General features: G+C 63.2%; 63 protein-coding genes and 1 tRNA gene (2 of these 64 running past the window's edge). 34 read left to right on the top strand and 30 right to left on the bottom strand.

Annotated elements, in window-relative coordinates; genetic code table 11:
* Positions 1–428, top strand: the end of a protein-coding gene (locus ACGYLX_RS08690) for a cytochrome P450 (protein ID WP_168612487.1). 931 nt of this gene lie to the left of the window's left edge; 428 of the gene's 1359 nt are visible here — the last part of the coding sequence; its start codon lies beyond the left edge, outside the window; it ends in the stop codon at positions 426–428.
* A gap of 25 nt (positions 429–453) precedes the next feature.
* Here ACGYLX_RS08690 and ACGYLX_RS08685 read toward each other — a convergent pair whose 3' ends face one another.
* Positions 454–2895: a DNA topoisomerase IV subunit A gene (locus tag ACGYLX_RS08685; RefSeq protein WP_168612488.1), complete on the bottom strand. Its 2442-nt coding sequence runs from the start codon at positions 2893–2895 to the stop codon at positions 454–456.
* On the opposite strand from ACGYLX_RS08685, the gene ACGYLX_RS08680 reads away from it, so the two are divergent.
* The 7 genes from ACGYLX_RS08680 to ACGYLX_RS08650 all read left to right on the top strand — a co-directional run bounded on the left by ACGYLX_RS08680 (position 2885) and on the right by ACGYLX_RS08650 (position 7377).
* Positions 2885–3112: a hypothetical protein gene (locus ACGYLX_RS08680; RefSeq protein WP_168612489.1), complete on the top strand. Its 228-nt coding sequence runs from the start codon at positions 2885–2887 to the stop codon at positions 3110–3112. The genes ACGYLX_RS08685 and ACGYLX_RS08680 overlap by 11 nt on opposite strands.
* Complete coding sequence (locus ACGYLX_RS08675) at positions 3109–3801, top strand: SH3 domain-containing protein (protein ID WP_168612490.1); 693 nt, start codon at positions 3109–3111, stop codon at positions 3799–3801. Before ACGYLX_RS08680 ends, ACGYLX_RS08675 begins: the two co-directional genes overlap by 4 nt.
* Positions 3802–3858: 57 nt before the next feature.
* Positions 3859–4692: an SDR family oxidoreductase gene (locus ACGYLX_RS08670; protein ID WP_168612491.1), complete on the top strand. Its 834-nt coding sequence runs from the start codon at positions 3859–3861 to the stop codon at positions 4690–4692.
* A gap of 57 nt (positions 4693–4749) precedes the next feature.
* Positions 4750–4956 carry a twin transmembrane helix small protein gene (locus ACGYLX_RS08665; protein ID WP_168612492.1) on the top strand — a complete coding sequence of 69 codons (207 nt, stop codon included), beginning with the start codon at positions 4750–4752 and terminating at the stop codon, positions 4954–4956.
* Positions 4956–5531, top strand: a complete 576-nt coding sequence (locus ACGYLX_RS08660; RefSeq protein ID WP_067260588.1) for a cob(I)yrinic acid a,c-diamide adenosyltransferase — start codon at positions 4956–4958, stop codon at positions 5529–5531. The genes ACGYLX_RS08665 and ACGYLX_RS08660 overlap by 1 nt, the downstream gene beginning before the upstream one ends.
* A 161-nt stretch (positions 5532–5692) precedes the next feature.
* Positions 5693–6451: an electron transfer flavoprotein subunit beta/FixA family protein gene (locus ACGYLX_RS08655; protein ID WP_067260591.1), complete on the top strand. Its 759-nt coding sequence runs from the start codon at positions 5693–5695 to the stop codon at positions 6449–6451.
* The gene (locus tag ACGYLX_RS08650; protein ID WP_168612493.1) at positions 6451–7377 is read left to right on the top strand and encodes an FAD-binding protein; all 927 of its coding nucleotides are present in this window, start codon (positions 6451–6453) and stop codon (positions 7375–7377) included. The genes ACGYLX_RS08655 and ACGYLX_RS08650 overlap by 1 nt, the downstream gene beginning before the upstream one ends.
* Positions 7378–7450: 73 nt before the next feature.
* Here the strand turns inward: ACGYLX_RS08650 and ACGYLX_RS08645 are convergent, their stop codons facing one another.
* The gene (locus tag ACGYLX_RS08645; RefSeq protein WP_168612494.1) at positions 7451–8284 is read right to left on the bottom strand and encodes a DUF6473 family protein; all 834 of its coding nucleotides are present in this window, start codon (positions 8282–8284) and stop codon (positions 7451–7453) included.
* Positions 8285–8439: 155 nt separating this feature from the next.
* On the opposite strand from ACGYLX_RS08645, the gene ACGYLX_RS08640 reads away from it, so the two are divergent.
* Entirely contained in the window at positions 8440–9315 is an 876-nt protein-coding gene (locus ACGYLX_RS08640; protein WP_168612495.1) for a 3-hydroxybutyryl-CoA dehydrogenase, read from the top strand.
* Positions 9316–9394: 79 nt separating this feature from the next.
* On the opposite strand, the gene ACGYLX_RS08635 is transcribed toward ACGYLX_RS08640, so the two are convergent.
* The 7 genes from ACGYLX_RS08635 to ACGYLX_RS08605 are packed head-to-tail and all read right to left on the bottom strand — an operon-like array spanning position 9395 to position 14773.
* Positions 9395–10279, bottom strand: coding sequence for a lysophospholipid acyltransferase family protein (locus tag ACGYLX_RS08635; protein ID WP_168612496.1), 885 nt, complete (start codon positions 10277–10279; stop codon positions 9395–9397).
* A gap of 34 nt (positions 10280–10313) precedes the next feature.
* Positions 10314–10583 (bottom strand): HPr family phosphocarrier protein, encoded by a 270-nt coding sequence (locus ACGYLX_RS08630; RefSeq protein WP_067260603.1) that lies wholly within the window; start codon positions 10581–10583, stop codon positions 10314–10316.
* Positions 10584–10599: 16 nt separating this feature from the next.
* A complete protein-coding gene (locus ACGYLX_RS08625; RefSeq protein ID WP_067260606.1) occupies positions 10600–10992 on the bottom strand; it encodes a PTS sugar transporter subunit IIA in 393 nt (130 codons plus the stop codon).
* On the bottom strand, positions 10989–11894 hold the full coding sequence (gene rapZ, locus ACGYLX_RS08620; RefSeq protein ID WP_168612497.1) for an RNase adapter RapZ: 906 nt from the start codon (positions 11892–11894) through the stop codon (positions 10989–10991). Before rapZ ends, ACGYLX_RS08625 begins: the two co-directional genes overlap by 4 nt.
* On the bottom strand, positions 11891–12319 hold the full coding sequence (locus ACGYLX_RS08615) for an HPr kinase/phosphatase C-terminal domain-containing protein (RefSeq protein ID WP_168612498.1): 429 nt from the start codon (positions 12317–12319) through the stop codon (positions 11891–11893). The genes rapZ and ACGYLX_RS08615 overlap by 4 nt, the downstream gene beginning before the upstream one ends.
* A 21-nt stretch (positions 12320–12340) precedes the next feature.
* The gene (locus ACGYLX_RS08610; RefSeq protein ID WP_168612499.1) at positions 12341–14029 is read right to left on the bottom strand and encodes a sensor histidine kinase; all 1689 of its coding nucleotides are present in this window, start codon (positions 14027–14029) and stop codon (positions 12341–12343) included.
* A 42-nt stretch (positions 14030–14071) separates the two neighbouring features.
* Complete coding sequence (locus ACGYLX_RS08605) at positions 14072–14773, bottom strand: response regulator transcription factor (RefSeq protein WP_067260621.1); 702 nt, start codon at positions 14771–14773, stop codon at positions 14072–14074.
* Positions 14774–15152: 379 nt separating this feature from the next.
* Here ACGYLX_RS08605 and ACGYLX_RS08600 point away from each other — a divergent pair, with 379 nt between their 5' ends.
* Positions 15153–16751, top strand: coding sequence for a phosphoenolpyruvate carboxykinase (locus ACGYLX_RS08600; protein WP_168612500.1), 1599 nt, complete (start codon positions 15153–15155; stop codon positions 16749–16751).
* 75 nt (positions 16752–16826) lie between these two features.
* Here ACGYLX_RS08600 and ACGYLX_RS08595 read toward each other — a convergent pair whose 3' ends face one another.
* The gene (locus ACGYLX_RS08595; RefSeq protein ID WP_394429355.1) at positions 16827–17735 is read right to left on the bottom strand and encodes a LysR family transcriptional regulator; all 909 of its coding nucleotides are present in this window, start codon (positions 17733–17735) and stop codon (positions 16827–16829) included.
* Between the two features lie 164 nt (positions 17736–17899).
* Here ACGYLX_RS08595 and ACGYLX_RS08590 point away from each other — a divergent pair, with 164 nt between their 5' ends.
* The gene (locus tag ACGYLX_RS08590; protein ID WP_168612501.1) at positions 17900–18256 is read left to right on the top strand and encodes a helix-turn-helix transcriptional regulator; all 357 of its coding nucleotides are present in this window, start codon (positions 17900–17902) and stop codon (positions 18254–18256) included.
* A 136-nt stretch (positions 18257–18392) separates the two neighbouring features.
* Here ACGYLX_RS08590 and smc read toward each other — a convergent pair whose 3' ends face one another.
* From smc to ACGYLX_RS08555, 7 genes are all read right to left on the bottom strand, one after another.
* Complete coding sequence (gene smc, locus ACGYLX_RS08585) at positions 18393–21848, bottom strand: chromosome segregation protein SMC (protein WP_394448629.1); 3456 nt, start codon at positions 21846–21848, stop codon at positions 18393–18395.
* A gap of 228 nt (positions 21849–22076) precedes the next feature.
* Entirely contained in the window at positions 22077–22367 is a 291-nt protein-coding gene (locus tag ACGYLX_RS08580; protein WP_168613455.1) for a hypothetical protein, read from the bottom strand.
* Positions 22368–22462: 95 nt separating this feature from the next.
* Positions 22463–23023 (bottom strand): F0F1 ATP synthase subunit B, encoded by a 561-nt coding sequence (locus tag ACGYLX_RS08575; protein WP_168613456.1) that lies wholly within the window; start codon positions 23021–23023, stop codon positions 22463–22465.
* Positions 23024–23038: 15 nt separating this feature from the next.
* Positions 23039–23596, bottom strand: coding sequence for a F0F1 ATP synthase subunit B' (locus ACGYLX_RS08570; RefSeq protein ID WP_136720208.1), 558 nt, complete (start codon positions 23594–23596; stop codon positions 23039–23041).
* A gap of 90 nt (positions 23597–23686) precedes the next feature.
* Positions 23687–23911: a F0F1 ATP synthase subunit C gene (locus tag ACGYLX_RS08565; RefSeq protein WP_007118046.1), complete on the bottom strand. Its 225-nt coding sequence runs from the start codon at positions 23909–23911 to the stop codon at positions 23687–23689.
* A gap of 64 nt (positions 23912–23975) precedes the next feature.
* Positions 23976–24737: a F0F1 ATP synthase subunit A gene (locus ACGYLX_RS08560; RefSeq protein ID WP_067260637.1), complete on the bottom strand. Its 762-nt coding sequence runs from the start codon at positions 24735–24737 to the stop codon at positions 23976–23978.
* 1 nt (position 24738) lies between these two features.
* On the bottom strand, positions 24739–25089 hold the full coding sequence (locus tag ACGYLX_RS08555) for an AtpZ/AtpI family protein (protein ID WP_394411334.1): 351 nt from the start codon (positions 25087–25089) through the stop codon (positions 24739–24741).
* A 240-nt stretch (positions 25090–25329) separates the two neighbouring features.
* Here ACGYLX_RS08555 and ACGYLX_RS08550 point away from each other — a divergent pair, with 240 nt between their 5' ends.
* On the top strand, positions 25330–25686 hold the full coding sequence (locus tag ACGYLX_RS08550; RefSeq protein ID WP_271690001.1) for a helix-turn-helix transcriptional regulator: 357 nt from the start codon (positions 25330–25332) through the stop codon (positions 25684–25686).
* A 233-nt stretch (positions 25687–25919) separates the two neighbouring features.
* Here ACGYLX_RS08550 and ACGYLX_RS08545 read toward each other — a convergent pair whose 3' ends face one another.
* Together ACGYLX_RS08545 and ACGYLX_RS08540 are read right to left on the bottom strand one after the other, a co-directional pair.
* Positions 25920–26822: a DMT family transporter gene (locus tag ACGYLX_RS08545; protein WP_394448627.1), complete on the bottom strand. Its 903-nt coding sequence runs from the start codon at positions 26820–26822 to the stop codon at positions 25920–25922.
* Complete coding sequence (locus ACGYLX_RS08540; protein WP_394448623.1) at positions 26810–27697, bottom strand: LysR family transcriptional regulator; 888 nt, start codon at positions 27695–27697, stop codon at positions 26810–26812. Before ACGYLX_RS08540 ends, ACGYLX_RS08545 begins: the two co-directional genes overlap by 13 nt.
* Before the next feature lie 126 nt (positions 27698–27823).
* Here ACGYLX_RS08540 and ACGYLX_RS08535 point away from each other — a divergent pair, with 126 nt between their 5' ends.
* From ACGYLX_RS08535 to rpmE, 12 genes are all read left to right on the top strand, one after another.
* Positions 27824–28408, top strand: a complete 585-nt coding sequence (locus tag ACGYLX_RS08535) for an FMN-dependent NADH-azoreductase (protein WP_394448620.1) — start codon at positions 27824–27826, stop codon at positions 28406–28408.
* 269 nt (positions 28409–28677) lie between these two features.
* Positions 28678–30198 carry a signal recognition particle protein gene (gene ffh / locus ACGYLX_RS08530; protein ID WP_394412320.1) on the top strand — a complete coding sequence of 507 codons (1521 nt, stop codon included), beginning with the start codon at positions 28678–28680 and terminating at the stop codon, positions 30196–30198.
* Positions 30195–30503 (top strand): chorismate mutase, encoded by a 309-nt coding sequence (locus ACGYLX_RS08525; protein WP_067262239.1) that lies wholly within the window; start codon positions 30195–30197, stop codon positions 30501–30503. Before ffh ends, ACGYLX_RS08525 begins: the two co-directional genes overlap by 4 nt.
* A gap of 43 nt (positions 30504–30546) precedes the next feature.
* A complete protein-coding gene (rpsP, locus tag ACGYLX_RS08520; RefSeq protein ID WP_067262240.1) occupies positions 30547–30933 on the top strand; it encodes a 30S ribosomal protein S16 in 387 nt (128 codons plus the stop codon).
* 16 nt (positions 30934–30949) lie between these two features.
* The gene (gene bluB / locus ACGYLX_RS08515) at positions 30950–31579 is read left to right on the top strand and encodes a 5,6-dimethylbenzimidazole synthase (RefSeq protein ID WP_394448618.1); all 630 of its coding nucleotides are present in this window, start codon (positions 30950–30952) and stop codon (positions 31577–31579) included.
* Positions 31579–31728 carry a hypothetical protein gene (locus ACGYLX_RS08510; protein WP_169306052.1) on the top strand — a complete coding sequence of 50 codons (150 nt, stop codon included), beginning with the start codon at positions 31579–31581 and terminating at the stop codon, positions 31726–31728. The genes bluB and ACGYLX_RS08510 overlap by 1 nt, the downstream gene beginning before the upstream one ends.
* Entirely contained in the window at positions 31725–32252 is a 528-nt protein-coding gene (rimM, locus tag ACGYLX_RS08505; protein WP_394448615.1) for a ribosome maturation factor RimM, read from the top strand. Before ACGYLX_RS08510 ends, rimM begins: the two co-directional genes overlap by 4 nt.
* Positions 32253–32267: 15 nt before the next feature.
* Positions 32268–33059 (top strand): hypothetical protein, encoded by a 792-nt coding sequence (locus ACGYLX_RS08500; RefSeq protein ID WP_394448613.1) that lies wholly within the window; start codon positions 32268–32270, stop codon positions 33057–33059.
* Positions 33056–33844 (top strand): tRNA (guanosine(37)-N1)-methyltransferase TrmD, encoded by a 789-nt coding sequence (gene trmD, locus ACGYLX_RS08495; RefSeq protein WP_394448610.1) that lies wholly within the window; start codon positions 33056–33058, stop codon positions 33842–33844. Before ACGYLX_RS08500 ends, trmD begins: the two co-directional genes overlap by 4 nt.
* Positions 33845–33913: 69 nt before the next feature.
* Positions 33914–34075 carry a DUF1328 family protein gene (locus ACGYLX_RS08490; protein ID WP_082849512.1) on the top strand — a complete coding sequence of 54 codons (162 nt, stop codon included), beginning with the start codon at positions 33914–33916 and terminating at the stop codon, positions 34073–34075.
* A 272-nt stretch (positions 34076–34347) separates the two neighbouring features.
* Positions 34348–34731 carry a 50S ribosomal protein L19 gene (rplS, locus tag ACGYLX_RS08485; RefSeq protein WP_067262249.1) on the top strand — a complete coding sequence of 128 codons (384 nt, stop codon included), beginning with the start codon at positions 34348–34350 and terminating at the stop codon, positions 34729–34731.
* Between the two features lie 11 nt (positions 34732–34742).
* Positions 34743–34964, top strand: a complete 222-nt coding sequence (rpmE, locus tag ACGYLX_RS08480; RefSeq protein ID WP_067262252.1) for a 50S ribosomal protein L31 — start codon at positions 34743–34745, stop codon at positions 34962–34964.
* Positions 34965–35150: 186 nt separating this feature from the next.
* Here the strand turns inward: rpmE and ACGYLX_RS08475 are convergent, their stop codons facing one another.
* The gene (locus tag ACGYLX_RS08475; protein ID WP_394448606.1) at positions 35151–35825 is read right to left on the bottom strand and encodes a hypothetical protein; all 675 of its coding nucleotides are present in this window, start codon (positions 35823–35825) and stop codon (positions 35151–35153) included.
* Positions 35826–36059: 234 nt separating this feature from the next.
* On the opposite strand from ACGYLX_RS08475, the gene ACGYLX_RS08470 reads away from it, so the two are divergent.
* Positions 36060–36869, top strand: a complete 810-nt coding sequence (locus ACGYLX_RS08470) for a division plane positioning ATPase MipZ (RefSeq protein ID WP_394448603.1) — start codon at positions 36060–36062, stop codon at positions 36867–36869.
* Between the two features lie 2 nt (positions 36870–36871).
* Here ACGYLX_RS08470 and ACGYLX_RS08465 read toward each other — a convergent pair whose 3' ends face one another.
* Both ACGYLX_RS08465 and ACGYLX_RS08460 read right to left on the bottom strand, forming a co-directional pair.
* Entirely contained in the window at positions 36872–37756 is an 885-nt protein-coding gene (locus ACGYLX_RS08465) for a DMT family transporter (RefSeq protein WP_394448600.1), read from the bottom strand.
* Positions 37757–37782: 26 nt separating this feature from the next.
* Positions 37783–38232: a MarR family winged helix-turn-helix transcriptional regulator gene (locus ACGYLX_RS08460; protein WP_067268636.1), complete on the bottom strand. Its 450-nt coding sequence runs from the start codon at positions 38230–38232 to the stop codon at positions 37783–37785.
* Between the two features lie 66 nt (positions 38233–38298).
* Here ACGYLX_RS08460 and hmgA point away from each other — a divergent pair, with 66 nt between their 5' ends.
* The 7 genes from hmgA (at position 38299) to ACGYLX_RS08425 (ending at position 45906) form a co-directional block, all read left to right on the top strand.
* On the top strand, positions 38299–39660 hold the full coding sequence (gene hmgA / locus ACGYLX_RS08455) for a homogentisate 1,2-dioxygenase (protein ID WP_394448598.1): 1362 nt from the start codon (positions 38299–38301) through the stop codon (positions 39658–39660).
* A 23-nt stretch (positions 39661–39683) separates the two neighbouring features.
* On the top strand, positions 39684–40937 hold the full coding sequence (gene fahA, locus ACGYLX_RS08450) for a fumarylacetoacetase (protein ID WP_394448595.1): 1254 nt from the start codon (positions 39684–39686) through the stop codon (positions 40935–40937).
* A 46-nt stretch (positions 40938–40983) separates the two neighbouring features.
* Complete coding sequence (locus tag ACGYLX_RS08445) at positions 40984–41934, top strand: MBL fold metallo-hydrolase (RefSeq protein ID WP_394448592.1); 951 nt, start codon at positions 40984–40986, stop codon at positions 41932–41934.
* Positions 41934–42188, top strand: a complete 255-nt coding sequence (locus ACGYLX_RS08440) for a hypothetical protein (RefSeq protein ID WP_394448589.1) — start codon at positions 41934–41936, stop codon at positions 42186–42188. The genes ACGYLX_RS08445 and ACGYLX_RS08440 overlap by 1 nt, the downstream gene beginning before the upstream one ends.
* Positions 42189–42198: 10 nt before the next feature.
* Complete coding sequence (locus ACGYLX_RS08435; RefSeq protein WP_394448587.1) at positions 42199–43806, top strand: FAD-dependent oxidoreductase; 1608 nt, start codon at positions 42199–42201, stop codon at positions 43804–43806.
* On the top strand, positions 43803–43991 hold the full coding sequence (locus ACGYLX_RS08430) for a DUF2783 domain-containing protein (RefSeq protein WP_394411282.1): 189 nt from the start codon (positions 43803–43805) through the stop codon (positions 43989–43991). Before ACGYLX_RS08435 ends, ACGYLX_RS08430 begins: the two co-directional genes overlap by 4 nt.
* A 235-nt stretch (positions 43992–44226) precedes the next feature.
* Entirely contained in the window at positions 44227–45906 is a 1680-nt protein-coding gene (locus tag ACGYLX_RS08425; RefSeq protein ID WP_394448584.1) for an ABC transporter substrate-binding protein, read from the top strand.
* A 68-nt stretch (positions 45907–45974) separates the two neighbouring features.
* Here the strand turns inward: ACGYLX_RS08425 and ACGYLX_RS08420 are convergent, their stop codons facing one another.
* The 7 genes from ACGYLX_RS08420 to clpS form a co-directional block, all read right to left on the bottom strand.
* Positions 45975–46910: an acetamidase/formamidase family protein gene (locus ACGYLX_RS08420; RefSeq protein WP_394448581.1), complete on the bottom strand. Its 936-nt coding sequence runs from the start codon at positions 46908–46910 to the stop codon at positions 45975–45977.
* Entirely contained in the window at positions 46907–47875 is a 969-nt protein-coding gene (locus tag ACGYLX_RS08415; RefSeq protein ID WP_394448578.1) for a Gfo/Idh/MocA family protein, read from the bottom strand. Before ACGYLX_RS08415 ends, ACGYLX_RS08420 begins: the two co-directional genes overlap by 4 nt.
* A gap of 75 nt (positions 47876–47950) precedes the next feature.
* Positions 47951–48382: a thioesterase family protein gene (locus ACGYLX_RS08410; protein ID WP_067268618.1), complete on the bottom strand. Its 432-nt coding sequence runs from the start codon at positions 48380–48382 to the stop codon at positions 47951–47953.
* Positions 48383–48519: 137 nt separating this feature from the next.
* Positions 48520–48596 (bottom strand) — tRNA-Met (locus tag ACGYLX_RS08405).
* An 89-nt stretch (positions 48597–48685) separates the two neighbouring features.
* Positions 48686–49486 carry an SDR family NAD(P)-dependent oxidoreductase gene (locus tag ACGYLX_RS08400; protein WP_067268615.1) on the bottom strand — a complete coding sequence of 267 codons (801 nt, stop codon included), beginning with the start codon at positions 49484–49486 and terminating at the stop codon, positions 48686–48688.
* A gap of 19 nt (positions 49487–49505) precedes the next feature.
* The gene (locus ACGYLX_RS08395) at positions 49506–50498 is read right to left on the bottom strand and encodes a class I SAM-dependent methyltransferase (protein WP_067268613.1); all 993 of its coding nucleotides are present in this window, start codon (positions 50496–50498) and stop codon (positions 49506–49508) included.
* Positions 50499–50501: 3 nt separating this feature from the next.
* A complete protein-coding gene (gene clpS / locus ACGYLX_RS08390; RefSeq protein WP_067268646.1) occupies positions 50502–50825 on the bottom strand; it encodes an ATP-dependent Clp protease adapter ClpS in 324 nt (107 codons plus the stop codon).
* A 156-nt stretch (positions 50826–50981) separates the two neighbouring features.
* On the opposite strand from clpS, the gene ACGYLX_RS08385 reads away from it, so the two are divergent.
* Both ACGYLX_RS08385 and ACGYLX_RS08380 read left to right on the top strand, forming a co-directional pair.
* Positions 50982–51689 carry an HAD family hydrolase gene (locus tag ACGYLX_RS08385; RefSeq protein WP_394448575.1) on the top strand — a complete coding sequence of 236 codons (708 nt, stop codon included), beginning with the start codon at positions 50982–50984 and terminating at the stop codon, positions 51687–51689.
* Positions 51690–51951: 262 nt separating this feature from the next.
* Positions 51952–53415, top strand: coding sequence for a D-alanyl-D-alanine carboxypeptidase family protein (locus ACGYLX_RS08380; protein ID WP_394448573.1), 1464 nt, complete (start codon positions 51952–51954; stop codon positions 53413–53415).
* Positions 53416–53533: 118 nt separating this feature from the next.
* Here the strand turns inward: ACGYLX_RS08380 and ACGYLX_RS08375 are convergent, their stop codons facing one another.
* Positions 53534–53966 carry the end of an ABC transporter ATP-binding protein gene (locus ACGYLX_RS08375; protein ID WP_394448571.1) on the bottom strand. Its footprint extends 1148 nt past the window's final position, so 433 of the gene's 1581 nt are visible here — the last part of the coding sequence; the start codon falls outside the window, past its right edge; its stop codon occupies positions 53534–53536.

Raw genomic sequence — 53966 nt, 5'->3', positions numbered from 1 at the left:
AACTACCCTTGGTGCGGATGATCATCGACGAGGCGCTGCGCCTCTACCCTGCCGCCGGGATCATTTCGCGCACGGCGCAGAAGCACGACACGCTCTGCGACCGGGAAATCTGGCCCGGTGACACGGTGATGATTCCGATCTACGCGCTTGGCCGCAACGAATTGCTCTGGGAGGACCCGGATGCCTTCCGGCCTGAGCGTTTCGCCGACCGCAAGGCGATCGACCGCTACGCCTATCTGCCCTTCGGGGACGGGCCGCGCATCTGCATCGGGGCGAGCTTTGCGCTGCAGGAGGCGGTGATCATCCTCGCCACCCTGCTGGGGCGGTTCAAATTCACCCCGGTGCCGGGCCGCGACCCGGAGCCGGTGATGATCCTGACCCTGCGCCCCGAGGGCGGCGTCTGGATGACCGCCGAGCCGCTGGACTGACCGCGCCCCGAGGGGCGCGGGTGTTTCACGTGAACTTGTTGTCGCGCGGGAAGCCGCGGGGGGCCATGCGGCCCGAGCTTGCGCGCTTGCCGGTCCATTCCGCCAGATCGGCCTCGGTCCGCGTGCGGCCCGCCGGGTCCTGCCAAGTGAGACCCGCCTCGCGCGTGAAGGTAATGGCATCCGACAGGCCGCCGTCCTTGAACTTCTGCAGCCGCACACCCTTGCCCCGGCCCATCTCGGGCAGCTCATCAAGGCCGAAGACCAGCACCTTGCGGTTCTCGCCCACCGTGGCGACGCTATCGCCGGTGACGGGGTGACAGACCAACGCCGTGACCCCCTCGCCGCGCACGTTCAGCACCTGTTTGCCGCTGCGGGTCTGGGCCACAACGTCATCCTCAGGCACGACAAAACCGTCGCCCGCGGTGGAGGCCACCAAAAGCTTGCGTCCCGGCTGGTGGATGAAGAGCGAGACGATCTGCACCTCGTTGGGCAGATCGACCATGAGGCGCAGCGGCTCGCCCATGCCGCGCCCGCCGGGCAGGTTGGCGGCGGAGACAGTGTAGAACCGCCCGTTCGAGCCGAAGACCAGCAGCCGATCCGTCGTCTCGGCATGGAAGATGAAGCGCGGGCCGTCGCCGTCCTTGAACTTCAACTCGCGGTTCAGGTCGATATGGCCGGTCATGGCGCGGATCCAGCCCATCTGGCTGCAGACCACGGTGATCGGCTCGCGGTCGATCATCGCCTCGATCGGCACGTCTTCGACCTCTCCGGCGGTGTCGAACTCGGTCAGACGCTGGCCGCGCTTCACGCCGTCGATCACCCAATCCTTGCCGAACTGCTTTTTCGTCGCGCGCAGCTGGTCGGCGATGGTGGACCATTGCAAGTCCTCGCTTTCCAGCAGGTCTTCGAGCCCCGCACGCTCGGTCATCAGCGCGTCACGCTCGGCCACCAGCGCGTCTTCTTCCAGACGCCGCAAGGACCGCAGCCGCATGTTGAGAATCGCCTCGGCCTGCACATCCGAGAGCCCGTTCTCCCGGCCCGCGTAGCTGTGCGGCACCGCGCGGGTGTCGCCGCTCTCGGCCAGAACGCCGGTGGCCTGCGCCTCGGCATCGGCGATGACCGCCAGTTTCGAGACATCGACCCCCGCGAGCGGCGAGACATAAGCCGCCTCGTCCATGGCGCGGCTGAGCGTGTCCTGATGCGCACGGCTCCAGTCCTCGTACATCAACGCGGCCTTGGGGTCTTCGTCGTAGCGGATGATCTCGATCACCCGGTCGAGGTTCAGAAACGCCGTGATCAGGCCCTGCAACACCTCAAGCCGGTGGTCGATCTTGTCCATCCGGTGCCGCGAACGGCGCTGCAGCACCTCGCGCCGGTGGTCGAGGAAAGCGCGCAGCACTTCCTTGAGCGAACAGACCTTGGGCGTCTGCCCGTCGATCAGCACGTTCATGTTGAGCGAGAATCGCACCTCCAGATCGGAGTTGCGGAACAGCATCCCCATGAGCACATTCGGTTCGACGTTTTTGGACCGCGGCTCAATGATCATGCGGATGTCTTCGGCGGATTCGTCGCGGATGTCGGCGAGAATCGGGATCTTCTTGGTCTGGATCAGCTCGGCGATCTTCTCGATCAGCTTGGACTTCTGGACCTGATAGGGAATCTCGGTGACGACGATCTGCCACGCGCCACGGCCCAGATCCTCGACCTCCCAACGACAGCGCAGCCGGAAGGAGCCGCGACCTGTGCGATAGGCATTGGCGATGTTTTCGGGCGGCTCGACGATGATGCCGCCGGTGGGGAAATCGGGGCCGGGAACGTAGTTCAAGAGCGTGTCGTCGCGCGCGTCCGGCGTCTTGATCAAGTGGATACAGGCGTCGCAAAGCTCGGCGATGTTATGCGGCGGGATGTTCGTGGCCATGCCTACGGCGATGCCCGATGAGCCATTGGCCAAAAGGTTCGGGAACTGCGCGGGCAGCACCGCAGGCTCGGTCAGCGTGCCATCGTAGTTCTCGCGGAAGTCGACGGCATTCTCGTTCAGCCCTTCCAGCATCGCCTCGGCCACGGCGGTCATCCGCGCCTCGGTGTAGCGCGAGGCCGCCGGGTTATCGCCGTCGATGTTGCCGAAGTTGCCCTGCCCGTCGACCAGCGGGTAGCGCACGTTGAAATCCTGCGCCAGACGCGCCATCGCGTCGTAAATCGCGGCATCGCCGTGCGGGTGGTAGTTACCCATCACGTCGCCCGAGATCTTTGCCGATTTGCGGAAGCCCCCGGTGGACGACAGCCGCAGCTCGCGCATGGCGTAGAGGATGCGGCGGTGCACCGGCTTCAGCCCGTCGCGCGCATCGGGCAGCGCCCGGTGCATGATCGTGCTCAGCGCATAGGTCAGGTAACGATCCCCCAAGGCGCGGCGCAGCGGCTCGGACAGGTCATTCGGGTCGAGTTCTGGGGGTGTGCTTGTGTCTGACATGACGGGTCTTTTAGCCAAGCACGCCAGAGCGGGCAAGCGACAGATTACCCGCAAACGACTCGGCAAAATGGCCGCCTGCACGGTTTCAAGTGAGAAAAAAGCAATACTTTCCGGCTATGCGAATTCTTGCCAATCGGAAATGAACCATTCGCGAGGTTTCGCGTTGGTCTCTCAACAGCAACGTGGTTTGACACGGGACGAGGAACAGCAAAAATGAAACGGTTCATCTTTTTGACATTTGGTTTCATGGGCTGGGCATTCTACGAGATGAGCGGCGGTGCCGATTTCGTGCCCGCAGGCCCGCAAACGGCCAGCGCCGAAGCGGCTGAGGCGGCCCTGATCGCCAGCGCCACCCCCTCTTCCAACCTTGTCACTGCCACTGCCGCGAACGCGGCCCGCAAGGCGGAAAGCCCGATCATCCCCTTCGCCGAACGGACCCCTGCGCGTGATGCCACGGCAACCCGCGTGGCGCTGAACCTCACGACGCTGAGCGACCTGCCGCAGGCCAATGACGGGATGGTGCAAAAGGCCGCGGCCACCCCTGCGGACCGTGCCGGGGCGAAAGTGGTGAAGGCCAAGGCCGTCAGCACCCCTGCCCCCAAAGTGGAAAAGGCCGCTTACACGACGACAAGCGCCAATGCGCCCGCTGTCATCCCGAGCCTGATCGAAGGCGCTGACAACGGCGCGAGCTTTGTCAGCACGACCCAGGCCGACATCCGCGAAGTCAACGGCACCCGCGTCAATGTCCGCGGCGGTCCGGGCACCAACTTCGGCGTGGTCGGCAAGCTCGGCAAAGGCGACGCTGTCGAAGTGATCGAAGACAATGGCGCAGGCTGGGTGCGTTTCCGCAGCGTCGACGGCAGCGAATCCGGCTGGATGGCTGACTTCCTGCTCAGCAACGGCTAACTTGCCAATCCCATAGCATCGCGCGATGAAGGGCCTTTCACACGAAGGGCCCTTTGCATGTCTGCGACCCGCTCCATCCTCATCACCGGCTGTTCCAGCGGCATCGGCTATGCCGCCGCGCACGGCATGCGCGCCCGTGGCTGGCGCGTTTTCGCTGCCTGCCGCCAACAAGCGGATTGCGACCGGTTGCAAGCCGAAGGCTTCGACGCGCCCCGCCTCGATTACACCGATGAGGCCAGCATCCAAGCGGCGCTTGCCCATGTACTGGACCAAACCGGCGGCACGCTCGACGCGCTGTTCAACAACGGTGCCCACGCCACGCCCGGGTTGGTCGAAGACCTGCCCACCGATGCCCTGCGCGAGATATTCGAGGCAAATTTCTTTGGCTGGCACAGCCTGACCCGCGCGGTGATCCCGGTGATGCGCAAGCAGGGGCATGGGCGGATCGTGCAATGTTCCTCGGTGCTTGGCATGGTGGCGATGCCGTGGCGCGGGGCGTACAACTCCACGAAATTCGCCCTTGAGGGGCTAACCGATACCCTACGGCTTGAGATGCGCGGCACCGGGGTCGCGGTGATCCTGATCGAACCCGGCCCCGTCACCTCGAAACTGCGAACCAAGGCCATCCCGCGTTTCGAGCGCTGGATCAACTGGCAAAACAGCCCCCGCGCGGCGGAGTATGAAAGCACCATGCGCCCCCGGCTTTATGACGACAGCGGCAAAAAGGACCGCTTCGAACTCCCGCCCGAGGCGGTGGTCGAGAAGCTGGTGCACGCCGTCGAATCCCCCCGCCCCCGCCCGCGCTATTTCGTCACAACCCCAACGCATATCGGCGGTATTTTACGGCGTATCCTGCCGACGCGGGCGCTGGACTGGGTCACCAGCCGCTGATTTTGGTTGCGCGGCTGCACGGTGCCGCTACATCTCAGGCCAACGAAAGGACAGCCCATGCCAAATGATCCGTTTTTCGTGATCGTCCTGATCTCTGTCGTGGCGGTCGCCGTTGTGCTCCTGGTGGGGCTGGGCGGCTTTGCCACCGGGGGCAAATTTAACAAACGCAACGCCAACAAGCTGATGCGCTGGCGGATCATCGCGCAGTTCATCGCCGTGCTGCTGATCCTTGCATATGTTTATTTCCGAGGGGGCACGATCTGATGGTTGTACTGAACAAGATTTACACCCGCACCGGGGACAAGGGCACCACCGCCCTTGGCAATGGCGACCGTGTCGCCAAACATGACGCGCGGGTCGAGGCCTATGGCACTTCGGATGAACTGAACTGCTTTGTCGGGGTGGCGCGGCTTGAGGCTAAGGGCGCTACGGATGAAGCGCTGGCGCGCATTCAAAACGATCTTTTCGATCTGGGCGCCGACCTTTGCCGCCCCGATATGGAAGCCGATAAGGATGCGGAATACCCGCCCCTGCGGGTCACCCAAGAACAGGTCGACCGGCTGGAACGTGAGATCGACGTGATGAATTCCGAGTTGGAGCCGCTGCGCAGCTTCATCCTGCCCGGCGGGCGCGCGCTGGCGGCGCATCTGCATGTCTGCCGCACCGTGGCGCGCCGCGCCGAGCGGCTGGCGGTGCTGCTGGCTGAGCAAACGGCGGTGAACCCCGCCTGCGTGACCTATCTGAACCGGCTCAGCGATTGGTTCTTCGTCGCCGCACGGATGGCCAATAACGCGGGCAAGGAAGACGTGCTTTGGGTGCCGGGGGCGAACCGGGCGTAAAATAGCGCTAACAGACGAAAAACCGGGAAAACGCCGCGTTCAAAACTGCCAACCTGCCGATTTTGGCCTGTTTTGATCCGATCCGCTTCGTTACACCCGTCTGGAGAATTAGGGAGACCGGGCCACCAGCCCGCGTCGCAAACTGAGGAGAGAGACCGCTCATGAAGGTACTGGTGCCTGTCAAACGCGTGATCGACTATAACGTGAAAGTTCGTGTCAAAGCGGACGGATCGGGTGTTGATCTTGCCAATGTGAAAATGTCGATGAACCCCTTCGACGAAATCGCCGTCGAACAGGCGATTCGTCTGAAAGAAGCCGGTCAGGCTGAAGAGGTCGTCGCCGTCTCCATCGGTGTGAAGCAAGCGCAGGAAACGCTGCGCACCGCCCTCGCCATGGGTGCCGACCGCGCGATCCTCGTGGTGGCCTCGGACGATGTGCACAAGGACATTGAACCGCTGGCCGTGGCCAAGATCCTCAAAGCCGTGGTCGACGAAGAGCAGCCGAGCCTCGTGCTCTGCGGCAAGCAGGCGATCGACAACGACATGAACGCCACCGGGCAAATGCTCTCGGCGCTGATGGGCTGGTCGCAAGCCACCTTTGCTTCCGACATCGCCATCGAAGGCGACAAGGCGAAAGTCACCCGCGAAGTCGATGGCGGCCTGCAGACCATCGAAGTTACCATGCCGACCGTGGTCACCGTGGACCTGCGCCTGAACGAGCCGCGCTACGCCTCGCTGCCCAACATCATGAAGGCCAAGAAAAAGCCGCTGGATGAGAAGACCGCCGAGGACTACGGCGTCGACGTCTCCAACCGTTTGGAAGTCGTTAAGACCGAAGAGCCCGCGGAACGTGCCGCTGGCATCAAGGTCGGCTCGGTCGACGAGCTTGTGGCGAAACTCAAAGAAGCGGGGGCTGTGTAATGGCTGTTCTTCTGATTGCAGAGATTTCCGACGGCGAACTGTCGATGGACGCAACCGCCAAGGCGGTGACCGCGGCCAAGCAACTGGGCGACGTGACCATTCTGGCGGCTGGCAGCTCTGCTGCGGCGGCAGGCGAAGCGGCGGCCAAGATCGATGGCGTCTCCAAGGTGCTGGTTGCCGAGGACGAGATGCTGGGCCACCGTCTGGCCGAAGCCACCGCGGCGCTGATCGTCAGCCTTGCCGGTGACTACGACCACATCGTCGCGCCCGCCACCACGGACGCCAAGAACATCATGCCCCGCGTCGCGGCCCTGCTCGACGTCATGGTGATCTCGGACGCTTCCGGCGTTGTCGATGCCGACACCTTCGAGCGCCCGATCTACGCGGGCAACGCGGTGCAGACCGTGAAGTCCAACGACGCCAAGAAAGTCATCACCTTCCGCACATCGACCTTCGATGCGGCAGGCGAAGGCGGCTCCGCCTCGCTCGAGACCATTTCGGCAGCCGAGAACCCCGGCCTGTCCACATGGGTCGAAGACAAGGTCGCCGAATCGGACCGCCCCGAGCTGACAAGCGCGGGCGTGGTGGTTTCCGGTGGTCGCGGTGTCGGCTCCGAAGAGGACTTCGCCCTGATCGAGAAGCTCGCCGACAAACTGGGCGCCGCCGTTGGCGCCTCCCGCGCGGCGGTCGATTCGGGCTATGCCCCGAACGACTGGCAGGTGGGCCAGACCGGCAAAGTGGTCGCCCCCGACCTCTATGTCGCGGTTGGCATCTCGGGTGCGATCCAGCACCTTGCCGGGATGAAAGACTCCAAGATCATCGTCGCGATCAACAAAGACGAAGAATCGCCGATCTTCCAAGTTGCCGACTATGGCCTTGTGGCAGACCTCTTCGACGCGGTGCCGGAACTGATCGAAAAGCTGTAAGGCTTCTCATATGAGACACCAAAGGCCCGCCGTTCTCGGCGGGCCTTTTTCGTGCATGTCCCTACCGGGAGCGTCAGGACATGCTTTGCAGCGCATCGGTCAAAGCGGCGGCGGCAGAGGCATGGGCCATCGGGCCCAGCATTTCCGACGCGGCCTGCGCCTCGAATTCACTGACCACCATGCCAGCGGTCGGCGCCCCTGAGGGGTCTTTGGGAGAGACGACCTCGATCTTGGCCGTGGCGTGTTGGGCCACCGCGTCCAACATTTCGCGTGTCACGAAAAGCGGATCATGGCCCAACTCCCCCACCGGCTGCGCTGCTGTTGCGACCGGCGGGCGGTCGGCCAGCCAAAGCAGCAGCGTGCGCCCCTGTATCTGCCCCAACATCAAACGCATGCGTGCCATCCACGCCTGCTGCAGTTCGGCCCGCACCGCCTCGAACCGCTCGGGCGAGACCTGCATGAGATGGGTCAGCATGTGCCGGTTGAAGTGGAACTGCGAGAAATCGACCTCGCGGTAGATCGTCTGCAACAGCGCGGAGGCCCCGACGAAACGGTCGTTCCGACGCCGGTGCACGGAATAGAAACGGTTGGTCATGTTCTGCGCCCCCATGACCTGAACCACCGTCACATCTGCCTGCGAGGCGGCCTGTGCAACGAAAGGGTCATGGGCAAAAGCGTCGATCCCCGCGTTGGGAAAGCCGAAGTTCACGCAGGTCTTGCCGATCTCGGCCTCGACCCGTGCGGGAAACGGCTCTTCAATGAATTTGCCATAGGTCTCCGTCCCGCCAAGAAAGGCGATATAGGGCGCCTCCAACCTGCGGCGCGGGCCGCGAAACATCAGCTTTGACGTGCCATAGCGACATGGCAAATAGTCCAGAGGCGCTGGCCCCACTGCATCATAGGTCATCGAACCACCTTTTTGTTCACCCAAAGCCAGATTGCACAGCAGGGGCTGCGATTCTGTTAACGGGCGAATTTGTCGTGAGATTTCGTAAACAGCTGCCCTTGCGGCACCCCCGCCACGCGCCCTATTGTGCGCCGAACTCAAGCAAAGGACAGGCCATGGACATCCAGACAATCGGTATCGTGGGAGCGGGGCAAATGGGCAATGGGATCGCCCATGTCATGGCGCTGGCAGGCTACGACGTGCTGCTGAACGATGTCAGCGCCGATGCGCTGGCCAAAGCGATGAAAACCGTGACCGGCAATATGGACCGCCAAGTCAGCCGCGAGAAGATCACCGCCGCCGACCGGGACGCCGCCATGGCGCGGATCACCACGACGCAGACGCTAAGCGATCTGGGCCAAAGCGATCTGGTGATCGAAGCCGCGACCGAGCGCGAAACGGTGAAACAGGCGATCTTTGAAGACCTGATCCCGCATCTGAAGCCGACGACGATCCTGACCTCGAACACCTCCTCGATCTCGATCACCCGCCTTGCCAGCCGCACCGACCGGCCCGAGAAATTCATGGGCTTTCACTTCATGAACCCTGTGCCGGTGATGCAGTTGGTCGAATTGATCCGCGGCATCGCCACGGACAGCGAGACCTATGACGCTTGCAAAGCCGTGGTCGACCGTCTGGGCAAGACCGCCGCCTCGGCCGAGGATTTCCCCGCCTTCATCGTGAACCGCATCCTGATGCCGATGATCAACGAGGCGGTCTATACGCTCTACGAAGGGGTCGGCAACGTCGAGTCGATCGACAGTTCGATGAAGCTGGGGGCGAACCATCCGATGGGGCCGCTGGAGCTTGCGGACTTTATTGGTTTGGACACCTGCCTTGCCATTATGAACGTTCTGCATGACGGGTTGGCGGATACGAAATATCGCCCCTGCCCGCTGCTGACCAAATATGTCGAAGCCGGGTGGTTGGGCCGCAAGACGCAGCGCGGGTTCTATGACTACCGCGGCGAAAAGCCCGTTCCGACGCGCTGAGTTGCGAGGGTGTTGGGGGCCCTGCCCCCATCGCGCCCGAGGCGCGATTCCCCCGAGGGTATTTTTAAAAGGATGAAGTTTAGTTGGTGAGCGCCAGAGTATGGGCGCGCAGCCAAGCCATGAAGCCGCGCGGGTCGTCGGCCCAGCGGTCGATCTCTTCGCGGGCGAGCGGGTGGCCGACGATGGGCCCTTGGGGTTTGTCGCAGGCGTGGGCGATTTCATGCAGCAAAAGCCCTTGGCGCAGCATCGGGCTGAGCCTGTTGGCGATCTGATAGGCGCGGCTGTTCTGGCCCGGGAAGCGCATCGGCACCACCTGCGCACCAGAGCGGCGGATCATCTTGGCGGTGAAGACGTTCCATTCCGCTTCGACCGCCGGGCCCCACCAGCTTTCCGAGGCCGCGACGACGCCGGAGGGGAAGAGCGCCACGACGCCCCCCTCTTTGAGGTGGGCCATGGCCTTGGCGCGCATTTCCACGCCTTTGCGCTGCGCATCCGGGTCATGTGGGAAGGGCACCGGGATCATGTAGCTGCCTGCCACCTCGTCGATGGAGGTGAGCAGCGACCGGGTGAGGATACGGTAATCGGGGCGCACGCGGCCGATAAGATCGGCGAAAATCATACCGTCGACCATGCCGTGGGGGTGATTTGCCACGACCACGACCGGCCCTTCTTTCGGGATGCGGTCCAACTGCTCTTGCGGGGTGGTCAGATCGATGCCCATCGTGTCGAGCGCCGCGCGCCAGAAGGCCTGGCCTGAGGGGGTGCCGCGTTGTTCAAACTTGCGGATTAGCCGCAGGATTTTGAGCTTGCCGGTGAAAAGCTCCATCGCGGAGATCACCCGCGCCTTCCATGGGTCATCGAAGGTCGAGGCATAGGACAGGCTGCGGCGGTCGTATTTGGTGAAGGTCACCGTGCCGTCGCCTGTCTGGGCCGGCTCGGCCGCGATGTTTTGCACGTCATCCATGGGGTCGGCGGATCCTTTTTCCCGCTTGGCGGGCCTAAAACCCTTCGCCGAACTTATCCGCCACGAGGGCGGTCAAAGCTTCGGCCAAGGCCTCGGCATCGGGGCCGGAGGTTTGGACATCGATGGTGGTGCCGCGCGACGCGCCGAGCATCAAGAGCCCCATGATACTGTCGCCCGATGCCGACATGCCATCCTTGCTGACTTCGGCGCGGGCATCAAACGCCTCGACCACCTCGACCAATTTGGCGGAGGCGCGCGCGTGCAGGCCTTTTTCGTTAACGATCTTTAATGAAAATTCGGGCATGACGTCTTGGGGCCTTCTAACCTGCGCTGACATTCTGGCTGTCGATATACTTCTTACCAGCTTCGAGCGCGGCACGCACGGCATCGGGCACATCCATATGCCGCGATTTGGCGAGTTTGATCAGCATGGGCAGGTTCGCGCCGTAGATGATCCGGCGGTTTTCCGGGCGGCAGGCCAAGAGGCTGAGGTTCGAGGGGGAGCCGCCGAAAAGATCGGTGACAACCACCACACCGGCGCCTTGGTCCACCGCATCGGCGGCGCCGCAAATCTCGCGTTCTTTGTCGGCGCGGTCATGGTCGGCTTCGATGGCGATGGCGCGCACGCCGAATTGGGATCCCACGACATGTTCGATGGCGGCAAGATATTCTTGCGCCAGCCCCCCATGTGCGACGATGACGATCCCGATCACGGCTTGCTTCCTTCACGATGCTGACGGTCCAGCTCTCGATGCCTAATTGACACCTGCCAGCCCTGCTCTGCAAGGCGCAAAGCGTGATCTTCGGCCATGGCGACAGAGCGGTGTTGCCCGCCCGTGCAGCCAAAGGCGATGGAGATATGGGATTTGCCCTCTTCGCGGTAGGCGGGCAGCAGCAGGAGGCTGAGGTCGAGCACCTTGTCGGCGAAATCGGCGTAGCGTTTGTCCCCCGCCACATGGGCCGCGACGGAAGGGTCGCGCCCGTCGCCACTGCGCAATTCAGGAACCCAATAGGGATTGTTCAGAAAGCGGCAGTCGTGCACCACATCAACGCCACGCGGGAGGCCCCGCTTGTAGGAAAAGCTTTGTACCGAGACCGTGAGTTGGCGCTGCCCGCCGGGGGCGAACCATTGTTCGACCTCGGCGCGCAACTCGTGAACGTTCAGCGTTGTCGTATCGATCAGCACGTCGGCACGGGCGCGGATCGGGTGAAGCAGTTCCTGCTCGCGCGCGATCCCGTCGACTGGGCGGTCAGCCGGGGCCAGCGGGTGGCGGCGGCGGGTTTCGGAAAAGCGTTGCAGCAGCACATCGGGGGCGCAGTCGAGATAGAGCAGTTCCGCGCGCCACCCCGGTTCAGCCGTCAGGCGGCCCATCAGCTCCAGCACGCCTTCGGTGGAAAAGTCCCGGTTGCGGGCGTCGATCCCCAAGGCCACCGATTGCGCATCGCCGGGGCGGTCAAGCAGCGCGGGCAGCAGCCGCAGCGGCAGGTTGTCGATCGCCTCAAACCCCGCATCCTCCAGCACGTTGAGCGCGGAGGACCGCCCGGCGCCCGAAGGGCCGGTGACAAGGACCAACCGCCGGGGGGCGGGGTCTGTTGATGAGGTCTGACTGATCAATTCGGTTCTTCCACACCTGACATATACAGATGAATTGCTGCCGCAAAATGAGCGCTATCGCATTTGTGAAAACAGGGCAACGTGACACCCCGTAGCATATGGCTGTGCCCTTCGGGAAGGCGCTGGTCTTCGGTACGGGCCAGATCGACGACGAGGGCCAGCGGCACAGGGCCGTGATCTTCCGCCCGCAGAATGCCCACATAGCGTGCCTCGATCAGGCCACGGATCGGCTCGGGGACGCTGGCGATCACCTGATCCCCCTCGCGCATGATATCGGTGCGATCATCGGCCACCAGCTTGGCACCGAAGGCGATCAGTTGCAGGGCGAGCGCCGATTTGCCCGCACCGGACGGGCCAAGGATCAGCACCCCGCGCCCATTGATCGCCACGCAGCTGGCGTGGAGGTTTTCGCGCTCGACGGTCATATCAGGCCCCGCGCCCGGGATTTAGGTGGGCAGCCCCACGACAAAACGCGCGCCGAGCGGTTCGGAGGTAATGTCGGCCTCGGTCGGGCGGATGTTCTCGGCCCAAATCACGCCGCCATGGGCTTCGACGATCTGCTTGGAGATTGCGAGGCCGAGGCCGGAGTTGTTGCCGAAATGCTCTTCGGGGCGCTGCGAATAGAAGCGTTTAAAGATTTTGCCGAGCGCCTGTTCGGGGATGCCGGGGCCGGTGTCCTCGACCACGATCAACACGCGATTGGCACGTTTGCGGGCCCAGACCCGGATCGCGTCGCCGTCTTCACAAAAGGAGATCGCGTTGGTGATCAGGTTCACAAAGACCTGCGCCAAACGGGCTTCCAGCCCATGCACGGTGATCGGCGCAGCGGGCAGATCGGTGATGAAATCAATGCCTTTGGATTTCGCATCTTCGCCGAGGTACTGGCCCAGATTGCCCAGCATTTGCAGCAGGTCGAAGGGTTCTTCCTCTTCCTTGACCAGTTCAGAATCGAGCCGCGAGGCATTGGAAATGTCGCTCACCAAACGGTCGAGGCGGCGCACGTCATGTTCGATCACATCCAGCAGTTTCTCGCGCTGGTCGTCGCGCTTGACCATCCGCAGCGTGCCCACGGCAGAGCGGAGAGAGGCGAGCGGGTTCTTGATCTCATGGGCCACATCGGCGGCGAATTGTTCGTTGCCGTCGATCCGGTTGTACAGTGCCGAGACCATGCCGCGCAGCGCGCCTGACAGGCGGCCAATCTCATCGGGCCGCGCGGTCAGATCGGGAATGCGGATGCGGCCGGGGTTCATCTTGCGCGCGTCCTTGTCACGGCCCAATTCGGCGGCGGCAGAGAGGTCGGCCAGCGGATTGGCGATGGTCGAGGCCAGAACGAGGCTGAGGCCGATGGAGACGAGGGTCGCGATGACGAAGATCTGCAAGACGCGCTCGCGTTCGCTGCGCACAAGGCGGTCGATCTCTCCCGCCGCACTGGCCACGGCGACCACGCCGACCGGGGCCTCGCCCTGCATGATGGGAGTCACCACGCTGAAAAGCGTGCCGCCTTCGATGGCGAGCGTGCCTTCCCGCCGGGTTCCGCTGGTCACGCTGGTGCCGACCATGCCGCGCAATTGCTCTTCGAGCGGCGGGGTGGCGGTGACCTCATCGGTGCTGAAGGGGGCCGAAACCCGGTCCCAAAGCCAGTTCAACCCGTCGTTCAGCAAGGTCCGCTCACCCGCCTCGGACGCGGCGAGGGCCTCAGCCACGGTGAGGCTGCCTGCGGTGCGGGCGACCAAGGTTTCCGCCGGATCATAGACAAAGACTTCGATGCCGCCGCGCAGGTCCAGCCCGTCGAGCGTGGCAGCCACATCGACACCATCGCCAGTGGTCAGGTTCACCGGCGCGCCTGCGGGGAGTTGGGCCTCGATCACATCGGCGATCAGCTCAGTCTCAGACACCAGTGCCGCGGCGCGTTGCAGCGCCAGACTGTCTCGCGAGGAATTAAGGTAGAGGATCCCCGCAACCAAAACGCTCAGCGCGATCAGGTTGAAGGTAATGATCTTGCGCGTCAGCGGCGAGGAGCGGAGCGAGAACAGCCCCCGCCGTTCACGCTTGACCCGAATTTCATCCGGCGCGGCACTGTCGGGGGTGACCCAATCGTCGCCCAATACAACATCACCGTCCCTGCCAGCAGCCATGTCCCGCACAAGCTTCCTTTCGACCCGCGTTAACCGACGGGTTTACTCTTCGTTATATCTATAGCCGATGCCGTAAAGCGTCTCGATCGCCGAGAATTCATCATCCGCGCTGCGCATCTTCTTGCGCAGGCGCTTGATATGGCTGTCGATGGTGCGGTCATCCACATAGACCTGATCATCATAGGCTACATCCATCAGTTGGTCGCGCGATTTCACGAAACCGGGGCGCTGCGCGAGGGCTTGCAGCAGCAGGAATTCGGTCACGGTCAGCGACACATCCTTACCCTTCCAGCTTACCGCGTGGCGCAGCGGGTCCATCCGCAGATCGCCGCGTTCCATCACCTTGGTCTCTTCGGTATCGCCGACCTCATTGGTCTCGACCGCGTCTTGGCGGCGCAGAAGGGCGCGGATACGCTCGACCAACAGGCGCTGGCTAAAGGGTTTTTTGACGTAATCGTCGGCCCCCATGCGCAGGCCCAGCACCTCGTCGATCTCATCGTCCTTGGAAGTCAGGAAGATCACCGGCATCGCGGTTTTCTGGCGCAGACGTTGGAGCAGATCCATGCCGTCCATACGGGGCATCTTGATGTCCAGCACCGCCATATCGGGCAGTTTCTTGTTGAAGGCGTCCAGCGCCGCTTGGCCATCGTTATAGGTTTCCACTTCGAAACCTTCAGCTTCAAGAGTCATCGAAACGGATGTCAGGATGTTCCTGTCATCGTCTACCAATGCGATCTTTGACATTGCCTGCTTCCTTATGCTGCTCAATTCGTTCTTATTTTTGGAGTCAGTGATCTCCAATATTACAGATCGAATCAATCCTTAAGTGCGAATCGCGCCTCTGAGATGCACCAATTCCGTCATAATTTGGTTAGGAATGGCTAAATTGCCGCACTTTGACTGGCCCCGCCCAAGGTGAAGACGCGGCAGCATCCACCGCTTTGGGGCGGGATCTAAGCGCTCAGAAACAAAGTTTTAGATGATGGCGCTAACTGTGACAAAGCTGCCTGTTCAACCTGAAAACGCCCGTGTTAAGAGGCTTCCAAGGCCCCCGATGCCCAGGGCAATTGCGCCCGCTCGGACACGTTCTGCGCTGCTCACGCGCTACCACAGGAGACATCATATGACATTTGGACGGGTAAACCCGCAGTTCAGCCTTGAGGATCAAAAGATCAGCGGGCTTGGCGATGTCTATTACAACCTGACCGAGCCTGCGCTGGTCGAGGCGGCATTGAAACGGGGCGAAGGCAGCCTTGGCAAAGGCGGGGCCTTCCTCGTGACCACCGGCAAGTTCACGGGCCGCTCGCCCAAGGACAAACACGTGGTCAAGACCGACAGCGTGGCCGACAGCATCTGGTGGGAGAACAACGCCGAGATGTCGCCCGAAGGGTTCGACGCGCTCTATCAAGACATGCTCGCCCATATGGAGGGCAAGGACTATTTCGTCCAAGACCTCGTTGGCGGCGCCGATCCGAAACATGCGATCAACGTGCGCATGGTGACCGAGCTGGCTTGGCATGGTCTTTTCATCCGCACCATGCTGCGCCGCCCCGACGCGGAGGCCATCAATGACTTCACCGCCGATTTCACCGTGATCAACTGCCCCAGCTTCCAAGCCGATCCGGCCAAGCATGACTGCCGCAGCGAGACCGTGATCGCGATGAACTTCGACCGTAAGATGATCCTCATCGGCGGCACCGAATACGCGGGCGAAAACAAGAAGTCGGTCTTTACCCTGCTGAACTACCTGCTGCCCGAAAAAGGCATCATGCCGATGCACTGCTCGGCCAACCACGCCAATGGCAACCCGGTCGACACCGCCGTCTTCTTTGGCCTGTCGGGTACGGGCAAGACCACCCTCTCAGCCGACCCTGAACGCACGCTGATCGGCGATGACGAGCACGGCTGGTCCGACAACGGCACCTTCAACTTCGAAGGCGGCTGCTATGCCAAAACCATCAACCTTAATCCCGAGGCCGAGCCGGAGATCTACGCGACGACCTCCAAGTTCGGCACCGTGATCGAGAATATGGTCTTCGATCCCGACACCTTCGAGCTCGACTTCGACGACGACTCGCTCACGGCCAACATGCGCGCCGCCTACCCGCTGCACTACATCTCGAACGCCAGCGAGAAGGCCGTCGGCGGCCACCCGAAAAACATCATCATGCTGACCTGCGATGCCTTCGGCGTGCTGCCCCCGATCGCGCGGCTGAGCCCGGCGCAGGCGATGTATCACTTCCTGTCGGGCTTCACCTCCAAGGTCGCTGGCACCGAGCGTGGCGTGACTGAGCCCGAGCCCACCTTCTCCACCTGCTTCGGCGCCCCCTTCATGCCGCGTCGGCCCGAGGTTTACGGCAACCTGCTGCGCGAAAAGATCGCCCAGCACGGCGCCACCTGCTGGCTCGTGAACACCGGCTGGACCGGCGGCGCATACGGCACCGGCTCGCGGATGCCGATCAAAGCGACCCGCGCGCTGCTTAGTGCCGCGCTCGAAGGGCGTCTGGCGGATGCGGAGTTCCGCAAAGACCCGAACTTCGGCTTCGATGTCCCTGTCGAGGTGAACGGCGTCGCCGACATCCTGCTCGACCCGCGCCGCACTTGGGACGACCCGGAAGCCTATGACCGTCAGGCGGCAAAACTGGTCAAGATGTTCTCGGACAACTTCGAGCAGTACCTGCCCCATATCGACGACGACGTGAAAGCCGCGGCGATCAGCTAAGCCCTTCGCCAAGGACGAAACAGAAAGGGCCGCCCTTATTGGGCGGCCCTTTTCGCATCTCACGCTCCGTGACCCTTAGCCTGCGAAAGTCACCTTCGCATCCAAAGGCATCTCGCGCAGGAAACTATCATCGACGCCGACGATATTGACCGAGGTCGACCGATCAACCGCCGCGATCAGGGCAAAGCTCTTATCCGGATAGCGCCCGGCCATTAGCAAACGTTTATAGGCCAGAGGCACCGGCGCGCCCCCCTCCTCCCGCGGGATTTCGGTGACCACCTCGTCCAAGCGAACGCCACAGGTCGCCTCAACCTCCCGAAAGGGGTAGTTCAGCATATTCTCGAACTCAGGCCCGCCCGGAAACAGCTTGATCGGCCGTCCTATGCTGCTGCGCGCGTTGGTCCAGCCCCACCATTGCGTGTAAAAGGATTTCTCCCCCACTTCGGTACAAATCCATCCATTGGGCGAATCGCGATACACCAACACATAGGGGCGCATGGCGCGAAAGGCTTCGCTTTCCAACTCACCCCGGCTCAAGCTCCACGCCTGCAACACGGCCTGAAGCATGGCAGAGCCGCCATCCCAGATCAGCGACAGGGGCTGCTGCTGTTGGTGAAAACACCAGCCGTTCGGCTCTTCATGGGAAAGGCGCAGCATACCGTCGGCATGGCGGGTCTTGCCATCCAGCCACAGCTTGCCCCGGTCGATAATATCGCGGGCCTCGGGCAGGGCCTCGGCGCCTGCTTTGGTCAGGGAATAGCGGCGGTTCTCAATCGTGAAGAGCGGCGCGCCCATCGCCTCTTCCAACTGCTGGATATGTCGCCGGACCGTCTGCCGTGTGCTGGCCAATTCGGCCACCGCATGGCTGAGGTTCAAAGTATGCGCCAGCGTCACGAAAGAGCGCATCATCTCGAACAGAAGCGCCGGAGCGGGGTCCTTCTGCAAGGCTTGGGGCACGGGTGCGACCCGCTCAATATCGGACATATGCTGGTTCATAGGCAAGGGATGGTACATGAATCACCCGGTAACGCAACATAATCCATACAGCTAGGGTGAATTGGTTAACGCAAAGAGGCCAGATCTAGGCAATTGATCCTCAATACATTGCGGGTAGTGAATATATTGTACTCAACCTGAGGTATTGAACTATGTCCCACCCCGTAGACGTTCACGTCGGTCGCCGGCTCAAGCAGGCACGCACCCTGCGACGGCAATCCCAGACCGATGTGGCACGCGAACTCAAACTGTCCTTTCAGCAGATCCAGAAGTATGAAATCGGCTCTAACCGGATCGCCGCCAGCCGCTTGCACGAGCTGGCCCGGATACTGGATGTCACCCCCGGCTATTTCTTCGAAGGGCTGGATGACGAGAAGCCCGAGGCCAGCAACGACCCCTCGCTCGACATCGCAAACGCCATTGGCTCTATCAAGGATGATGCGGTAAAGGCCCGAATTCTAACGTTTATTGAGGATGTTGCCGGCGTCACCGTCGCGCGCAAAGGCTGATCACAGCCCGTCGTTCACGCGAAACTCCGCCCGGGCCAGACGGCTCACACCACCTAACCAACGGCTACGAAAGCCCGCGGCAAACTGATGCGCACTCGCTTTAAGGGCCGGACCAAGTCACCGGCGTCTCCCACCTTCACGCGACCAGCGTTTCCGCCTTTTTCAAATCGACAGAGACCAATTGGCTCACCCCCTGCTCCGCCATGGTGACGCCAAAGAGCCGGTCCATCCGGGCCATCGTCACCGCATGGTGCGTGATGATCAGAAAGCGCGTGTCGGTCTGACGGCACATCTCATCCAGCAGATCGCAGAACCTGGTCACATTTGCGTCATCAAGCGGCGCGTCGACCTCATCCAGCACACAGATCGGCGCCGGATTGGCGAGGAAGACGGCAAAGATCAGCGCCATCGCGGTCAATGTCTGCTCCCCGCCTGACAGCAGGCTGAGGGTACTCAGCTTCTTGCCCGGCGGCTGGCACATGATCTCCAACCCGGCTTCCAAAGGATCATCGCTTTCGACCATGACGAGGTTCGCCTCACCGCCGCCGAAGAGATGGGTGAACAGCATCGAGAAATTCTCGTTCACCTGATCAAAGGCGGTCAGCAGCCGCTCCCGCCCCTCGCGGTTGAGACCCGCAATGCCGCTGCGCAGGGTCTTGATCGCTTCTTCCAGATCGGCCTTCTCGGTCAGCAGCGCTTCGTGCTCTTCACGTATCTCTTTCGCATCATCCTCGGCGCGCAGGTTCACCGCGCCCAAGGAATCCCGCTGCCGCTTGTACCGGTTCACGCCCTCTTCAAGCGTTTCCACAGGTGGGATCTGATCCGTCTCGACATCAAGCGCATCGCGCAGCGCCTCGGGCGTGCTTTGCCGTTCGTCCTGAATGCGTTCTGCCGCATGGGTCACCGTTTCACGGGCGGCATCGCTGCGCGCCTCGGCCCGGGCACGGGCCTCCCGCGCATCCGATGCCTGCCGCTCCGCGTCGCGCTCGGCGTCCGTCGCGGCTTTCAGGGCGGCTTCCGCGGCGGCCAGCGTTTCCGTGGCATGGGCGCGGCGGGCCTCGGCAGAAGTGATCGCGCCTGACAGGTCTTCCCGCTTCGCCGCGATCTCCGCCGGGACAGCGCTCGCCTCGGCCAATTCGGCCTCCGATGCGGTCTTGCGCTCGACCAATTCAGCGCTGCGCTTGCCCGCCGTTTCCAAGCGGTTCCGCCACCCGCTGACCTCTTTCGCGACCTCTTGCAGCCGCCGTCTGCGCGCCTCGCCCTCGCGGCGCAATTCGTCATGGGCCGAGCGGCGCGACATCATGGTGATCCGCGACGCCTCGACCGTCATGCGGACATCCTCGACCGTCGCACGGGCGGCGGAGAGGTCATCCAAGCCCGCCAGCGTGCGCTCGGCGTCCATCACCTCGGCCCGCGCGGTGATCGCAGCTTCCTCATGGCGTTTCACGGCTAGGCCGAGGGATTCCAACCGACTTTGGGCGAGGTTGCGATCTGCCTCTGCCCGACTTAACGCGCGGCCCGCCTCGGCCACTTGCCTGTCGGCATCGCGCCGCGCCTCGCGGGCCCGTTTGTCGGCTTCGGCCTGTTCGGCCAATTGCTGCTGGAGGGTCTCATGCGCCGCCCGCGCGGCATCGGCACGGGTGCTGGCCTGTTCCAGCGTCTGTTTAAGGACTTCCAACCGGTTCAACTGCTGCAAGCGCAGCGCGGCGGCCGAGGGCGCATCTTCGGCCATCGCACGGAAACCGTCCCACCGCCAGAGGTCCCCCTTCTTCGACACCAAGCGCTGCCCCGGCTGCAACTGCGCCTGAACCTTCGCGCCCGCGTCGGCGTCAACGAGTCCGACTTGGGCCATCCGGCGCTCTAGCACCTGCGGCACGGTGACATGCTGCGTGAGCGGGGTCACTTCGGCGGGTAGTGGCTGCGGCGCCGGGTAGCTCGGCAAATGCGCCCATCCTGAGGGGCGATCGGCCTCTACCTCAGGCGCGCGCAGGTCATCGGCCAAGGCTGCGCCGAGCGCTTTCTCAAAGCCCTGTTCCACCTGCAACCGGTCGAGAACCTGCCCGCCTTCGGCGCTGTCACGCTCCACCAATTTCGCCAGCGCGCCAACCTCGGCGCGCAGGGCCTTGGCCTCGCCCTCCGCCTCAGAGCGCTCCGCGCGGGCCTCAGCCTCGCGCGATTGCGTGTCGGCGCGGGTCTCTTCGGCAGCCAAAAGGGCGGCATCCGCCGCCGCCGAGGCGGTGACGGCTGCGGCTTCGGCCTTCTCAGCCGCCGCGAAATCTAGCCCGGCCTTGTCGAGGGTCGCTTGGCTTTGCGCCACCGCATCGCGGGCCTTGCGGGACTCGGCCTCCGACTTTTCCAACGTCTTGCGGCTGTCCTGAAGCAAGCGTTCCGCCGAACTGTGGCGCGCCGCCAACCGGGCTACGTCTTCGGTCTGCTGCGAAAGATCGGCCTCGCGGGTTTGCAAGACTTCGGCTGCCTCCCGCGCGGCCTGTTCCGCCGCCTCAACCGCGCTGTCGTGACCCTTGTCCGCCTTGGCGAGGTCTTCCGCTTCCTCTTCGAGGCGCGCGATCGTTTCTTCCGCGTCGCGGTTCAGCCCGCCTTCGCGTTCGATGTCGCGGGTCAGCTGAGCAATGCGGCCTGTCAGGGTTTCGATTAGCGACGCCGCCCGTGCCTCTTCCTCGGTCAGGGTGTCGCGCTGCGTGGTCAGACGTTGCAGGATCGCAGTCGCAATTGCCTCTTCCTCGCGCAGGGGTGGCAAGGCGGCCTCTGCCTCCTCCCGCCCTTCGGCCACGCGGCGAACCTGCGCTTCGGCCTCCGCCGTGGAGGCGACGCGAGCACGCAATTCCCCCTCGGCCTTCGCACGCGCCTCATCGGCTTCGCGCCAGCGGCGATACAGCAACAAGCCCTCGGCATGGCGCAATGCTTCGCCAATCTCACGATACCGCGCCGCCTGCCGGGCTTGCCGGGCCAGCGTGGCCAATTGCGCGGCCAGTTGTTCAACCACATCGTCTACGCGCGCGAGGTTTTGCTCCGCACCGTTAAGTTTCAACTCGGCCTCATGGCGGCGCTGATACAGGCCCGAGATGCCAGCGGCCTCTTCCAAAATGCGGCGGCGGCTCTTCGGCTTGGCGTTAATCAACTCGGCAATCTGCCCCTGCCGTACCAAAGCGGGGCTATGCGCCCCGGTTGAGGCATCGGCGAAGAGCATTTGCACATCGCGCGCGCGCACATCCTTGCCGTTCACCTTATAGGCACTGCCCACGTCGCGGGTGATCCGGCGGACGATTTCAAGCGCGTCTTGTTCGTTAAACCCCGCAGGCGCCAACCGGTCGCTGTTGTCGAGGTGCAGCGCCACTTCGGCGAAGTTGCGTGCGGGCCGGGAGGAGGCTCCGGCGAAGATCACATCTTCCATACCGCCGCCGCGCATGGCCGTGGGGCGGTTTTCGCCCATCACCCACCGCAGCGCTTCGAGCAGGTTGGATTTGCCACAGCCGTTCGGCCCCACGACCCCGGTCAACCCGTCGGAAATGACGAGGTCGGTCGGGTCCACAAAGCTTTTGAAGCCGGTTAATCTGAGTTTGGAAAAGCGCAAGTTAGCCCTGCCGTGATTGATTCTCGCCTGAGCGGCGAACTTGCCGTTTGGCATGGGTCCGAGTCAATCAAAAGCCCCAAGGGAGAGGGGGCGGTCGGCGGTTATCCACAAGATATTGTCTTGATCGGCGAGTTTGCCCTATCGGGCACGCGGTTGGATCGGGTCGATAGCACGCTTCGCCCATTCCGCGTCCCTCGCCCCATGCGATGCCGCAATACAAAGCCCGGCCTAATCACAGTCCAGCACCCCAAGCGCCAGCGCCTGATCGCCCAGAACCTCCTTCACCTCACAGCCGCTAACCAGTGCCATCGCGCGCCCGGCCCGCGCGCGGATGGGGCCAAAGCGCGGTGCGTATTGGGTGTTTACCCGCACCGCCTCTGCCCGCTCCCCTCGAACGCGGACATCGAACACCGACCCCTCCACGGTGATCCGCTGCGCCGGCAGCCCCCGAAACTCCCGACTGGGCGCCGTACAGGCCGCGAGGCTGAATAAGACTACAATGATAACGAGCAACCGCATGGCTCAACCCTGCCCCTGCAGAGTTAACAAAAGCCTAACGCAAAAGAAAAAGCCCCGGCGGGGCCGGGGCTTTCAAAACTCTATAAAACGCTGGTTCAGTGCAGTTTGGCTTCGACTTGGGCGATGCCTTCGTCGATCAGCTTGTTGCCCTGTGCGGCGGTCATCTGCTTGGCGATCACGTCGCGCGCGGCGGCCACGGCGATGGTCACGGCTTGGTCGCGGACTTCCTTCACAGCGGCGGCCTCGGCCGAGCTGATCTGGTCTTTCGCGGCGGCCATGCGACGCTCAAGCGACTTGGCCATATCCGCCCGCGCCTGTTCGGCGGCAAGACGGGCGTCCTCCTTGGCAGAAGACACGATCCGGTCCGCTTGGTCCTGCACCTCTTTCTGCTTGCGCTCGTAAGAGGCCAGCAGGGTTTGCGCTTCTTCACGCAGGGCGCGGGCTTCTTCCAGCTCGGTCTTGATGCCGTCGGCGCGTTTGTCGAGCATGCCGATCAAAAGCGTTGGCACCTTGAAGTAAATCAGGATCCCAAGGAACAGCAGGAAGGCCAGCAACACGATGAAATCGGTGTTGCGCAGCGAAAAGAAAGGCCCCGTGGCGGCAAGCGCCGGCGAAGCCGCAAGACCGGCGAGCAGGGTCGAAAGTGTCAGGCGCATGGATTTGGTCATGGCTTATCCTTTCATCCGCGCGTCGACGGCAGCGCTGACGGTTGCGGTATCGGCCGTGCCACCCAGAGCGGCGACGAGGGCCTCGGCGGTGTCCTTGGCAACGGCTTGTACGTTGTCCATGGCGCCCGCGCGAATTTCGGCGATGGCTTTTTCCGATTCCGCCACTTGCGCGGCAATCTCGGCATCGGCCTTGGCCATTTCGGCATCCAGATCAGCCTGCATGTCCGCTTTTGCCTGAGCCACGATCTGCTGTGCCTCGGCGCGGGCGTCGATCAGGGCCTTGTCATAGGCGGCTTCGGCTTCCTGCGCCTTGACCTTGAGGTCTTCGGCAGCCGCGATGTCATTGGTGATGGTCCCTTGGCGCTCGGCCAGAACCGCACCGATACGGGGCAGAGCCACGCGCGACAGGATCAGGTAGGTGGCGATCAGCGCCAGGATCAGCCAGAAAATCTGGTTGCCCCAGTGATCGAAGTTCAGCTGCGGCATGCCCGGCGTTTCGGCAGCATGGGTCGCAATGCCGGTCGCGTCGGCCAGCCCGTCGCTGGTTGTTACAGTTGCCATCGTGGCTTCTCCTTGGAAACTTTGCCGTTACAGCCGGGCAGACACGGCGATGCGCGCCTGCCCGCTCGTAAGGATTACAGTTCCGAGAGCTTAGACAGCGAACATCAGCAGCAGAGCGACGAGGAACGAGAAGATCCCCAGAGCTTCTGCAAACGCGATGCCGATGAACAGGGTCGCTGTCTGGCTTGCGGCTGCCGAGGGGTTGCGCAGAGCGCCGGACAGGAAGTTGGCGGCAACGTTGCCGACACCCAGGGCTGCGATGCCTGTGCCGAGACCTGCGATGCCTGCGCCGATATGTGCGAGTTGACCTTCCATTGGGGTATCTCCTTACGATTGGAAGTTAAAACTTTGACGGGAAACCCCGCCGTTGTTGGGGTTGTTAGTGTGCGGGGTGCAGCGCGTCCTTGAGGTACACGCATGTCAGGATGGTGAAGACATAGGCCTGAATAAAGGCCACCAGCACTTCGAGACCGTACATCGCGGTGATCGCGACGACCGAAACGGGCGAGATGACAGCGATGGCGGCGAAACCGGCGAAAACCTTGATCACCGCGTGGCCCGCCATGACGTTGCCCGCCAGACGAATGGAGTGGCTGACCGGGCGCACGAAATAGCTGATCAGCTCGATGATCGCCAGCACGGGGCGCAGGGCCAGAGGCGCCGAGGACACCCAGAAGAGGCTCAGGAACGCCGCGCCGTTCTTGACGAAACCGACGACGGTCACGGTGATGAACACCGCCAGCGCCAGCACCACGGTCACCGAGAAATGCGCGGTGGGGGTGAAGGCTGTCGGGATCAGGCCGAGGAAGTTGGCCATGACGATGAACATGAACAGGGTCATGATATAGGGGAAGAACTTCAGCCCCTCTTTGCCGCAGATGTCTTCGACCATCTTGTGGATGAAGCCGTAAGCCAGCTCAGCGACCGATTGCATGCGGCCGGGAACGACCGAGCGGCGCGCGCTGCCCAGAACGAGCATCGCGAAAGTGGCCAGAACCGCCAGCGCCATCCAGAAGGTCGCGTTGGTGATGGTGTACCAAGCAACGGAAGCATCGTCGCCAAAGAGCGGCGATACGATGAACTGGTCCATCGGGTGGAATTCCAGACCGCCTGTTTCAGCGCCGTGTGTCTCTGTTGCCATCTCAGGCTCCCTCGTCCTTGCCCGAATGGGGCGTATCCTGTTCGGCCGGTTCGGCCTGTTGTTTACCCTGGATCTCCTCAGCGGTGCGGAGCATCGTCTTCACCCCCGCCGCAAGGCCCAGCATTACAAATAGCACCATGAAGATGGGCAGCGTGCCAAAGAGCACATCAAGCCCGTATCCGATGCCGAAACCGATCCCAAGACCGGCCACAAGTTCGATCACCATCCGCCATGCCATATTGGCCTGAGAATAATGCTCATCCGCTCGGGGCTTGGGTGCGCCGCGCTCTTTCGCAGCTGCCAGTTTGGCCTCAAGCTGCTCCATCTGCTGCCGTTGGTCCGGGCTGGTCACACCAAAATCCCCTTAGGAATATCTGCTGCGGTGCTACTGTCAGGGCGGGTTAGAGTCAACAACCTTGGCCGCCGCGGGTTTTTATTCGTTTACAAGGGTTTACGGTAGGCGGAGCCCGCTGGCACTTGAAATGGGCCCGGCAAATCCCACGGAAATCGCGCCGAAGGGTTATTCAACTCAGCGGTTAAGTTAGCCGCAATGCCCGCTTTCGCCTACGCGCGCCCCGCGCTATTCAAGCGTATGACCCAAGACCTCGATCAGGTGTTTGCCGCCCTCGCCGACCCCACACGTCGCGCCATCCTCGCCATGCTGCTGGAGGATGACATGGCCGTGACCGATGTCGCCGAGCCCTTCGAGATGTCGCTTGCCGCGATCTCGAAACACTTAGGCGTGCTGACAGCGGCGGGGCTGATCAGTCAGGAAAAGCGGGGGCGGGTGAAATGGTGCAAACTGGAACCGGATGCGCTGCGGGATGCGTCGGTCTGGATGCAAGGGTTTGGGCAGTTCGAGCCGGTGAACCTTGATGCCTTCGAGCGTTTTTTGGAGATCGAACTGCCTGAGGGCGGCGAAGGCGAGATGCGCTCAGGGTCAGAGTAGGTGAAGCTTATATAGATAGAGTGATCCCCCCTTGCCACGAGGTAAATAAGACAAGGGGAGGATCAATCGACGGTCAGATGACGCCGAATGCGAAACGCAAAATAGCCAAAACCACGACGATCAACCCGATCAGGTAAATAATACTACGCATGGTGGTGTCCTTCACTGTTAATTCACGCCCCAACGCCGGGCGTCGCGCTTAGGTTCCGCCGATTCCGCAACTTTCTGAATTTTTATGATTTTTCTTCGCCATCCGCGCGCAGCAGCAGCGAAAGCGCGAGGATCGTCAGCAGCACCCCGCCCCAGACCAGCGCCCCCGGCAGGGCATTGCCAAAGGCCAACTCCCACAGGATTACCCAGCTGGGCGTGAGATAGGTATAGGCCATGACCTTGGCCGAGGGCAGCCGCAGCGCCGCGAATTGCAGCAGAACCACCGTGGCCGCCGTGGCGAAGACCGCGACATAGAGGATGGTGATCCAGACCAAGGGGCGCAGCGCGCTCCAATCGGTCGCGCGAAGGTCTTTCCAGCCGTAAAGCCCCAGCAGCACCGTGCCCGCCAGCAGGGTGCCGAAGGTGAACATCACCGCGCTTTCGCCGCGGTTCAGCCGCCTTACCATGGGGGTATAAAGCGCGTGGCTGATGCAGCCGACAAAATAAATCGCCTCCCCCCGCCCGATGTCGAAGGCCAGAAGCGCCGCAAGGTCGCCGCGAAAGATCACCCAAAGCGCCCCGGCCCCGCCGATGGCCAGCGCCAGCGCCATGCGCGGCGTCATGACCTGCCGCATCAGTAGCCAGGCAAACCCCGCCGCCATCACCGGCACGAGGGTAAAGACCGCCGCCGCAGCCACCGGGGGCGCGGTCTTCAACCCCTCGAACATCAAAACGAAGTAGAGCGTGAACAGCCCCGCCAGCACGAAGTAGCGCCAAGGTGCTGCCAAGCCCGCCCGACTGATATCGCCCCGCCCCCATGCCAAAGCCCCGACCAAAACCGTCGCCAAGGCGAAACGCACAGCGTTCAGCGCCGTCGGCGTGATCTCATTCGCCACCTGCGCCCCGAGCGAGAATGACCCGGCCACCAAAGCCGAGAAGCAAAGCATCGCCAGATGCCCCTGCGCCGCGGCGCTTATTCGGGACATGCGACCGCTTCCTCGGCATGTTCCTTGAGGAACCGCAGCACCGCCTGCACCTTGCTGGTGCGGTGCAGATCGACATGGGTGACCAGCCAAAGCGCACTGCCCCAATCGGGGCGCGGCGCGTGAATCTCGACCAATTGCGGATCATTGCGCCCCATGGCGGCGGGCAGGCCGCCGATCCCGGCCCCGGCCCGCAATGCCGCCTCCAGCGCCGTGCCGCTGGTGCTGCGCCATGTCACGCTTTCCTCCGGCACCGTGCTCCAGAGCCACTTGTGATAGGGCGCGCGGCTGTCTCGGTTGTCGGCGGCGATGAAACGGTGCTTGTGATAATCCTCCGGCCCCTGCGGGATGCCGTACTGCGCCACATAGTCCCGGCTGGCATAGGCCCCCACCGCCAGCTGCGCATAGGGCTGCACCACATTGTCGGGCTGATCCGGCGCGGCCCCGGCACGGATGGCGACATGCGCCTCGCCATATTCCAGCCGGAACAAGCGGTCTCCGATCAGATAGCGCACCACCAGTTCGGGGTTCTGGCGCTGGAACTCGGTCAGCAAGGGCGCAAGCTGCGGGGCGAGGAAATCGAGTGAGGTGATCACCAACTCCCCCGAAACATCGCTGCCGCGCCCCTTGATCCGCCCCGCCAATTGGCTGAACTGGTCGTCCGTCGCCCGCGCCACCCGCAGCAGGTCCTCCCCCGCCTCGGTCGCCGTGTAGCCGCGGGCATGGCGCTGAAACAGCTTCACGCCAAGCCGCCCTTCCAGCGCGTCGATATGGCGGATCACGGTGGCATGGTGCACGCCCAGCACCTCTGCCGCGCCGCTGACGGTGCCAAGCTGGGCGACCTGATAGGCGGTCCTGATCTCATCCCAATTGTCCACTACTCACCTCGCCTTCCCGACTTGTGCATTTACGAACATGGTCACGCTCATTCTGGCAGTTGCGTTCGCGAGCACAATGGCCAATTCCATGCCATCAGATTTACCCTTGGAACAAGGATCAACACCATGGCCACATTGCGCATTGAAACCTCGGTGAACCGCGAAAACTCCGTCACCCGCCAACTGACGGACCGGATCATCGCAACCCTGGGCGACTGCGACGTCGTCGCCCGTGACATCGCCAGCGAACCCCTGCCGCTGATCGATTCGACATGGGCCAGCGCCCGGGTGAAACCCGCTGAAGAGCGCACCGAGCTGGATCAAGAAGCCCTCGCCCTCTCCGACGCGCTGGTCGCCGAAGTGCAGGCCGCCGATACGATCGTGATCAGCGCGCCCATCTACAACTTCACCATTCCCGCCTCGCTCAAAGCCTGGATTGACCTGATCGCCCGCGTCGGCGTGACCTTCCGCTACACCGAAGACGGCCCCCAAGGGCTGCTGGAGGACAAACGCGTCATCGTGGCCTTCGCCTCGGGCGGGACAGGCATCGATTCCGCCGCCGATTTCGCCAGCGGCTACCTCCGCTTTGTGTTGGGCTTTCTGGGCATCACTGATGTGACCTTCGTCGCAGCGGACCAGCTGGCCGTGGACGCCGAAGGCACCATCGCCCGCGCCCATGCGCAGATCGACGCGCTGCGCGACGCGGCCTAAGCGCACCGCCCTCTCCTCCAAAACTGCCTCGTCCCCACACCGGGGCGCGGCTTTTGCGTGGCAGCCCTTCGCCACCCAGCCCACCCGGCTTGACTCGCACCCCCGCAGCGCGTAAACGCCAACCGATCTCCGGAAGCATTGCCTTCCGGTCCCGGCCTGTCGTCGGGATCGCCCCCAGTCAGCGCGTTGCGCCCACTGGGGCGTTTGTGCATTTTCGCGCGCGTCCTTAAATAGGGGCAAGTGCAACCGACCCGAAAGGCCCTGTGCCCATGTTTGAAAACCTAAGCGAACGGCTCTCTGGTGTCTTTGACCGCCTGACCAAACAAGGCGCGCTCAGCGACGAGGACGTCAAGACCGCCCTGCGCGAAGTGCGCGTCGCCCTGTTGGAAGCGGACGTTTCGCTGCCCGTGGCGCGTGAATTCGTCAAGACGGTGCAGGAAAAGGCCACGGGCCAAGCGGTGACCAAATCGGTGACGCCGGGCCAGCAGGTCGTCAAGATTGTCCATGACGCGCTGATCGATGTGCTGAAAGGCGAAGGCGAACCCGGTTCGCTCAAGATCGACAGCCCGCCCGCGCCGATCCTGATGGTCGGCCTGCAGGGCGGCGGTAAGACCACCACCACCGCAAAACTCGCCAAGCGCATGAAAGACCGCGACGGCAAGCGCGTGTTGATGGCCTCACTCGACGTGAACCGCCCCGCCGCGATGGAGCAGTTGGCGATCCTCGGCACGCAGATCGGCGTCGACACGCTGCCGATCGTCAAGGGCGAAAGCCCGGTGCAAATCGCCAAACGCGCCAAAACGCAGGCGGGCTTGGGCGGTTATGACGTCTATATGCTCGACACCGCGGGCCGCCTGTCCATCGACGAAGAGTTGATGAGCCAAGTCGAAGCCGTGCGCGACGTGGCCAATCCACGTGAAACATTGCTGGTCGTCGACGGCCTGACCGGTCAGGATGCCGTGCACACGGCTGAGAACTTTGACGAGCGTATCGGCATCTCCGGCGTCGTGCTGACCCGGATGGACGGCGATGGCCGTGGCGGTGCTGCGCTCTCGATGCGGGCCGTGACCGGCAAGCCGATCAAGTTCGTTGGTCTGGGCGAAAAGATGGACGCGCTTGAGACCTTTGAGCCCGAGCGCATCGCGGGCCGCATCCTCGGCATGGGCGACATCGTGGCGCTGGTCGAGAAGGCGCAGGAAACCATCGAGGCCGAACAGGCCGAGAAGATGATGAAGCGCATGGCCAAGGGTCAGTTCAATATGAACGACCTGAAGATGCAGCTTGAACAGATGATCAAGATGGGCGGCATGCAGGGCATGATGGGCATGATGCCCGGCATGGGGAAAATGGCGAAACAGGTCGAAGATGCCGGTTTCGACGACAAGATCCTCAAGCAGCAGATCGCCCTCATTCAGTCCATGACCAAGAAAGAGCGCGCCAACCCTGCTCTGCTGCAGGCCAGCCGCAAGAAGCGTATCGCCAAGGGTGCCGGCATGGAGGTCTCTGACCTCAACAAGCTGATGAAGATGCACCGCCAGATGTCCGACATGATGAAGAAGATGGGCAAGATGGGCAAAGGCGGCATGCTCAAGCAGGCCATGAAGGGCATGATGGGCAAGGGCGGCATGCCCGGCGGCATGGACCCCTCCCAGATGGACCCCAAGGCGCTGGAAGCGGCGGCCAAGCAGATGGGCGGCAAGCTGCCCGGCGGTCTGGGTGGCATGGGCGGTGGCCTCGGCGGCGGCATGGGCCTGCCCGGCGGCCTCAGCGGTTTCGGGAAGAAGAAATGACCGAGCCCCTCACGGATACCGCCGCCCGCGCCGCCGAGCTGTTGAAAGAGCACCGCGCCTCGATCGACCGGCTCGACGCGATCCTCGTCTATACGCTGGGCGAGCGGTTCAAACACACGCAGGCCGTGGGGAAACTCAAGGCCACGCACGACCTTCCCCCCTCCGATCCGGCCCGCGAAGCGGCCCAGATCGAGCGGCTCGAAGATTTGGCGGAAGCGGCGGACCTCGACCCCGTCTTCGCCAAGAAGTTCTTGAACTTCATCATCGCCGAAGTCATTCGGCACCACAAAACCCACCAAGAATAGGGCGGCCTCCCGTCCCCCCAACCAACCTAAAGGATTAAACACCATGGCAATGAAAATTCGTCTCGCCCGCGGCGGCTCCAAAAAGCGCCCATTCTACCGCATCGTGGCTGCAGACAGCCGCATGCCGCGCGATGGCCGCTTCATCGAGAAGCTGGGCACCTACAACCCGCTGCTGCCGAAAGACAGCGAAGACCGCGTGAAAATGGACGTTGAAAAGGTTCAGGAATGGATCGCCAAAGGCGCCCAGCCGACCGAGCGCGTGGTTCGCATGCTGGAAGCCGCTGGCATCCGCGAAAAGACCGAGCGTAACAACCCCAAGAAGGGCGCACCGGGCAAGAAAGCCCAAGAGCGCGCGCAGGAGAAAGCCGACAAGGCCGCTGCCGCTGCCGAAGCTGCCAACGCCCCTGCCGAAGAAGCTTCCGCAGAATAAGCTTCGAGCGCCCGGCATGGATACATTCTCTGATGACTTCCGTGCCGGGCTGCACGACCTGATGCGATGGCGGCGCGACGTGCGCCGCTTTCGCACAGACCCGCTGGACGAGGCGCTGGTGCAAAGCTGCCTCGACAGTTTCAACCTCGCCCCCTCTGTGGGCCTGTCGGAACCCTGGCGGATCATCCGCGTTGCCTCCGACACCGCGCGCCAAGCCGCGCTTGAGAATTTCCAATCCGCCAATGCCCGCGCCCTCGCCGGATACGATGGTGAAAAGGCCGCGCTCTATGCCGGGCTCAAACTCTCGGGGATGAGCGACGCGCCCGAGCAATTGGCGATCTACTGTGATGAGAGCACCGAAAAGGGCAGCGGCCTCGGCGCGGGCACCATGCCCGAGATGCGGCGCTATTCGGTGGTGGGGGCGATCACCCACCTATGGCTCACCGCCCGCGCCCATGGCCTCGGGCTGGGCTGGGTCTCGGTGCTCGACCCGGCAAAGCTGAACCGTGACCTTGCGGTGCCAGAGGACTGGTCGCTGGTGGCCTATCTTTGCATGGGCTGGCCCGAGGAAAACAGCCTGACGCCGGAACTGGAAACCAAGGGTTGGGAGACCCGCGCCCCCCGCCTTAAGGTCGAGACCCGCTAATGAGAAAGCTACTGTTCCTTCTGTCCGTGCTCGTGCTCGGCTTTGTCCTTGGCATCCGCTATGATCGGCAGTTAATGCAGGATGAATGCAAAGCCGGGGCCGGTGAATGGACCGGGACGATCTGCGTGAATTCGGAGTTGTTGCAATGAGTGACCAAGACCTGATCTGCGTCGGTGCCATCGCGGGCGCCTATGGCGTGCGCGGCGAAGTGCGCGTGAAAAGCTACTGCGCCGTGCCCGAAGACATCGAAAACTACCGCCCGCTGAGCACCGAGGACGGCAGCCGCCAGTTCACCCTCGCCCTGCTGCACCCGGTCAAAAACGGCTTTGCCGCGCGCATCGCCGAAATCACCACCAAGGAAGAGGCCGACGATCTGCGCGGTGTCTCGCTCTTTGCCGCGCGGGATCAATTGCCGGGCCTGCCGGATGACGAATTCTACCACGCCGATCTCATCGGGGTTGAGGTCTATGACACCGGCGGCGTGCTGCTGGGCCGCGTGAAAACGGTACAGAACCACGGGGCGGACGATCTGCTTGAACTGCAACTGGCGGGCACCTCGGCCACCACATTCCTGCCCTTCACCAAGGCCGCGGTGCCGACCGTCAATCTCGCCTCGGGCCGGATCATCGCCGACCCGCCCTTGGGCGTGCTGCCCGAGGGCAAGGATGGCTGAGACCGGAGCCGGATGATGCCCCGCCGGATCATCCTGCATCCCGGCTTTCACAAGACCGGGACCAGTTCCGTTCAAGCCACCCTGCGCGCCAACCGCGCCCTGCTGAAACCCCATGTTGCCCTGCGCCTGCGCTGGCAGATGAAAGACCTGCTGCATGCCGCGCGCGGCTATTCCACATGGCGCGACCCGCTCACGCTGCTCAAGGCCGAATACCGCTTCGACGCCCTTCTCGATGCCCTGCCCCGGATGCCGCGCCGGACGCTGGTCCTTTCGGCTGAGGAACTGGCTGGTCACATGCCCGGACGTGGCGATCTGGCCGACTACAGCGCCGCGCCCGACCTGCTGGAGATCTTTACCCGCAGCCTGCGCCGCCGTTTCCCCCGGGCGGAGATCATGGTCTACCTCTCAACCCGCGACCCGGCGGATTGGATCACTTCGGCCTATTGGGAGCATGTCAAAGCCTCCTCCATGACGCTCGACCTTGCCACTTTCACATCCCGCTACGCCCCAGCGGCAGATTTGGATGGGGTGGCCGAAACGATTGCTCACCGCCTGCCCTGCCCGGTGCATCACGCGCGGCTGGAGGCCTGCCGCGAGCTGCCGCTTGGCCCCGCCACGCCGCTCTTGGACCTTTGCGCATTGCCGCCTGAGGTCTTGGCGCAGATGACCGTGCCCCCGCCCGAGAACCGGCGCTTGCCTGCGGAACTTTTGCAGGCTCTGCTTGACGCCAACCGTCAACACGCCGATGACCCCAAGGCGCGCCGCCGCGCCAAGACCGCCCTATTGCAACAGGCAGGAACCGCATGAAACCCACCCGCTCTCACGGACGTCAAAGCGCACGCCCCAGCCTCAAACCCCGTGCCTTGATGCAAGACGCGCCCGATTACACCAATGTCTGGCAGGCCCGGATCGTCACGCTGTTTCCCGATCTCTTCCCCGGCGTGCTGGGCGCCAGCCTGACCGGAAAGGCGCTGCATGAAGGGCGTTGGCAATTGCACACCCATGACCTACGCGACTTTGGCATCGGCAAGCACCGCAATGTCGATGACACCCCCGCAGGCGGCGGGGCGGGCATGGTCATGCGCGCCGATGTGGTCGGCCCGGCGCTGGCGCGCGCGCAAAGCCACGCCCATGGGCGCTGGCCGATCCTCTACATGTCGCCGCGCGGGCGGCGGTTCGATCAGGCCATGGCGCGCGATCTGGCAAGCTGCGCGGGCGTGACAATGCTCTGCGGGCGATTCGAGGGGGTCGACGAGCGGGTGATCGAGCATTTCGGCATCACCGAGGTTAGTCTGGGCGATTTCGTCATGACGGGGGGCGAGCTGGCCGCCCAAGCGATGATCGACGCCACTGTGCGCCTCTTGCCCGGCGTGCTGGGCAATGCCGAGAGCATCGAAGAAGAAAGCCACGCCTCGGGCCTGCTGGAACATCCGCAATATACCCGCCCCGCCGAATGGGAAGGGCGCGAGATTCCGCCCGTTTTGATGTCGGGCAACCATGGCGAGATTGCGAAATGGCGACAGGCGCAGGCCGAAGAGCTGACCCGCAAGCGCCGCCCCGACATGTGGGCCGCCTTCGAGAGCAAGGATTGAGCCCGCGCCCCGATACGGAACCCGCCCCTGCGCGGCGCGTTGATCCCCCATATCGGAGGGAGAATCCAAATGCTTGAACTTATTCTTATTCTGCTGATCGTCGCCGCCGTCGCAGCCCTCTTGGGCTTTGGCCGCGTATCGGGTGCCGCGATGACCGGGGCGAAAGTGCTGATCGGCATCGTTCTGGTGCTGTTCCTGCTCGTTGTCTTGGGCGTGATCGCGCTGGCCTGACGCGACAGCGCGCAGAGGTTGGAAACACTGAGGATCAAGGTGGCCACAGCCCCCTTGATCCTATCGCTTTTGCCCCCTATACCCCGCGCATCCGGAATCGCTTTGGCGGCTCCGGTGCTTTGCGTTTAACGCAGCAAACTAAGTAATGACGACGATACCTCCGGCGGGGGGCCTTGATCGGAAACGATCGTGGCGCTGCCCGATAGAACCCGAAGCTCTGGGTCGCGACATAATTTCGTGGAATACCGCGAACATCATAGGAGAATGGTCAGATGAACCTGATCGCAGAGATCGAGGCGGAACAAGTCGCCGAACTGGGGAAAGAGATCCCCGACTTCCGTGCCGGTGATACCGTTCGTGTTGGCTTCAAAGTCACCGAAGGCACCCGCACCCGTGTGCAGAACTACGAAGGCGTCTGCATTTCGCGCAAGAACGGTCACGGCATCGCCGGGTCCTTCACCGTGCGCAAGATTTCCTTTGGCGAAGGCGTGGAGCGTGTGTTCCCGCTGCATTCGACCAACATCGACAGCATCACCGTCGTGCGCCGTGGTCGCGTGCGTCGTGCCAAGCTGTACTACCTGCGCAGCCGTCGCGGCAAATCCGCACGGATCGCCGAAAACGTCCACTACAAGCCGCTTTCCGGCGCGAACGCATAAAGGACTGGTCGATGAAAACCGATACACATCCCGAATACCACATCATCAACGTCAAGATGACCGACGGCACCGTTGTGGAAATGAAATCGACATGGGGCAAAGAAGGCGACCAGCTGTCGCTCGACATCGACCCCTCCGTGCACCCTGCCTGGACCGGTGGCACTGGCCGCATCATGGACACCGGCGGCCGCGTGTCGAAGTTCAAGAACAAATACGCAGGTCTGGGCTTCTAAGCCTTACAGAAATTGCGAGATAAAGGCGCGGCCCCTCGGGGTCGCGCCTTTTGCGTTTGGGGGATGGGGCAGTGGATGGGGCCTAGGCCGGGTGCGTGCGGCAAGCGGTGTGGAGGTATTTTTAAAAGGATGAAGTTAAGGGGGTGTGCGTGCCGGTGGGGGCCGGCGCACATGGGGGAGGCCGGGTTAGAGGCGGCGTTCTTGTAGGGCGGCTTGGGCGCCGTAGCCGTGCAGGTGGGACAGCACCGCCCCATAGGCGATCAGCAGATAGGCGAGCAGTTCTGTGCCCTCTTGGACGGTGGTTTTGATTTGCGGGTCATAGGCGGCACCCATGACGGCCTCCCACAGGGCGCCGGTGCCGAAAATCCGCGAGAAGAAGAGCAGCAGCACCACGCCGATATAGACGAAGGTGGCGGAGCGGGTTTGCAGGTGGTGCAGCATGGGCAGCAGCGTGGTGCCGCGATTGCGCCATGCGATGAAGCTGCCCATCGCCAGTGTGACGAGGGCAGGGTAGATCCAGAACCCGTGTTGGATGCGGTCGAGCGCGGCGTCATATTCGCGCAGGAACATGCAGGCGAAGAGCGTGGCCGCCAGTGTTAGATACCCCCGCATACCCACGTGTTGATAAGCGCCCATCATGAAAATCCCAGCCGCGATGGCCAGCAGCGTGTTGTGCATATGTTCGGTCAGCGAGTCTTCGGTGACGCCATCGCCCAGAACGGCCGTATCGAGGTAAACCGTCACCGGCACCAGCGCCACCAGCAGGCAAACCAGCGCGAATTCCGCGATCATCATGCCCAGAGACGGCAGCACGCCGCGGACTGTTGTCTGTTTCGATGTGGTGGGGTGGTGATCTGGCATGGGGGAGGCCTTGCTTGAGCGGTTCGTTGGGGTGCGCGGCGCGCGGTAAGGCGGGGTGTTACACGGCGCCTTAACCGGTGAAAATAGCGCAAATGTGCGCGATGTCCAAACGCGGCAGGGCTGCCACGGTCGGGCTCAACAAGCGGCCTCGCCACTTTCCAAAGGCGTGAACCCTACATATAGTGCGGCTCAACAATATCCTGCCTTGAAGGGCAGGCGCGAAGGGACAGCAGTATGGCGCATATTATCGTCGTCGGTAACGAAAAAGGCGGCGCGGGCAAATCGACCGTTTCCATGCATGTGGCGACGGCGCTGGCGCGGCTTGGCCATAAGGTCAGCGGGCTGGACCTCGACCTGCGGCAACGGACCTTTGGGCGCTATATCGAGAACCGCCGTGCCTTCATGCGCGAGTCAGGCCTGACGCTGGCCAGTCCGACGCTTTGCGAATTGCCGGACGTGGAGGCCAGCAGCCTGCGCCCCGGCGAGAACATGTATGACCATCGTCTGAGCGCGGCGGTGGCGGCGCTGGAGCCAGACAATGATTTCATTCTGATCGACTGCCCCGGCTCGCACACGCGCCTCAGTCAGGTGGCCCATTCGCTGGCGGACACATTGATCACGCCGCTGAACGACAGTTTCATCGACTTTGATCTTTTGGCCCATATCGACGCCAATGGCGAAAAGATCACCGGCCCCTCCGTCTATTCCGAAATGGTTTGGAACGCGCGGCAGCTCAGGGCGCAGGCCGGGCTGTCGGCGATTGATTGGATCGTGGTCCGCAACCGTTTGGGCGCGCAGCGCATGGTCAACAAGGAGAAGATGGAGCGCGCGATCAACAACCTCAGCAAACGGATCGGGTTCCGCGCCGCGCCGGGGTTCAATGAGCGGGTGATCTTTCGGGAGCTTTTCCCGCGCGGTCTGACCTTGCTGGACCTCAAGGATATCGGGGTGAAACAGCTCAATATCTCGAACATCGCCGCGCGGCAGGAGCTGCGTGAATTGATCAAGGCGTTGGAGTTGCCGGGCGTCAGCCCCGACTTTTGATCCTAGTGGCGCGGCAGCGGGGGCACGACCCGGCGGCGGCGCGACAGGGCGACGAGGTTCGACAGGAACAGCGCGCCCACCACGATCCCACCGCCCATCAGCGCGTAGATCCCTGGGTCTTCGCCTAGCACCGCCCAGACCAGCAGCGGCGCCAGCACAGATTCCAACAAAACGAGCAGGCCCACTTCCGCACTTGAGATATAGCGCGGGCCAAGCGCGATGAGCCCGGCGCTGGCAGCCATGAACGCCGCGTAGAGCAGCATCTGCGGCAGTTCTGCGGTGGGCATGTGCAGCGGCTGCGCCACGGGCAGCAGCACCGCACCGGCCAGCAGATAGGCCAGTGCCACCGCTGGCACCATCGACACCGCGCGCGCGTGGCGCGCCGCTGTCAGCGCTCCGGCGAAGATGGCCGAGATCGACAGGGCCAGCAGATCGCCCGCGCGCGAGGCATTCTCGGTCTCGCCCGAGCCGAAGGCGATCACGGCCAAGCCAGCGAGCACCGCCGCGATGGTAAAGAACATGCGCCGGCTGATCGGCTCGCCCAGAAAGACCCGGCTATAGATCGCGGCAAAGACCGGCAGCGAGGCGAGGATGAAGACCACATTCGCGACCGAGGTCAGGCGCACGGCCAGCACGAAGCCAACCCCGGCGCAGGCCACGCCGCCGATGTAGATCGCGCTCGCCCATCCGGCGCGGCTGAGGGCGCGGAAGGGGGCGGTGCCTTGGGCCAGCAGCAGGCCCGCGCCAATCGCCATGCCCACGAGGGTCACCTTCCAAAAGGCGAGCGTCAGCATCGGCGCGTCGATGACGCGCACGAAAAGCGCTTCGGGAACGATGCACATCACCCCAAGAAAGGTGAGCAAGAGACCTTTGGTCTGATCGGTCATGCGCCATCGGTGGCGGTTTCCACGGGCTAAGTAAAGCCCCCCTGCCCCACATCCGACAGCTTGAGCAGCGCCCGCCGCAGCACCGCCGCCTCGGCAGGGTCGAGCGCATCCATCAGCGCGGCATTGTAGCGCTGCGCCACGGCGCGCAGATCGTCATAGGCCGCTTGGCCCTGCCGCGTCAGCGACAGATGCTCCACCCGCCGATCCTCTGGATCGCGGCTGCGGGTGACGAAGCGGCGCTCGGTCAGGCGGTGCACGGCGCGGCTGATCTTGGTCTTATGCATCCGCGCGCGCTGGCCGATCTCGCTCGCCGTGAGTTGCCCATAGAGGCCGAGGTGGAACAAGACCCGCCATTCGGTGCGCAGCATGCCATAGCGGCTTTTGTAGATCTGCTGAAACTCAAGCGATGACGCCTCCGCCGCTTGGTTCAGCAGGTAGGGCAGGAAATACTGAAGCTGAAAGTCACCGTCCGCCATGCTGCGCCGCTTGTTAGTTACAAATCCAACTATTACGCTTGTAACAGATTCTGCAAGGGGGCACAGATGACCAGCCAGTCCAAGCCATCGACGATGACAACCGCGGCCACCACATCGGGCACGCATCCGGGCTATATGCCGGGTTTCGGCAATGATTTTGAAACCGAAGCCCTGCCCGGCGCCTTGCCGCAGGGCATGAACTCCCCGCAGAAATGCAACTACGGCCTCTATGGCGAACAGCTGTCCGGCACGGCTTTTACCGCACCCTCTCATCAGAACGAGCGAACGTGGTGCTACCGCATCCGGCCCTCGGTCAAACATTCGTCGCGCTACACGCGGATCGACCTGCCCTATTGGAAGTCCGCGCCGCATCAGCCGCAGGATGTGACCAGCCTTGGCCAATACCGCTGGGATCCGGTGCCGCATTCCGACACGCCGCTGACCTGGCTGACCGGCATGCGCACGATGACCACGGCGGGGGATGTGAACACCCAAGTTGGCATGGCGAGCCACATCTACCTCATCACGGAAAGCATGGTGGACAGCTATTTCTACTCCGCCGACAGCGAGTTGCTGATCGTCCCGCAGGAGGGCTCCCTGCGCTTTTGCACCGAGTTGGGTGTCATGGACGTCGCCCCGCAGGAGATCGCCATCATTCCGCGCGGGCTGGTCTACCGGGTGGAGGTTCTGGACGGCCCCGCGCGCGGCTTTGTCTGCGAGAACTACGGCCAGAAGTTCCACCTGCCGGCACGCGGCCCGATCGGCGCCAACTGCATGGCGAACCCGCGTGATTTCAAAACCCCCGTGGCGGCTTTCGAGGACCGCGAGGTGCCCTCCACCGTCACCATCAAATGGTGCGGGCAGTTCCATGAGACCAAGATCGGGCATTCGCCGCTCGACGTGGTGGCATGGCATGGCAATTACGCGCCGGTGAAATACGACCTGAACACCTATTGCCCCGTGGGCGCGGTGCTGTTCGACCACCCAGACCCGTCGATCTTTACCGTGCTGACCGCCCCCTCGGGCGTCGAGGGCACTGCCAATATCGACTTCGTGCTGTTCCGCGACCGCTGGATGGTGGCCGAGGATACCTTCCGTCCGCCATGGTATCACAAGAACATCATGTCCGAGCTGATGGGCAATATCCACGGCCAGTACGACGCCAAGCCCAAGGGCTTCGTTCCCGGGGGCATGAGCCTGCACAATATGATGCTGCCGCATGGGCCGGACCGGAACGCCTTCGAGGGCGCGTCGAATGCCGAGTTGGCACCCCATAAGCTCGACAACACGATGTCCTTCATGTTCGAGACCCGCTTTCCGCAGCATCTGACCGAATTCGCCGCCCGCGAAGCGCCCTTACAGGACGATTACATCGACTGCTGGGAAAGCCTTGAGAAGAAATTCGACGGCACCCCGGGCAAGAAGTGACCGCTGTCCGCGAAAGGACCAATATGACCCTGATGACCTCTTGGGTGGAGAGCGCCAATTCGGCCACCACCGATTTCCCGCTGAACAACCTGCCCTACGGCGTCTTTTCGACCAATCAGCTTGAGGCGCGCTGCGGCGTGGCCATCGGCGATCAGATCCTCGACATGGCCGCGCTGGAGGAAGAGGGGCTGATCGCCCTCGCCGAAGAGCCGGTGTTCGATGTGCCCTATTGGAACGATGTGATGGACCTTGGCCCCACGGCTTGGGCTTCCTTGCGCTCCCGGTTGATCGAACTGCTCAGCGCTGATGCACCGGATCAGGCAGCCGTGGCGCCCCATCTGGTGCCGATGGAGGCCGCGCAGTTGCACATGCCGATGATGGTTTCCGAATATACGGATTTCTACGCGGGCAAGCATCACGCCACGAATGTCGGCACCATGTTTCGCGGGGCCGAGAACGCGCTGCCGCCGAACTGGCTGCACATCCCCATCGGCTATAATGGCCGCGCCTCCACCGTCGTCGTCTCGGGGACCGAGATCACCCGGCCCAATGGTCAGTTGAAGGCCCCCGAGGCCGAAGCGCCGCATTTCGGCCCCTGCCAGAAACTCGATATCGAGCTGGAGATGGGCGCGATCGTCGGCACCTCGACCGAGATGGGCCAGCCGATCGGCATCGACGCGGCGGATGAGATGATCTTTGGCTATGTCCTGCTGAACGACTGGTCGGCGCGGGACATTCAGGCGTGGGAATACCAGCCGCTCGGCCCCTTTCAGGCCAAGGCATTCGCCACGTCGATCTCTCCGTGGATCGTGACCCGCGACGCGTTGGAGCCCTTCCGCACCTCGACGCCCGCGCGGGAGAAAAACCTGCTGCCCTATCTGCGCGAGAGCAAACCCGGCCTTTATGACATCGACCTGTCGGTGATGCTCCAGCCCGAGGGCGGCGAGGCCGAGGAAATCGCCCGCACCAACTATCGTGAGATGTATTACTCCGCCGCGCAGCAGTTGACGCATCATGCCTCTTCGGGCTGTGCGATGAACGCGGGCGATCTGCTCGGTTCCGGCACGATCTCCGGCCCCGAGAAATCGCAGCGCGGGTCGCTCTTGGAACTGTCATGGGGCGGCAAGGAGCCGATCACCCTCGCAGACGGCAGCACCCGCAGCTTTGTCGAAGACGGCGACACGCTGACCCTCACCGGCCACGCGCAGGGCGATGGCTTTCGCGTGGGTTTCGGCGCCTGCACCGGCAAGGTCCGCCCGGCAATCGACTTTTCCTGAACAGGCCGCGCATCCGCGCTGGCGAAGCAAGACAGAAGGACAACACATGGCCAAGCAATTCGCATCCCAAGGCGACATGACCGAAAAGGAAATCTCCTTCACCGAGGTCGGCGAGGGGCTCTACGCCTTCACCGCCGAGGGCGACCCGAACTCCGGTGTGATCATCGGCGACGACAGCGTGATGATCATCGAAGCACAGGCGACACCGCGGCTCGCGAATAAGGTCATCGAATGCGTCCGCTCGGTCACCGACAAGCCGATCAGCCATTTGGTGCTGACCCATTACCACGCTGTGCGCGTGCTCGGGGCGTCTGCCTTCGGCGCCTCGCAGATCATCATGTCCGAGAAGGCCCGCGCCATGGTCGCCGAACGCGGGCAAGAGGATTGGGACAGTGAATTCGAGCGTTTCCCCCGTCTCTTCGAAGGCCATGAGAGCATCCCCGGGCTGACCTGGCCCACCACCACCTTCAACGGGCGGATGAGCGTCTATCTCGGCAAACGCCGGGTCGATATCATGCAGTTGGGTCGCGCCCATACGGCGGGTGACGCGGTGGTCTATGTGCCGGACCAGAACGTCATGTTCACCGGTGACATCGTGGAATATCACTCCGCCTGCTACTGCGGCGATGGGCATTTCCACGACTGGCCCGCCACGCTGGAACGCATCCGCGCCTTCGACCTCGACGCCATCGCGCCGGGCCGGGGCGACGCGCTGGTGGGGCGCGAGATGGTTAATGCCGCGATTGACAGCACCGCCGATTTCGTCCGCTCCACCTACCGCCCGGCGGCCCGCGTGGCTCTGCGTGGCGGCACCTTGAAAGAGGCATGGGACGCCGTGCGCGCCGAATGCGACCCCAAGTTCGGCGATTATGCGATCTATGAGCACTGCCTGCCCTTCAACGTCGCCCGCGCCTATGACGAGGCGCTGGACATCGACACGCCACGCATCTGGACGGCGGCGCGCGACAAAGAGATGTGGGAGGCGCTGTCGGACTGATGTCCCTGCCCGCGCTTCTTCCTGCCCTGATCGCTCTGGCGCTGGCGCTCTGGTTCTATCTGGTCTTCGCGCTGGTGATGGAGCACCGCCGCCACGCGGCACGCCGAACCGAGCAGCCCTACGCCGGGCTGCGCGACACGGCGCAGGTTTGGTCAAAGATGCTGCGCGCGCCCGAATACCGCGGTGCGCGCCGCCGGGTGGCGCTGGTGTCGCTGGCCTTGCTAGCCCTGCTGCTCTTGCGCGCCTTTCTCTGAGGATACCGCCATGGCCTATGCCTACACCCCCTTCCCCTACAGCCCCCCACCCGGCCTGACCGCGCCCGAGCCGCGGCACCCGGTGGTGATCGTAGGCGCTGGCCCTATCGGCCTGTCGATGGCCGTGGACTTGGCCCTGCGCGAGGTCAGATCGGTCGTGTTGGATGACAACAACGTCGTCTCCCTCGGCTCGCGCGCGATCTGCTGGGCGAAACGGACGCTGGAGATTTTCGACAGGCTCGGCATCGGCGAGCGCATGTTGGAAAAGGGCGTGACGTGGAAAGTGGGCCGCCAGTTTCACGGGGAACAGGAAGTCTATAACTTCGACCTGCTGCCCGAGCCGGGGCATAAATATCCGGCTTTCGTGAACCTTCAGCAGTATTACGTCGAAGAGTATCTCATCGAACGCGCGCAAGAATTCCCCGACCTGATCGACCTGCGCTTTCTCAACAAGGTGACCGATCACAAGGGCCACGCCGACCATGTTGAGCTGACGGTCGAGACGCCGGATGGCCCCTACCGGCTTGAGACCGACTGGTACATCGCCTGCGATGGCGCAGGCTCGGCCACGCGCAAACGAATGAACCTGCCCTTCGAGGGGCAGACCTTTGACGAACATTTCCTCATTGCCGATGTGGAGATGGAGACCTCCCCCTTCGGCGACCATGACACGCCCGAGCGGTGGTTCTGGTTCGCCCCGCCCTTTCACAACGGCCAGTCCGCGCTGCTGCACAAACAGCCCGACAACATCTACCGCATCGACTTGCAACTGGGGCCAGAGACCGACCCGAAGGCCGAGGCGACCGAAGAGAAGGTCGTCCCCCGCCTGAAACAGATGCTGGGCGATGCGCCGTTCCGGCTGGATTGGATGAGCGTCTATAAGTTTCGCTGCGCGCGGCTGGAGAGGTTCGTGCATGACCGCGTCGTCTTTGTCGGCGACAGCGCCCATGTGGTCAGCCCCTTCGGGGCGCGGGGCGGCAATGGCGGGGTGCAGGATGTCGACAACCTTGGCTGGAAACTGGCGGCTGTGGTGCAGGGCGAAGCGCCGCCAAGCCTGATCGAGAGCTATGACATCGAACGCGGCCATGGCGCGGACGAAAACATGCGCAACTCCGCCCGCGCGACCAATTTCATGACGCCGAAATCCCCCATTGAGACCCTGTTTCGCAACGAGGTGCTGACCCTCGCAGCACGCCACCCTTTCGCGCGCAAACTGATCAACTCAGGCCGGTTGTCGCAGCCCTGCACGCTGGCCCATAGCCCGCTGCAAACCGCAGGCGACGCGCCCCTGCGCCCCGGCAGCGCATTGATCGACGCGCCGTTGGTCGGGCCTGCGGGGGATTGCTGGCTGTTGGGCGCGGTTCAGGGCCGGTTCACCCTCCTCGCCGTGGGCGAGATCACCGCCCCCGACCTGCCCGGCCTTGCCCGGATCGGCATCGATCAATCCCATGATGCTTACCCCTGTTTTCAGGGCAAGAACGGCCACGCGCAGCGGCGCTATGGCGGCGGGTTCCTCTATCTGCTGCGCCCCGATGGCCATGTCTGCGCGGTTTTCGACCAGCCCGACAGCGCCGCGATTGCCCGCGCCTTTGACCGTGCGAAAGGAGCCACCGCATGATCCTCGAAGACAACCTCGGCGCCGAGGGCGACAGCGTCTATGCCGCCCTCATGGCCGCCCACGAAGGGCTGACCGAGGATGAAAGCCACGCCCTCAACGCCCGATTGGTTTTGATGCTGGCCAATGAACTCGGCGACCCGGCCCGGCTTGCGGCGCTTTTCAAAGCCGCGCGCGATCTGGCCTAACCCGCCAGCCTCACAGCACTTTTCCCCCATGCCCGCGCTTGCCGGGCCGCTTTCCTGCGCTAGCTTGCTGCTCAACTTCCCGCGACAGGCTTGACGCAACGCGCCTGATCGGCAGACTAAACACCCCGCGCCCACCTCAAGAGGCGACAAAAGCAGGTCAACTGCATCACCTGCCCCACCGTGAAAAGTGGGGATCCGCGATGGCCCGGCCAGCGCACCAACAGAGAGGAAAATCATGGAATTTTTGACACGCACCGGAAAACCGCTGCCGCAATCCGTGCTGACATCAGCCGAGAACGCCAAGAAAGACCCCGTCAGCAGACGCGAGTTTCTGGCGATTGCGAGCGCCTTCGGGGCCACGTCCGCCACAGCCTACGGGATGCTTGGCATGGCCGCGCCCGCGCGTGCGGCGGCCCATGCCAACCTCAAGGAAGGCGGCACCGTGCGGATGCAGATGGAGGTGCGTGCCCTGAAAGACCCGCGCACCTATGACTGGTCGCAGATCGCCAACTTCAGCCGCGGTTGGCTGGAATACCTCGCCATCTGGGAGAATGACGGCACCTTTACCCCCGGCCTGCTGGAAAGCTGGGAGATCAACGACGATGCCACCGAATACACGCTGAACGTCCGCAAGGGCGTGACATGGAACGACGGCACCGCCTTCACCGCGCAGGACGTGGCGCGCAACATCGAAGGCTGGTGCGACAAGTCGCTCGAAGGCAACTCCATGGCGGGCCGTTTCGCCACGCTAGTGGATGAGGAAACCGGCAAGGCCATCGAAGGCGCGATCGAGGTGGTGGATGACCACACCGTCAAGCTCACGCTGCCCAAATCCGACATCACGCTGATCCCCGGCATGGCCGACTACCCCGCCGCCATCACGCCCGAAGGGTTCGACCCCGACACGATGTTGGAAAACCCGAAAGGCACCGGCCCCTACCTGCCCGAGTCGCTCGAAGTTGGCGTGAAAAGCGTACTGGTCAAGAACCCCGATCACACATGGTGGGGCACCGAGGTCTTCGGCGGACCCTACATCGACCGACTGGAATACATCGACTACGGCACCGACCCCTCCGCTTGGATCGCCGCAGCCGAGGCCGAAGAGGTTGACGCTTTCTACTCCATGGAAGGCGAATATATCGACGTGATGAGCACGCTGGACGGCTGGGTCGAGAATGAGATCGCCACGGCGGCGACCATCGTGATCCGCCCCAACCAATTGGCCGAAGTCGACGGCATGAAACCCTATGAGGACAAGCGCGTGCGCAACGCGCTGCAACTTGCCGTCGACAATGCGGTTCTGCTGGAACTGGGCTATGCCGGGCGCGGGATCGTTGCCGAGAACCACCATGTCGGCCCGATGCATCCCGAATACGCCGAGGTCGAGCCGCCCAAGACCGACCCTGAAGCCGCCCGCGCGCTGATGGAAGAGGCGGGGATGGCGGATTACGAGCATGAGCTCTTCTCGATCGACGATGCGTGGCGCAAGGACACGACCGATGCCGTGGCCGCTCAACTTCGCGACGCGGGCATCAAGGTCAAACGCACCATCCTGCCCGGCTCCACCTTCTGGAACGACTGGGTGAAATACCCCTTCTCCTCCACCAACTGGAACGCGCGGCCCTTGGGCGTGCAAATCTGGGCGCTGGCCTACCGCTCGGGCGAGGCGTGGAACGAGTTCGGCTATGCCAACCCCGAGTTCGACGCCCTGCTGTCAGAGGCGCTGGCCACGGCGGATGTCAACGCCCGTCGCGAGATCATGGCGAAGGGTGAGAAGATGCTGCAGGACGATGGTGTCACGATCCAGCCCTACTGGCGTTCGCTTTACAACCACACCCGCGAGGGGCTGGTGGGTGCCGCGCATCACATCGGGTTCGAATATCACCCGGCGCGGATGGCTTGGGCGGAAGAATGATCTGCCGCTAGCTAGACACGCGAAAGGGCCGCAGCAATGCGGCCCTTTTTCTTGGCGCAGAGGCTCGGTTAACCGCCGATCAACTCTTTCGCCATCATCATATGCACGCCCTTCTCGCGATTCACCGTCTGGGTGATCCGCAGATCGCCGGCCAGCGAACAGAGCACATAGGCATCCTCGCGGCTGATCCCCGCGCGTGCTGAGACCAATGTGATCATCTCGCGCAGGGCTATCTCCGCGCAGCGGTCGAGGTCGGGGGCCATGCCCATGGTGATCACATGGGTCGGGGTTTCGGCCTGCGGATAGCTAAGCGCGCGGTCCTTCAACACGGCCAGACGGAAGCGGCCCTGTAACGCCGTCTCAATCGCCGTGACGCAGACCTCCCCATCGCCCTGCGCGCCATGCCCGTCTCCGCAGGAAAACAGCGCCCCTTCGTTGAAGACCGGCAAGTAGAGCGTGCTGCCCGCCCCCAGTTCCTTGTTGTCCAGATTGCCCCCATGTTTGCGCGGCTCGATGGTGGCGATCCGGCCCCATTCGGGCGGCGGCGCCACGGCCATCACGCCAAAGAACGGGGCCAAGGGCAGTTCCAGCCCCCAAGGCAGCCGGGCGACGCCCCGCTCTGCATCCAGCGGGATGTTGCTGTGATAGGTCTCGGGGAAATCCTGCGGCAGCGTGCCCGCCAAGGGGCGGATGAAGTTATACCCCCAGTCCTGCCGCAGCGCGACATCGAGGATTTCGACCTTCAGCACATCGCCGGGCATCGCGCCTTCGACGGCGACCGGCCCGGTCAGGATATGGCCCGGCATCGGCGGCGGGCCTGCCTTGTGGATGTCGTAGAGTTCGGGTGGGACGTGGAAGCCCTCGGGCGGCAGGCAATTGGGCGCGCCAGAGACGGTGTTGATTATCACCTCTTCGCCGCTTTGGATGGTCAGCGCAGGCGGGCGGCTGGCCTCGAAATAGCCCCAATGGCAGCTCTCGGGCGAAGAATGCAGCGTGGCGGTCATGACTGCGCCCCCCGGTTGGCCAAGATGCCTTCGATCAGTTGCTGCACCCGCAGCGCTTCCTCTGGCGTGGCCAGACGGCTGGGCTTGCCCGCCATCAGCAGCGCCATGTCGTCAAGCTGCGCCTTGAGGCTGGTGGCGCGGGTGTCGGCGGGGGCGTCGCTGGTCGGCGCGAATTCTTCCCCGGTCGAGACGGTATCGATGGAGAATTCCGAGATGCGGCGGCTGGCCTTCGCGCCTTTCACCGTCACCTCCTGCCGGTCCGGCTGCGCGCCGCCGACAGAGCCGAGGATCGAAACCGGCAAGCCCTCGGCATTGACCAGCCGCGCCGCAACATGGGTCTCGCAGAGCTTGTCGTCAGGGTATTCCGCATGAGCCCATTGCAGGGTCAGTGGCCCCAACACCCGCTCGCTCAAGAACAGGAAATGCGAGATCACCTCGCGCGTCATGCCCCCCTCAGCGGCAAAGCGCAGCCAATCGGCATCCACCTGCCATGCGCGGGGCCAAGCCGGATAGGTCACGATGATGTCGATGCCGCAAAGATCGCCAAGCGCGCCCTCTTGGATCGACCGCGTCAGATCGGTCAGCGCCGCCCCCGCCGCTTGGGTAAAGTTGACCGCCGCCGGAACGCCTGCGGCCTGCAACTCGGCCACCAAGGCGCGGCTCTCGGCAATGTCCACGCCAAGCGGTTTTTCGAGGAAGATCGCCTTGCCCGCTGCCGCGGCCTCAAGCGCATAGGCTTTGCGCGGCACCGGAGGGCAGGCGAGGTAAACGAGATCGACATCGGCCATCGCCTCGGACGCCGTGGCGGAGACAACCGCCTCCGGCGCGACCTCTTGCGCGGCGGCGCAGGCCGCGGGGTCGGGATCCCACATAGTGGTGACCGTGAAGTCAGGGTGCAGCACCATGTTCTCGGCCATGCGCCGCCCCATGATCCCCAATCCGATTACCGCAGTCCTGATCGTCATCTTCGTCTCCCTCGATGTGCTGCGCGATAAGACGCTGCAATTGGGGGAACTTCAACTGCTCGCGGCGCGATTGCTTCAGGCGAGGTCGGCGCGGACCAGTGGTTTGATTACGCGGGCCAGTTCTTCGGGCGCGGATTGGCTTTTGAACACATCCGCAATGGTGAAGACGCAGGTAAACGACCCCTCGAAACACAGCACCCCATTCTGCCGCGCCTTCATGCCGAAGGTGATGGATTTGTTGCCAAGCCGCGTCGGATAGGTTTCGCACATCAGCTTGTGCCGCGGGGTGACCGGGCTGCGGAAATCCATCGACAGGTTGACGAAAGGCGTGCCGATATTGCGGTCGATCTGAAGCTGAAACCAGCCATCACCGTCAAAATGCGCCTCCCACCACGCGTTGATCGCATCCAATGCGAAATAGGGCAGCCGCGCGGTATAGGCGATCTGCGCCGGGTCACAATCGCCCCATGTGACGTTGATCTCGTGAACGAAGTTTTCCGTGGTCATAAGGCTGCTTTCATCTGCTCAAACCCGCGCGGGGCATGGGCTATCTTCTATCCCTTCCAGCCCCACGCGCAACCCAAGCGCGGCGCACACGCAGCAGCGCTGACGCCGGATGCTCATCTGAAACAAAGGGGGGAGGATGGTGGCGTTACCTGGATTTGAACCAGGGACCTAACGATTATGAGTCGTTCGCTCTAACCAACTGAGCTATAACGCCGTGGCGCGTCGGATAAGGCAGCTTGGCATTGGGGTCAAGGGAGAAATCTGGATGATTTCACTTTTGCCACAGAAAACTGCCGCCCGCCCTCAATGCGCGGGGGCCGACACCACATCGAGCAGGGTGCGCCCGCCGTCGATGGTCATGATTTCGCCCGTCATGAAGCCCGAACTTTCAGCGGCGAGGAATTGCACCGCCTCGCAAAGCTCGTTCGGCCCGGCGATCCGGCCAAGCGGCGTATGCGCGCGGATGTCGTCGCGCCAGTCGCGGTTTTCGGCCACGGCAGCGCGCAGGGACGCGCTCATCACCGAACCGAAAGAGATCGCATTCACCCGTATCCGATGCGGCGCCAGCACCAGCGCCAGAGAGCGGGTCATCTGCTGCACCGCCGCCGAGGCGATGGCATAGCCCATCATATCCGGCTGGTGGCGCTGTGCCGCGATAGAGCTGAGGTTGATGATCGACCCCACCTGCCCCTCGGTCTGGCCCTCGGCCTGTTTGATCATCCGCCGCGCCACCTGCTGCGACAGTTGCAGTGCCGTCATCAGGTTTTGCTGCAACAGGGTCTCGACCGAGCCATCCTCCACATCGAGCGGATCGGTCGGCATCACCTGCCGCGAGGCATTCACGAGGATATCAACCTGATCATAAGCATCGATCGTGGCCGAGACGAGGTTGGCGATGGTCAGCCGCTGGCGCAGATCACCGGCAAAGACGCGGATATTGCCGTCGTCCGGCGTGTCGCCCAACTCTTCCATCAGCTTTTTCTCGTTGGAATCAGCGCACATCACATTGGCGCCCCGGTCGGCCAGATGCCGCGCGATAGCAAGGCCGATCCCGTCCGCCGCGCCGGTGATGATGGCTGTTTTACCAGAGATCGAGAATGACATCGGGATACCCCCTTAAGGCTCAGCGGCGCCGGGTCAGCGGGCGTGTGGCGTGGAACAGTTTGAACCGCGCATCGCCTCCAAGCTCGGCCACCTGAGCAAAGCGTTTCTTCAGTTCCGCCTCATAGGGCAGATGCCGGTTGGCCACCATCCACAGATCGCCCTGCCCCGAAAGGATCCGCGCGGCCGCGGCGACAAAGGCCTGACCGATCTGCGGCTCGGCAGCGCGGCCTGTGTGGAAAGGCGGGTTCATCACCACGGTATCCATCCGGTGCGGGGGCTGCCATTCGGTGGCATCCTCCCAATGGAACACGGCGCGGTCATCGGTCACGTTATGGCGCGCGCATTCCAGCGCCATATGCCCGGCCTCGACCAAATGCACCGTCTTCACCTTGGGTCGCGTCAGAACATGCGCCGAAAGGAACCCCCAGCCCGCCCCCAGATCGGCCACTTCGGCCCCGAGGTTATCGGGCAGCACATCCACCAAAAGCGCCGAGGCCAGATCGACCCCATCGGCAGAGAACACCCCCGGCGCGGTCCAAAACCCGCCTTCGGTCTGGGCCGGACCAGCCTCCCAATCGGTGAAAAAATCGCTCGCGCCCGCGTCGATCCAGTAAAGCTTGCCATGCGCCTTGGAGATCGGCCCCTGCACCGTCACCCGCGCCCGCATCTCGCGCAGGATGGAATCCGCGCCATCGGTCTTTTGCCCATCGACCACCACCGGCCCATCGCTTACGGCACAAGCTTGGGCCACCAAAGCGCGGGCCTCATGTTTGGCGCGCGGCAGACAGACGATGGCCGCAGCATAGCGCCCCTCGATCGAATGCGCCGCCTCATAGCCCCGCGCCGTCCACGCGTCATAGGCGGGCTTGAAATCGTGAATGATCTTGCAACGCTCAGGCGGAAGACCGGCCAGATCCGCATCCACGGGGGGCTGAAAGACAGCGATCACTCCAGTTTCGGGCAGGTCCAGCCCACCGCCGTTCAGGGCCAGTTCCAGTCGCGGATCAATCACGTGTTATTCTTCTTTTTCCATGGTGCATTGCAGCGGGTGCTGGTGACGCCGGGCGAAATCCATCACCTGCGCCACTTTCGTCTCCGCGATCTCGTGGCTAAAGACGCCAACCACGGCCAGCCCCTTCTTGTGAACCGTCAACATGATCTCGAACGCCTGCGCATGGTTCAGGCCAAAGAAACGTTCCAAGACATGCACCACGAATTCCATCGGGGTGAAATCGTCGTTCAGCAACATCACCTTGTAGAGCGGCGGGCGTTTGGTCTTGGGGCGGGTCTTGGTCAGCAACTCGCTGTCGTCGTCATCCTTGGGGCCGTCGGCCATCATCCACGCGCCCGGCGCGGACCGGCCTGCGGGCTGGATCGTCCAATCTGCTTTCACGTCGTCACGGTGCATTGCTGCTCCTGCGGCTGGGGGTAGAGCTTGTTCGTCGTGCAGCCGTCTATATAACCCCTGAACCAATTTAGGAAAGAGGCAGCACATATGGGCGGGGCACTCACCACTATCGGTTTCGATGCGGATGACACATTGTGGCATAATGAACGCTACTTTGCACTCTCTCACGACCGTTTTGCAGCCCTTCTCGCCGAACATAGTGAACGCGACCACCTGATGGCCCGGCTGCTGGAGGCCGAACGGCGCAATCTGCCGCATTACGGCTATGGAATCAAAGGCTTCACCCTGTCGATGATCGAGACCGCGATCGAGGTGACAGAGGGCAAAGTCCCCGCCGAGGTGATCAGCGATCTGCTTGCCGCCGGGCGCGAGATGCTGGACCATCCCATCGAATTGCTGCCCCATGTCGAGGACGTGCTGGAAAACCTGCGCGGCGACTACCGGCTCATCGTGGTGACCAAAGGCGACCTGCTGGACCAAGAACGCAAACTGGCCCAATCGGGCCTGCGCGACAGGTTCGACGCGGTCGAAATCGTCTCTCACAAGACCGAAGCCGCCTATCGCCACATTTTTGAGCAGCACGGCCAAGGTGCCGAACGGGGGCTGATGGTCGGCAACTCGATGGCCTCCGACGTGCGCCCGATGATCGCGGCAGGCGGCTGGGGCATCTACGTGCCTCACGACCTCACATCGGCAATGGAACATGCCGAAGCGCCAACCAATTCCCCCCGTTTCGCCGAGATTAGGGACCTCTCAGGCCTCCCAGAAACGATCGAAAAGATCGTGTCGGGGTGACTCGCCCCGCGCCTGAGTCGTTCTGACACATCGCCGAAAATGCCGCACTGCGGGCCAATTTCCGCCCAATTCTTGCCTTATTCGCGCTTATAGTGGGTTGATGTGTGCAAGCCTCTACATATTGGAGGAGAGATCCGCCCCTTTTTCCCCTGTTCACTGGATTCGACGGCTTCCGCGATGCAGCGTCCTATGCTAGCCTTGAACCAATTAATAAATGGTCAGCCAGAAATCGGCGGCCTGAGGCAGTAAAAGGCAGGCAAATATGAAGGCTCGGCGCATTCAGCCGGCCCGTTACGGGCTATTTCTATTCGCGGCACTCTGGGTTCTGGTTTTCCTGCCCCTCAGCGCGATCGCTGCCCCCTACGCCGCCTATGTCATCGACGCCCGCACCGGCAAAGAAATCCACGCGGAGAATGCCGATACCCGCCTGCACCCGGCTTCCCTGACCAAGATGATGACCCTCTATATCGCCTTCCAAGCGGTCGAACGGGGGGAAATCTCTCTCGACACCCAAGTGACGATCTCGAAAAACGCGGCCTCCGAGCCGCCTAGCAAATTGGGCATGCGCCCGGGCCAAAAGATCGCCCTGCGCTATCTGATCCGCGCCGCCGCCGTAAAATCCGCCAATGACGCCGCCACCGCGATCGGCGAGGCCATCGGTGGTTCTGAGGCCGCCTTCGCCCGCCGGATGAACCGCACTGCCAAACAGCTTGGCATGACGCGCACCACGTTCAAAAACATGCACGGGCTGACCGAGAGCGGCCACCTCTCCACCGCCCGCGACATGACCCGGATGGGCCGCCACCTGCTCTATGATTACCCGCAATACTACAACCTCTTCTCGCGCATCACCGCCGACGCAGGCGTGCGCAAGGTCTCCCATACGAATCGCCGGTTTCTGGGGTCCTACAAAGGGGCGGATGGCATCAAGACCGGCTACACCCGCGCCGCTGGCTTCAACCTCACCGCCTCGGCCGAACGGGGCAATGAGCGCATCATCGTGACCGTCTTCGGCGGCAAATCCACCGCCTCGCGCAACGCCAAAGTGGCCGAGCTTATGGACCTCGGCTTCCGCCGCGCGCCCTCCTCCGCGCCGCTGCGCAAACCGGTCCCACCCGTCTATGCCGATGTGGAAACCGCCCCCGGCGCCGCAGGCAAAACGATCCGCCTCGTCGGCGCCGTCACCACCTCCAAACGCCCACAACTGCGCCCCCGCAGCGACGTCGTGGTCGTGGCCACCGCCGCCGCGCCCGAGGCAACCAGCGTGGTCTCCAACAGCGATATCACCGCAGCGCTGCGCGAAGCGGTTGAGACGGCGCCAACCCCGCCCGCCGCCGCGCCCACGCCAGAGGCCAATGAGGCCGAGGTCGTCATCGCCGCCGCCAAAGCCTCCCCCCGCCCCGAACCGCGCCCCAAGGACGTGACGCTGGCGGTACAACAGGCGGTAGAGCAAGAGATCGTGACCCGCGTCTCCACCTCCGGCGGGCGCCACTGGGGCGTGAACGTGGGCCGTTTCCCCAGCCGCTACGCCGCCGAGAAGGTCCTGCTGAAAACCGCCTTGGCCGAAATGTCGACCCTCGATGGCACGCTGCGCAAAGTGGTGCGCCGCCCACAAGGCTTTGACGCGAACTTCCTCGGCATGTCCCGCGAAAGCGCCGACCTCGCCTGCCGCCGTCTGGCCGCGCGCAACGTCAGCTGCTTCATGATCGGCCCCAGCGAAGGCTAAACGCGCAACCCGCGCCGCCCCTTCATCTTCATCCTTTAAAAAATACCGCGGGGGAATCGCGCCCCCGGCGCGATGGGGGCAGCGCCCCCCCTACCCTCTCCGCAAATGCAACGCCCGCTTACCCTGCCGCCTGCAACAGGTTCCGTGTGTATTCCGTCTGCGGATTGTCATAAAGCGCGTCGACATCCCCATATTCCACCACGTCACCGCGTTTCATCACCATCACCTTGTGCGACATGGCCCGCACCACTTTCAGATCATGGCTTATGAAGAGATAGGCCAGCCCGTATTTCGCCTGCAAATCCCGCAGAAGATCAACGATCTGCACCTGCACTGTCATGTCCAATGCCGAGGTCGGCTCGTCCAGAACCAGCAGCTTCGGGCGCAGCACCATGGCGCGGGCGATGGCGATGCGCTGGCGTTGACCGCCGGAAAACTCATGCGGGTAGCGGTCCATCGTCGCGGGGTCGAGCCCAACCTCGGTCATCACCTCGGCGACCAACTCGCGCTTGTCGCGCCCCTTGTCGATCTTGTGGATCGCCAGCCCCTCA

The organism is Sulfitobacter sp. 1A13496 (assembly GCF_043557225.1).
In the GTDB taxonomy this organism is placed as follows: Bacteria; Pseudomonadota; Alphaproteobacteria; order Rhodobacterales; family Rhodobacteraceae; genus Sulfitobacter; species Sulfitobacter faviae.
Note: the sequence above shows the minus strand (reverse complement) of the source record. Positions and strands in the feature narration are given on the sequence as shown.

Excerpts from the sequence above, each read along its gene's own strand:
- ACGYLX_RS08685 (WP_168612488.1), bottom strand. The coding sequence starts at position 2,895 with ATGTCAGACACAAGCACACCCCCAGAACTCGACCCGAATGACCTGTCC.
- ACGYLX_RS08675 (WP_168612490.1), top strand. The coding sequence starts at position 3,109 with ATGAAACGGTTCATCTTTTTGACATTTGGTTTCATGGGCTGGGCATTC.
- ACGYLX_RS08670 (WP_168612491.1), top strand. The coding sequence starts at position 3,859 with ATGTCTGCGACCCGCTCCATCCTCATCACCGGCTGTTCCAGCGGCATC.
- ACGYLX_RS08665 (WP_168612492.1), top strand. The coding sequence starts at position 4,750 with ATGCCAAATGATCCGTTTTTCGTGATCGTCCTGATCTCTGTCGTGGCG.
- ACGYLX_RS08660 (WP_067260588.1), top strand. The coding sequence starts at position 4,956 with ATGGTTGTACTGAACAAGATTTACACCCGCACCGGGGACAAGGGCACC.
- ACGYLX_RS08655 (WP_067260591.1), top strand. The coding sequence starts at position 5,693 with ATGAAGGTACTGGTGCCTGTCAAACGCGTGATCGACTATAACGTGAAA.
- ACGYLX_RS08650 (WP_168612493.1), top strand. The coding sequence starts at position 6,451 with ATGGCTGTTCTTCTGATTGCAGAGATTTCCGACGGCGAACTGTCGATG.
- ACGYLX_RS08645 (WP_168612494.1), bottom strand. The coding sequence starts at position 8,284 with ATGACCTATGATGCAGTGGGGCCAGCGCCTCTGGACTATTTGCCATGT.
- ACGYLX_RS08640 (WP_168612495.1), top strand. The coding sequence starts at position 8,440 with ATGGACATCCAGACAATCGGTATCGTGGGAGCGGGGCAAATGGGCAAT.
- ACGYLX_RS08635 (WP_168612496.1), bottom strand. The coding sequence starts at position 10,279 with ATGGATGACGTGCAAAACATCGCGGCCGAGCCGGCCCAGACAGGCGAC.
- ACGYLX_RS08630 (WP_067260603.1), bottom strand. The coding sequence starts at position 10,583 with ATGCCCGAATTTTCATTAAAGATCGTTAACGAAAAAGGCCTGCACGCG.
- ACGYLX_RS08615 (WP_168612498.1), bottom strand. The coding sequence starts at position 12,319 with ATGACCGTCGAGCGCGAAAACCTCCACGCCAGCTGCGTGGCGATCAAT.
- ACGYLX_RS08610 (WP_168612499.1), bottom strand. The coding sequence starts at position 14,029 with ATGGCTGCTGGCAGGGACGGTGATGTTGTATTGGGCGACGATTGGGTC.
- ACGYLX_RS08605 (WP_067260621.1), bottom strand. The coding sequence starts at position 14,773 with ATGTCAAAGATCGCATTGGTAGACGATGACAGGAACATCCTGACATCC.
- ACGYLX_RS08600 (WP_168612500.1), top strand. The coding sequence starts at position 15,153 with ATGACATTTGGACGGGTAAACCCGCAGTTCAGCCTTGAGGATCAAAAG.
- ACGYLX_RS08595 (WP_394429355.1), bottom strand. The coding sequence starts at position 17,735 with ATGTCCGATATTGAGCGGGTCGCACCCGTGCCCCAAGCCTTGCAGAAG.
- ACGYLX_RS08590 (WP_168612501.1), top strand. The coding sequence starts at position 17,900 with ATGTCCCACCCCGTAGACGTTCACGTCGGTCGCCGGCTCAAGCAGGCA.
- ACGYLX_RS08580 (WP_168613455.1), bottom strand. The coding sequence starts at position 22,367 with ATGCGGTTGCTCGTTATCATTGTAGTCTTATTCAGCCTCGCGGCCTGT.
- ACGYLX_RS08575 (WP_168613456.1), bottom strand. The coding sequence starts at position 23,023 with ATGCGCCTGACACTTTCGACCCTGCTCGCCGGTCTTGCGGCTTCGCCG.
- ACGYLX_RS08570 (WP_136720208.1), bottom strand. The coding sequence starts at position 23,596 with ATGGCAACTGTAACAACCAGCGACGGGCTGGCCGACGCGACCGGCATT.
- ACGYLX_RS08565 (WP_007118046.1), bottom strand. The coding sequence starts at position 23,911 with ATGGAAGGTCAACTCGCACATATCGGCGCAGGCATCGCAGGTCTCGGC.
- ACGYLX_RS08560 (WP_067260637.1), bottom strand. The coding sequence starts at position 24,737 with ATGGCAACAGAGACACACGGCGCTGAAACAGGCGGTCTGGAATTCCAC.
- ACGYLX_RS08550 (WP_271690001.1), top strand. The coding sequence starts at position 25,330 with ATGACCCAAGACCTCGATCAGGTGTTTGCCGCCCTCGCCGACCCCACA.
- ACGYLX_RS08545 (WP_394448627.1), bottom strand. The coding sequence starts at position 26,822 with ATGTCCCGAATAAGCGCCGCGGCGCAGGGGCATCTGGCGATGCTTTGC.
- ACGYLX_RS08535 (WP_394448620.1), top strand. The coding sequence starts at position 27,824 with ATGGCCACATTGCGCATTGAAACCTCGGTGAACCGCGAAAACTCCGTC.
- ffh (WP_394412320.1), top strand. The coding sequence starts at position 28,678 with ATGTTTGAAAACCTAAGCGAACGGCTCTCTGGTGTCTTTGACCGCCTG.
- ACGYLX_RS08525 (WP_067262239.1), top strand. The coding sequence starts at position 30,195 with ATGACCGAGCCCCTCACGGATACCGCCGCCCGCGCCGCCGAGCTGTTG.
- rpsP (WP_067262240.1), top strand. The coding sequence starts at position 30,547 with ATGGCAATGAAAATTCGTCTCGCCCGCGGCGGCTCCAAAAAGCGCCCA.
- bluB (WP_394448618.1), top strand. The coding sequence starts at position 30,950 with ATGGATACATTCTCTGATGACTTCCGTGCCGGGCTGCACGACCTGATG.
- ACGYLX_RS08510 (WP_169306052.1), top strand. The coding sequence starts at position 31,579 with ATGAGAAAGCTACTGTTCCTTCTGTCCGTGCTCGTGCTCGGCTTTGTC.
- rimM (WP_394448615.1), top strand. The coding sequence starts at position 31,725 with ATGAGTGACCAAGACCTGATCTGCGTCGGTGCCATCGCGGGCGCCTAT.
- ACGYLX_RS08500 (WP_394448613.1), top strand. The coding sequence starts at position 32,268 with ATGCCCCGCCGGATCATCCTGCATCCCGGCTTTCACAAGACCGGGACC.
- trmD (WP_394448610.1), top strand. The coding sequence starts at position 33,056 with ATGAAACCCACCCGCTCTCACGGACGTCAAAGCGCACGCCCCAGCCTC.
- ACGYLX_RS08490 (WP_082849512.1), top strand. The coding sequence starts at position 33,914 with ATGCTTGAACTTATTCTTATTCTGCTGATCGTCGCCGCCGTCGCAGCC.
- rplS (WP_067262249.1), top strand. The coding sequence starts at position 34,348 with ATGAACCTGATCGCAGAGATCGAGGCGGAACAAGTCGCCGAACTGGGG.
- rpmE (WP_067262252.1), top strand. The coding sequence starts at position 34,743 with ATGAAAACCGATACACATCCCGAATACCACATCATCAACGTCAAGATG.
- ACGYLX_RS08475 (WP_394448606.1), bottom strand. The coding sequence starts at position 35,825 with ATGCCAGATCACCACCCCACCACATCGAAACAGACAACAGTCCGCGGC.
- ACGYLX_RS08470 (WP_394448603.1), top strand. The coding sequence starts at position 36,060 with ATGGCGCATATTATCGTCGTCGGTAACGAAAAAGGCGGCGCGGGCAAA.
- ACGYLX_RS08465 (WP_394448600.1), bottom strand. The coding sequence starts at position 37,756 with ATGACCGATCAGACCAAAGGTCTCTTGCTCACCTTTCTTGGGGTGATG.
- ACGYLX_RS08460 (WP_067268636.1), bottom strand. The coding sequence starts at position 38,232 with ATGGCGGACGGTGACTTTCAGCTTCAGTATTTCCTGCCCTACCTGCTG.
- hmgA (WP_394448598.1), top strand. The coding sequence starts at position 38,299 with ATGACCAGCCAGTCCAAGCCATCGACGATGACAACCGCGGCCACCACA.
- fahA (WP_394448595.1), top strand. The coding sequence starts at position 39,684 with ATGACCCTGATGACCTCTTGGGTGGAGAGCGCCAATTCGGCCACCACC.
- ACGYLX_RS08445 (WP_394448592.1), top strand. The coding sequence starts at position 40,984 with ATGGCCAAGCAATTCGCATCCCAAGGCGACATGACCGAAAAGGAAATC.
- ACGYLX_RS08440 (WP_394448589.1), top strand. The coding sequence starts at position 41,934 with ATGTCCCTGCCCGCGCTTCTTCCTGCCCTGATCGCTCTGGCGCTGGCG.
- ACGYLX_RS08435 (WP_394448587.1), top strand. The coding sequence starts at position 42,199 with ATGGCCTATGCCTACACCCCCTTCCCCTACAGCCCCCCACCCGGCCTG.
- ACGYLX_RS08430 (WP_394411282.1), top strand. The coding sequence starts at position 43,803 with ATGATCCTCGAAGACAACCTCGGCGCCGAGGGCGACAGCGTCTATGCC.
- ACGYLX_RS08425 (WP_394448584.1), top strand. The coding sequence starts at position 44,227 with ATGGAATTTTTGACACGCACCGGAAAACCGCTGCCGCAATCCGTGCTG.
- ACGYLX_RS08420 (WP_394448581.1), bottom strand. The coding sequence starts at position 46,910 with ATGACCGCCACGCTGCATTCTTCGCCCGAGAGCTGCCATTGGGGCTAT.
- ACGYLX_RS08415 (WP_394448578.1), bottom strand. The coding sequence starts at position 47,875 with ATGACGATCAGGACTGCGGTAATCGGATTGGGGATCATGGGGCGGCGC.
- ACGYLX_RS08410 (WP_067268618.1), bottom strand. The coding sequence starts at position 48,382 with ATGACCACGGAAAACTTCGTTCACGAGATCAACGTCACATGGGGCGAT.
- ACGYLX_RS08400 (WP_067268615.1), bottom strand. The coding sequence starts at position 49,486 with ATGTCATTCTCGATCTCTGGTAAAACAGCCATCATCACCGGCGCGGCG.
- clpS (WP_067268646.1), bottom strand. The coding sequence starts at position 50,825 with ATGATGGCCGACGGCCCCAAGGATGACGACGACAGCGAGTTGCTGACC.
- ACGYLX_RS08385 (WP_394448575.1), top strand. The coding sequence starts at position 50,982 with ATGGGCGGGGCACTCACCACTATCGGTTTCGATGCGGATGACACATTG.
- ACGYLX_RS08380 (WP_394448573.1), top strand. The coding sequence starts at position 51,952 with ATGAAGGCTCGGCGCATTCAGCCGGCCCGTTACGGGCTATTTCTATTC.